The sequence below is a fragment of the Jejuia sp. G7-7 genome (assembly GCF_055808955.1).
The window spans coordinates 1,384,116-1,441,786 of sequence record NZ_JBVVSZ010000002.1 but is presented as its reverse complement, the minus strand read 5'-3'; the positions used below and the strand labels follow the sequence as shown (position 1 = coordinate 1,441,786).

At 32.1% G+C, this 57,671-nt stretch carries 44 protein-coding genes, 2 tRNA genes and 5 pseudogenes (2 of these 51 cut by a window edge); 26 read left to right on the top strand and 25 right to left on the bottom strand.

Going from position 1 to position 57,671, the window contains the following annotated elements; translation table 11 throughout:
• From ilvC to ilvD, 4 genes are all read right to left on the bottom strand, one after another.
• Positions 1-480 carry the beginning of a ketol-acid reductoisomerase gene (ilvC, locus tag AC0L5U_RS16910; RefSeq protein ID WP_473417629.1) on the bottom strand. 996 nt of this gene lie to the left of the window's left edge, so only the first 480 of its 1,476 coding nucleotides appear in the window; its start codon is at positions 478-480; its stop codon lies beyond the left edge, outside the window.
• Positions 481-550: 70 nt separating this feature from the next.
• Complete coding sequence (gene ilvN / locus AC0L5U_RS16905; protein WP_473417628.1) at positions 551-1,084, bottom strand: acetolactate synthase small subunit; 534 nt, start codon at positions 1,082-1,084, stop codon at positions 551-553.
• Between the two features lie 17 nt (positions 1,085-1,101).
• Complete coding sequence (ilvB, locus tag AC0L5U_RS16900) at positions 1,102-2,835, bottom strand: biosynthetic-type acetolactate synthase large subunit (RefSeq protein ID WP_473417627.1); 1,734 nt, start codon at positions 2,833-2,835, stop codon at positions 1,102-1,104.
• A 67-nt stretch (positions 2,836-2,902) separates the two neighbouring features.
• A complete protein-coding gene (gene ilvD, locus AC0L5U_RS16895; protein WP_473417626.1) occupies positions 2,903-4,588 on the bottom strand; it encodes a dihydroxy-acid dehydratase in 1,686 nt (561 codons plus the stop codon).
• A gap of 596 nt (positions 4,589-5,184) precedes the next feature.
• On the opposite strand from ilvD, the gene metK reads away from it, so the two are divergent.
• Together metK and AC0L5U_RS16885 are read left to right on the top strand one after the other, a co-directional pair.
• Positions 5,185-6,438: a methionine adenosyltransferase gene (gene metK / locus AC0L5U_RS16890; RefSeq protein WP_473417625.1), complete on the top strand. Its 1,254-nt coding sequence runs from the start codon at positions 5,185-5,187 to the stop codon at positions 6,436-6,438.
• A 644-nt stretch (positions 6,439-7,082) separates the two neighbouring features.
• Entirely contained in the window at positions 7,083-8,891 is a 1,809-nt protein-coding gene (locus tag AC0L5U_RS16885) for a hypothetical protein (RefSeq protein ID WP_473417624.1), read from the top strand.
• A 340-nt stretch (positions 8,892-9,231) separates the two neighbouring features.
• Here AC0L5U_RS16885 and AC0L5U_RS16880 read toward each other — a convergent pair whose 3' ends face one another.
• The 4 genes from AC0L5U_RS16880 to AC0L5U_RS16865 form a co-directional block, all read right to left on the bottom strand.
• Positions 9,232-11,832 carry a TonB-dependent receptor gene (locus AC0L5U_RS16880; RefSeq protein ID WP_473417623.1) on the bottom strand — a complete coding sequence of 867 codons (2,601 nt, stop codon included), beginning with the start codon at positions 11,830-11,832 and terminating at the stop codon, positions 9,232-9,234.
• Positions 11,833-11,959: 127 nt separating this feature from the next.
• On the bottom strand, positions 11,960-12,829 hold the full coding sequence (locus AC0L5U_RS16875) for a GLPGLI family protein (RefSeq protein ID WP_473417622.1): 870 nt from the start codon (positions 12,827-12,829) through the stop codon (positions 11,960-11,962).
• 151 nt (positions 12,830-12,980) lie between these two features.
• Positions 12,981-13,853, bottom strand: a complete 873-nt coding sequence (locus AC0L5U_RS16870; RefSeq protein WP_473417621.1) for a GLPGLI family protein — start codon at positions 13,851-13,853, stop codon at positions 12,981-12,983.
• 65 nt (positions 13,854-13,918) lie between these two features.
• Positions 13,919-14,740, bottom strand: coding sequence for a GLPGLI family protein (locus tag AC0L5U_RS16865; RefSeq protein WP_473417620.1), 822 nt, complete (start codon positions 14,738-14,740; stop codon positions 13,919-13,921).
• Between the two features lie 126 nt (positions 14,741-14,866).
• Here AC0L5U_RS16865 and AC0L5U_RS16860 point away from each other — a divergent pair, with 126 nt between their 5' ends.
• Genes AC0L5U_RS16860 through AC0L5U_RS16845 form a run of 4 tightly spaced genes read left to right on the top strand, consistent with a single transcriptional unit; the run spans position 14,867 to position 18,525 of the window.
• A complete protein-coding gene (locus AC0L5U_RS16860; protein WP_473417618.1) occupies positions 14,867-16,414 on the top strand; it encodes a sensor histidine kinase in 1,548 nt (515 codons plus the stop codon).
• Positions 16,407-17,090, top strand: a complete 684-nt coding sequence (locus AC0L5U_RS16855; protein ID WP_473417617.1) for a response regulator transcription factor — start codon at positions 16,407-16,409, stop codon at positions 17,088-17,090. Before AC0L5U_RS16860 ends, AC0L5U_RS16855 begins: the two co-directional genes overlap by 8 nt.
• Positions 17,091-17,123: 33 nt before the next feature.
• On the top strand, positions 17,124-17,906 hold the full coding sequence (locus tag AC0L5U_RS16850; RefSeq protein WP_473417616.1) for a hypothetical protein: 783 nt from the start codon (positions 17,124-17,126) through the stop codon (positions 17,904-17,906).
• 4 nt (positions 17,907-17,910) lie between these two features.
• Positions 17,911-18,525 (top strand): deoxynucleoside kinase, encoded by a 615-nt coding sequence (locus AC0L5U_RS16845; protein WP_473417615.1) that lies wholly within the window; start codon positions 17,911-17,913, stop codon positions 18,523-18,525.
• A gap of 5 nt (positions 18,526-18,530) precedes the next feature.
• On the opposite strand, the gene AC0L5U_RS16840 is transcribed toward AC0L5U_RS16845, so the two are convergent.
• From AC0L5U_RS16840 to AC0L5U_RS16800, 9 genes are all read right to left on the bottom strand, one after another.
• Positions 18,531-20,297, bottom strand: a complete 1,767-nt coding sequence (locus AC0L5U_RS16840; protein ID WP_473417614.1) for a hypothetical protein — start codon at positions 20,295-20,297, stop codon at positions 18,531-18,533.
• Positions 20,285-21,490 carry a DUF4249 domain-containing protein gene (locus AC0L5U_RS16835; protein WP_473417613.1) on the bottom strand — a complete coding sequence of 402 codons (1,206 nt, stop codon included), beginning with the start codon at positions 21,488-21,490 and terminating at the stop codon, positions 20,285-20,287. The genes AC0L5U_RS16840 and AC0L5U_RS16835 overlap by 13 nt, the downstream gene beginning before the upstream one ends.
• 1 nt (position 21,491) lies before the next feature.
• Positions 21,492-23,093 carry a TonB-dependent receptor plug domain-containing protein gene (locus AC0L5U_RS16830; RefSeq protein WP_473417612.1) on the bottom strand — a complete coding sequence of 534 codons (1,602 nt, stop codon included), beginning with the start codon at positions 23,091-23,093 and terminating at the stop codon, positions 21,492-21,494.
• 164 nt (positions 23,094-23,257) lie between these two features.
• Positions 23,258-24,253 carry a carboxypeptidase-like regulatory domain-containing protein gene (locus AC0L5U_RS16825; protein WP_473417611.1) on the bottom strand — a complete coding sequence of 332 codons (996 nt, stop codon included), beginning with the start codon at positions 24,251-24,253 and terminating at the stop codon, positions 23,258-23,260.
• Positions 24,254-24,451: 198 nt separating this feature from the next.
• Positions 24,452-25,009, bottom strand: coding sequence for a hypothetical protein (locus tag AC0L5U_RS16820; RefSeq protein WP_473417610.1), 558 nt, complete (start codon positions 25,007-25,009; stop codon positions 24,452-24,454).
• Positions 25,010-25,251: 242 nt separating this feature from the next.
• Complete coding sequence (locus AC0L5U_RS16815) at positions 25,252-26,067, bottom strand: App1 family protein (protein ID WP_473417609.1); 816 nt, start codon at positions 26,065-26,067, stop codon at positions 25,252-25,254.
• Positions 26,068-26,081: 14 nt separating this feature from the next.
• Positions 26,082-26,249 (bottom strand): hypothetical protein, encoded by a 168-nt coding sequence (locus tag AC0L5U_RS16810; RefSeq protein WP_473417608.1) that lies wholly within the window; start codon positions 26,247-26,249, stop codon positions 26,082-26,084.
• 111 nt (positions 26,250-26,360) lie between these two features.
• Complete coding sequence (locus AC0L5U_RS16805) at positions 26,361-28,712, bottom strand: sodium-translocating pyrophosphatase (RefSeq protein ID WP_473417607.1); 2,352 nt, start codon at positions 28,710-28,712, stop codon at positions 26,361-26,363.
• Positions 28,713-28,839: 127 nt separating this feature from the next.
• On the bottom strand, positions 28,840-29,370 hold the full coding sequence (locus AC0L5U_RS16800; protein ID WP_473417606.1) for an inorganic diphosphatase: 531 nt from the start codon (positions 29,368-29,370) through the stop codon (positions 28,840-28,842).
• Between the two features lie 187 nt (positions 29,371-29,557).
• Between AC0L5U_RS16800 and AC0L5U_RS16795 the strand changes: the two genes are divergently transcribed.
• Complete coding sequence (locus AC0L5U_RS16795) at positions 29,558-30,727, top strand: cytochrome-c peroxidase (RefSeq protein ID WP_473417605.1); 1,170 nt, start codon at positions 29,558-29,560, stop codon at positions 30,725-30,727.
• Positions 30,728-30,880: 153 nt separating this feature from the next.
• Here the strand turns inward: AC0L5U_RS16795 and AC0L5U_RS16790 are convergent, their stop codons facing one another.
• Positions 30,881-33,388, bottom strand: coding sequence for a DUF5686 and carboxypeptidase-like regulatory domain-containing protein (locus AC0L5U_RS16790; RefSeq protein WP_473417604.1), 2,508 nt, complete (start codon positions 33,386-33,388; stop codon positions 30,881-30,883).
• 149 nt (positions 33,389-33,537) lie between these two features.
• Complete coding sequence (locus AC0L5U_RS16785) at positions 33,538-34,515, bottom strand: pyruvate dehydrogenase complex E1 component subunit beta (protein WP_473417603.1); 978 nt, start codon at positions 34,513-34,515, stop codon at positions 33,538-33,540.
• 157 nt (positions 34,516-34,672) lie between these two features.
• Here AC0L5U_RS16785 and AC0L5U_RS16780 point away from each other — a divergent pair.
• The 6 genes and pseudogenes from AC0L5U_RS16780 to AC0L5U_RS16755 all read left to right on the top strand — a co-directional run bounded on the left by AC0L5U_RS16780 (position 34,673) and on the right by AC0L5U_RS16755 (position 40,529).
• Positions 34,673-35,418 (top strand): annotated as a pseudogene (locus AC0L5U_RS16780) (electron transfer flavoprotein subunit beta/FixA family protein).
• 11 nt (positions 35,419-35,429) lie between these two features.
• Complete coding sequence (locus AC0L5U_RS16775) at positions 35,430-36,389, top strand: electron transfer flavoprotein subunit alpha/FixB family protein (protein ID WP_473417602.1); 960 nt, start codon at positions 35,430-35,432, stop codon at positions 36,387-36,389.
• A gap of 118 nt (positions 36,390-36,507) precedes the next feature.
• Positions 36,508-37,128, top strand: coding sequence for a bifunctional nuclease family protein (locus tag AC0L5U_RS16770; RefSeq protein ID WP_473417601.1), 621 nt, complete (start codon positions 36,508-36,510; stop codon positions 37,126-37,128).
• 14 nt (positions 37,129-37,142) lie between these two features.
• Positions 37,143-38,675, top strand: a complete 1,533-nt coding sequence (locus AC0L5U_RS16765; protein ID WP_473417600.1) for a NupC/NupG family nucleoside CNT transporter — start codon at positions 37,143-37,145, stop codon at positions 38,673-38,675.
• Between the two features lie 192 nt (positions 38,676-38,867).
• Positions 38,868-39,692, top strand: a complete 825-nt coding sequence (locus AC0L5U_RS16760; protein WP_473417599.1) for a thymidylate synthase — start codon at positions 38,868-38,870, stop codon at positions 39,690-39,692.
• 9 nt (positions 39,693-39,701) lie between these two features.
• The gene (locus AC0L5U_RS16755; RefSeq protein WP_473417598.1) at positions 39,702-40,529 is read left to right on the top strand and encodes a hypothetical protein; all 828 of its coding nucleotides are present in this window, start codon (positions 39,702-39,704) and stop codon (positions 40,527-40,529) included.
• Between the two features lie 208 nt (positions 40,530-40,737).
• Here the strand turns inward: AC0L5U_RS16755 and AC0L5U_RS16750 are convergent, their stop codons facing one another.
• A complete protein-coding gene (locus tag AC0L5U_RS16750) occupies positions 40,738-41,034 on the bottom strand; it encodes an isoamylase early set domain-containing protein (RefSeq protein ID WP_473417597.1) in 297 nt (98 codons plus the stop codon).
• Between the two features lie 316 nt (positions 41,035-41,350).
• Between AC0L5U_RS16750 and AC0L5U_RS16745 the strand changes: the two are divergent.
• From AC0L5U_RS16745 to lspA, 8 genes and pseudogenes are all read left to right on the top strand, one after another.
• Positions 41,351-42,276 (top strand): annotated as a pseudogene (locus tag AC0L5U_RS16745) (dihydrofolate reductase).
• A gap of 45 nt (positions 42,277-42,321) precedes the next feature.
• The gene (locus AC0L5U_RS16740; RefSeq protein ID WP_473417596.1) at positions 42,322-43,302 is read left to right on the top strand and encodes a sialate O-acetylesterase; all 981 of its coding nucleotides are present in this window, start codon (positions 42,322-42,324) and stop codon (positions 43,300-43,302) included.
• Between the two features lies 1 nt (position 43,303).
• Positions 43,304-43,774, top strand: a complete 471-nt coding sequence (locus AC0L5U_RS16735; RefSeq protein ID WP_473417595.1) for a hypothetical protein — start codon at positions 43,304-43,306, stop codon at positions 43,772-43,774.
• Between the two features lie 208 nt (positions 43,775-43,982).
• Entirely contained in the window at positions 43,983-45,536 is a 1,554-nt protein-coding gene (locus tag AC0L5U_RS16730; RefSeq protein ID WP_473417594.1) for an NAD(P)/FAD-dependent oxidoreductase, read from the top strand.
• A 182-nt stretch (positions 45,537-45,718) separates the two neighbouring features.
• Positions 45,719-46,711: a helix-turn-helix domain-containing protein gene (locus AC0L5U_RS16725; protein ID WP_473417593.1), complete on the top strand. Its 993-nt coding sequence runs from the start codon at positions 45,719-45,721 to the stop codon at positions 46,709-46,711.
• 137 nt (positions 46,712-46,848) lie between these two features.
• Positions 46,849-48,060 carry a serine hydrolase domain-containing protein gene (locus tag AC0L5U_RS16720; protein ID WP_473417592.1) on the top strand — a complete coding sequence of 404 codons (1,212 nt, stop codon included), beginning with the start codon at positions 46,849-46,851 and terminating at the stop codon, positions 48,058-48,060.
• Positions 48,061-48,136: 76 nt separating this feature from the next.
• A complete protein-coding gene (gene fabD / locus AC0L5U_RS16715; protein ID WP_473417591.1) occupies positions 48,137-49,030 on the top strand; it encodes an ACP S-malonyltransferase in 894 nt (297 codons plus the stop codon).
• Positions 49,030-49,527 carry a signal peptidase II gene (lspA, locus tag AC0L5U_RS16710; protein ID WP_473417590.1) on the top strand — a complete coding sequence of 166 codons (498 nt, stop codon included), beginning with the start codon at positions 49,030-49,032 and terminating at the stop codon, positions 49,525-49,527. The genes fabD and lspA overlap by 1 nt, the downstream gene beginning before the upstream one ends.
• Positions 49,528-49,606: 79 nt before the next feature.
• Here lspA and galE read toward each other — a convergent pair.
• Together galE and AC0L5U_RS16700 are read right to left on the bottom strand one after the other, a co-directional pair.
• Positions 49,607-50,625, bottom strand: a pseudogene (gene galE / locus AC0L5U_RS16705) (UDP-glucose 4-epimerase GalE).
• Positions 50,618-51,772, bottom strand: a complete 1,155-nt coding sequence (locus tag AC0L5U_RS16700; protein WP_473417589.1) for a DegT/DnrJ/EryC1/StrS family aminotransferase — start codon at positions 51,770-51,772, stop codon at positions 50,618-50,620. Before AC0L5U_RS16700 ends, galE begins: the two are co-directional and overlap by 8 nt.
• Before the next feature lie 324 nt (positions 51,773-52,096).
• On the opposite strand from AC0L5U_RS16700, the pseudogene AC0L5U_RS16695 reads away from it, so the two are divergent.
• The 3 genes and pseudogenes from AC0L5U_RS16695 to AC0L5U_RS16685 form a co-directional block, all read left to right on the top strand.
• Positions 52,097-52,482: pseudogene (locus tag AC0L5U_RS16695) on the top strand (3-deoxy-D-manno-octulosonic acid transferase); the annotation flags it as partial.
• Positions 52,483-52,815: 333 nt separating this feature from the next.
• Positions 52,816-53,160 carry a 3-deoxy-D-manno-octulosonic acid transferase gene (locus tag AC0L5U_RS16690; protein ID WP_473418348.1) on the top strand — a complete coding sequence of 115 codons (345 nt, stop codon included), beginning with the start codon at positions 52,816-52,818 and terminating at the stop codon, positions 53,158-53,160.
• A gap of 95 nt (positions 53,161-53,255) precedes the next feature.
• Positions 53,256-53,582 carry a hypothetical protein gene (locus tag AC0L5U_RS16685; RefSeq protein WP_473417588.1) on the top strand — a complete coding sequence of 109 codons (327 nt, stop codon included), beginning with the start codon at positions 53,256-53,258 and terminating at the stop codon, positions 53,580-53,582.
• Between the two features lie 133 nt (positions 53,583-53,715).
• Here the strand turns inward: AC0L5U_RS16685 and AC0L5U_RS16680 are convergent.
• From AC0L5U_RS16680 to mutS, 3 genes and pseudogenes are all read right to left on the bottom strand, one after another.
• Positions 53,716-53,799 (bottom strand) — tRNA-Leu (locus tag AC0L5U_RS16680).
• A gap of 26 nt (positions 53,800-53,825) precedes the next feature.
• A tRNA-Gly gene (locus AC0L5U_RS16675) sits at positions 53,826-53,897 on the bottom strand.
• Positions 53,898-53,993: 96 nt separating this feature from the next.
• Positions 53,994-56,604: pseudogene (gene mutS / locus AC0L5U_RS16670) on the bottom strand (DNA mismatch repair protein MutS).
• A gap of 128 nt (positions 56,605-56,732) precedes the next feature.
• On the opposite strand from mutS, the gene AC0L5U_RS16665 reads away from it, so the two are divergent.
• Positions 56,733-57,266, top strand: a complete 534-nt coding sequence (locus AC0L5U_RS16665) for an RNA methyltransferase (RefSeq protein WP_473417587.1) — start codon at positions 56,733-56,735, stop codon at positions 57,264-57,266.
• Between the two features lie 261 nt (positions 57,267-57,527).
• A protein-coding gene (locus AC0L5U_RS16660; RefSeq protein ID WP_473417585.1) for an alpha-L-fucosidase crosses the window boundary here: on the top strand, positions 57,528-57,671 show its start. It continues 1,356 nt past the right edge of the window; 144 of the gene's 1,500 nt are visible here — the first part of the coding sequence; it begins with the start codon at positions 57,528-57,530; the stop codon falls past the right edge of the window.

Here is a 57,671-nt window from a genome sequence, read left to right as displayed (position 1 = left end):
TTCAGACCCTGGAGACTTAGGTGCACACATAATTACCGTCAAATCTTCACGAACCTGCATCCCTTCCTCAACGATATTAAAACCATGAGAATAAGATAATGTAGCTCCTTTTTTCATTAAAGGCATTACAGCTTTAACAACGTTTGTGTGTTGTTTATCTGGAGTAAGATTTAACACTAAATCAGCAGTTGGAATTAACTCATCGTAAGTCCCAACATTAAATCCGTTTTCAGTTGCGTTTACAAAAGATGCACGCTTTTCTTTAATAGCAGCATCACGTAAGGTATAAGAAATATCTAAACCAGAATCTCTCATGTTTAATCCTTGGTTTAATCCTTGTGCTCCACAACCAACAATTACAATTTTCTTGCCTTTTAATGCGTTTACACCATCAGCAAATTCTGATGCATCCATAAATCTACATTTAGACAATTGGTTTAATTTTCCAGCTAATGTAAGTGTGTTAAAATAATTTTCCATTTTTACTTTATTGATTTAATAGTCTGTTAACATCCTTAAAATCTGTGGATGTTTATTTAATTTTGATTTGTTATTGATTTTCGAATGCCTTTAGCAATTCGGTTACTTTCATTTCATCTTTAGTTACAGCAATTCTACCTGAACGCACAAATTGCATGATACCAAATTTGTTAAACTTCTCTCTTAATTCTTCAATTTCATAACGTCTGCCAGATTTCTCCAATACAAAAAACTCTTTGTTTACAGTAACAATTCTAGCGTGACTCTCTTTTACAATATTCTGAATTTGAGGTTCTTCAAATAGTAAATCTGATTTGATTTTAATCATACAAGATTCAGTATAAATAGTATCTTCATCTGTATGATAGTAAGCGCGAATAGTTTCAACTTGCTTTTCTATCTGTCTTACTATTTTATTCGCTTGGTCTTCTGTAACGTGAACTACTATAACGAAACGATTTACGTTTTCAATCTCAGATTGTGATGTAGTTAAACTTTCAATATTGATATGTCTACGTTGAAAAATAGCAGAAATACGATTTAGTAATCCTATGTTATTTTCAGTATAAACTGATATTGTGAATGATTTTATATCTTGACTCATTTTAATTTTATTAAATACTAACTTAACCTTACATCTGAAACCGAAGCTCCTGAAGGAATCATTGGAAATACATTATCTTCTTTCTCAACACAAACTTCTAAGAAATAAGACTCTTTTGATGCCATCATTTCTTTTACAGCATCAGCCAATTCTTCTCTTTTTGTTACTTTTTTTGCTTTAATATAATACCCTTCTGCAATAGCTACAAAATTTGGGTTTGTCATTTCGGTTGACGCATATCGTTTATCAAAAAACAATTGTTGCCATTGGCGTACCATCCCTAAGAATTCGTTATTTAATACCACAATTTTAACAGCCGTTTTTTGCTGAAAAATAGTCCCTAATTCTTGAATATTCATTTGGTAACCACCATCTCCAATAATTGCTACAACTTCGCGATGTGGCTCTGCCATTTTAGCACCTATTGCCGCTGGCAAAGCAAATCCCATAGTACCTAAACCACCAGAAGTGATATTACTTTTAGAATGGTTAAATTCTGCATAACGACAAGCAATCATTTGATGTTGACCAACATCTGAAACAATTGCTGCATCACCATTGCTATGTGTATTTATTTCCTTTAATACTTCACCCATGGTTAGGCCTTCTTTATCAGGATGTAAATCATCTTTAATAACCGCATCATATTCAATAGCGTACAAGTCTTTAAATTCTTGATGCCATGACGTGTGCGTGTTTTCTTTTAATTCAGAATGTAACAATGCTAGACTTTCTTTTGAATCACCCAACACAGCAACATCAACTTTTACGTTTTTGTTGATTTCAGCAGGGTCTATATCAAAATGAATGATTTTAGCCTGTTTTGCATAGGTTCTCAAATCGCCCGTTACACGGTCATCAAAACGCATCCCAATAGCGATTAATACATCACATTCATTGGTTAATTTATTGGGTGCATAATTTCCGTGCATTCCAACCATACCAATATTTAATGGATGTGATGTTGGAATTGCCGACGCTCCTAAAATTGTCCAAGCCGATGGAATTCCAGCTTTTTCAACAACTGCTTTTAACTCTTCTTCCGCTTTTCCTAAAATAACACCTTGCCCCCAAACAATCATTGGTTTTTTAGCGTTATTGATTAGTTTAGCAGCAGCTTTAACATCATCAATGTTCGTTTGCGGTACAGGATTATAACTTCTGATACCAGTACACTTTTCATATTTAAAATCAAATTCCTCAAACTGTGCATCTTTAGTAATATCTACAAGAACAGGCCCTGGTCTTCCACTTTTAGCGATGTAAAATGCTTTAGCTATAACCTCAGGGATTTGTGATGCTTTAGTTACTTGCGCATTCCATTTTGTAACTGGCGTAGAAATACCAACAATATCAGTTTCTTGAAAAGCATCTGTACCTAATAAATGTGACGGCACTTGACCTGTTATACACACTAATGGAGTTGAATCTATTTGTGCATCTGCAATTCCAGTAACTAAGTTAGTTGCTCCTGGACCAGATGTTGCCATAGCGACACCTACTCTACCAGAAATTCTCGCATAACCTTGAGCTGCATGAGCAGCACCTTGTTCATGGCGCGTTAATACATGATGAATTCTATCTTGGTATTTGAATAATTCATCGTAAACTGGCATAATTGCACCTCCTGGATAACCATAAAGTATATCTACACCTTCAGCTATTAAACATCTTATGATGGCTTCAGAACCTGAAATACGCTCTGTTTTAGCTGAATTATTCTGTTCTTTTTTTATTGTTTCTGTATTCATAATTCTCATTTAAATTTATGACCCCGAAAATCGGGACTGCTTTCACAGGAATGAAAAATTTTATCTATTATGCATCAGTTACACAGCCTTTAGAAGCCGATGCTACCGATTTCGCATATTTATATAATATGCCTTTTTTATGTTTTAATGGAGGTTGTACCCATTGCGCTTTTCTTTCTGCTAATTCTTCATCAGAAATTAAAACATCAATCTTATTATCTTCAGCACTAATTCTAATTTTATCTCCAGTTTTTAATAACCCGATAGTACCACCAGACTGTGCTTCTGGAGTGATATGCCCAACAACGAAACCGTGAGTTCCTCCAGAAAAACGACCATCTGTAATTAAAGCTACAGATTTCCCTAATCCTGCACCCATAATTAATGATGTTGGTTTTAACATTTCTGGCATTCCAGGACCTCCTTTTGGACCTACATAACGAATGACGACTACATCTCCTCGTTGTACTTCTCCATTTGAAATACCTGTATTTGCAGCTTGTTCTCCATCATATACCACAGCTTTTCCTTCAAACAATAAACCTTCGTTTCCAGAAATTTTTGCTACTGCACCTTCTTCTGCAAGATTACCATAAAGAATCTGTAAATTACCAGAAGGCTTTAATGCTTTATTTTTTGGATAAATAACATCTTGACTATCATCTTCAAAAGATAATGGTTCAACATCTGCTAAATTTTCTGCTAATGTTTTTCCTGTTACTGTCAAACAATCCCCATGTAAATAGCCATTTTCAAGTAAATATTTCATTACGGCTGGTGTGCCACCAACGCCATGAACGTCTTCCATTAAGTATTTTCCACTAGGTTTTAAATCGCCTATTAAAGGTGTTCTGTCACTAACTCGTTGAAAATCTGCTAAAGTAAAATTGATATCCGCAGCATGTGCAATCGCTAAAAAGTGTAATACTGCATTAGTAGAACCACCTAAGGCATTTACAAGTGCAATAGCATTCTCAATGGATTTTTTAGAAATAATATCTAACGGTTTTAAATCCAATTTCAACAAGTTTTTAATCGCTATTGCATGTCGTTCTGCTTCAGATAACTTATTAGGGTTTTCAGCAGGAATAGAAGAATTATAAGGTAACGCAAACCCCATACATTCTATAGCTGAAGCCATAGTATTTGCGGTATACATACCTCCACAAGCCCCTGCTCCTGGGATAGCTCTTTTTATAATTTCTCTGTATTCTTCTTCTTCAATTTCTCCAGCCACTTTTTGACCTAAAGCCTCAAAAGCTGACACAATATTTAATTTTTTGCCTTTATAATTTCCAGACCTAATCGTTCCACCATACATCATAATTGAAGGACGATTTAAACGCAACATTGCTATTACAGCACCAGGCATATTCTTATCACAACCAACCACAGAAATTAAACCATCATAACTTTGCGCTTGCATTACCGTTTCAATAGAATCTGCAATAATATCACGAGACGCTAACGAATAATTCATTCCTGAAGTTCCCATGGAAATACCATCACTAACACCAATAGTATTAAAACCCAAACCTACTAAACCAGCTATATTACACTCAATTTTCACTTCATCCTTTAACCCATTTAAATGCATGTTACAGGGATTTCCGTCGTAACCTGTACTAGCAATACCGATCTGAGCTTTTTGCATATCCTCATCGGTTAAGCCAGCAGCATACAACATAGCTTGAGAAGCTGGTTGAGATTCATCTTGAGTTAATCTTTTACTATATTTATTGAGTTCTTTCATTTTTATTGAAAATAGTTTTAGGTTTTTACTGATTTAGTTAAAATCCTTTAATCACTTTAAGAATTTTAACATTAATCCTCAATTTCAGATAACGAAAATAATTCTTTACTTATTTACGGTTGTCAAACAAGATTCCAATGGGTTAAATTCACTAGAGTAATTATTTTTGTAAACACCTGACTAACAATTATTTAATATGATTATTTTATGATGCCCAAAAGAAAAAAAGTCATAAAAAAACCTTCCATTTATTTTAGGAAGGCTAATAACATATTTTAATTATCAAATAGCGTTCCTTATCCTTGTGAAATAATCACAATGACATTGATAGAAATGCTATTTAAAATCTCTTTTTTCATTTGAATGACAAATATTTGAAATTAAAATGATTTGACCAATTTTTCTAATGAAAAAAGTTAAAATCTATTTCCGTTTTCTTTTATTTTTTTACTTTTGCATTTCATAAATCATAGAGGAAGGATTTGACTGATTGCAACCTCTTTATACATTTTTAAAATTGTATAAGTAAAAATGCTAAAGGCAGTGTAAACTCCTGAGACGTTTCCCGTCAAATCCTACTTATTAAAATAAAAATTATGCCATATTTATTCACTTCGGAAAGTGTTTCTGAAGGACACCCAGATAAAGTAGCTGACCAAATTAGTGACGCCTTAATTGACAATTTTTTAGCGTTTGATGTAGATTCTAAAGTAGCTTGCGAAACTCTTGTAACTACAGGTCAAGTAGTGCTTGCTGGCGAAGTTAAATCTAAAACGTATTTAGATGTACAAAAAATTGCCAGAGACACTATTAACAAAATAGGCTATACAAAAGGCGAATATATGTTTGATGGCAATTCTTGTGGTGTGTTTTCTGCAATTCACGAACAATCTGAAGACATTAACCAAGGGGTTGACAGAGGCAGTAAAGAACAACAAGGTGCGGGAGACCAAGGGATGATGTTTGGTTACGCTACCAACGAAACGGAAAATTTTATGCCATTGGCTTTAGATTTATCTCATCGTATTCTAATTGAATTAGCTGAATTACGAAGAGAAAGTAAAGACATTGATTATTTAAGACCCGATTCTAAAAGTCAAGTAACTATTGAATATAGTGATGACAATATCCCACAACGTATTGATGCAATTGTAGTATCTACTCAACATGATGATTTTGCAGATGATGACACTATGTTGGCAAAAATCAGAAAAGATATTGTGGATATTTTAATTCCTAGAGTTGTTGCTAAATTGCCTGAAAATATTCAAAAGCTATTTAACAGCGATATTAAATATCATATTAATCCAACAGGTAAATTTGTAATTGGTGGGCCACATGGAGATACTGGGTTAACTGGTCGTAAAATTATTGTTGACACTTACGGTGGAAAAGGTGCTCATGGTGGTGGGGCTTTTTCTGGAAAAGATCCAAGTAAAGTAGATAGAAGTGCAGCTTATGCCACTCGACATATTGCTAAAAACTTAGTAGCTGCTGGTGTTGCCGATGAAATTTTAGTGCAGGTTAGTTATGCTATTGGTGTGGTTGAACCTATGGGGATTTTTGTAGACACCTATGGTACTTGTCCATTCAATATGACCGATGGAGAAATTGCTGAAAAGGTTTCTCAAATTTTTGATATGCGCCCGTTTGCCATTGAAGAACGTTTAAAATTACGTTCGCCAATGTATAGCGAAACTGCTGCTTATGGACATATGGGAAGAACCAACAGAACAATTAATAAAACGTTTTCTCAACCTAATGGAGAAACTATAACACTTGATGTGGAGTTATTTACTTGGGAAAAGTTGGATTATGTGGATAATGTTAAGAGTGCTTTTGATTTGTAGAATAGAACTTTATAAATATTTAAAAAGACCACTTTTGTAAGTGGTCTTTTTATTTACACCAACTTGAATTTGCCAGAAAAAAGTTATAAATTCATTTAATAACCGACAAAGTTCATTGAAACGGAACTTTACTTATGTATTTACAGGCTGAAAACCAATATTTAGAATGCCGAAAAACCTATTCATTTTATTAACTCTATTTCTCTTTTCGTGTAATTCGGAATCTGACATAAATAATACAAAATACTATCTGAATTGAATTTAACAGAGAGCAACACTTTAAAAGATATTGACAAAGAAAACAGAGAAATTGTAATAAAAATTAAACTAGCGAAATAAAACCAGAAGGTAGCAACTTATGAAAATAATTGCTGTTTTGTGGTAAAAAAGGTAGGTTTATATTGCTACATCTGATTTTTCATTTAAAAAAACCCTAGTACTTAAACCTGCAATTGTTATTAGATAAAACCGTTAAACAAATCTCCAAATATCTAAAACCATATTTAGATGTTTTGGTAATATTTAAAGTTTTTTTATTTTTTTCAATACAAGGGTAGGAATTTCACAACCTCAACTGTTTTATAAGCATATGACTGCTTTAGCAGTCAACACCCAAATTATTTAACCTACAAATATTAATCATTATGAGATTTAAACTTATTTTACCATTTCTACTATTAGGTATGGTTTTGTCCTGCAACAAAGACAACTTATCTAACGACGACCAAAAAGATGACACATCATCTAATTTTAGTGAAAATTTTGGAGCAGAAATCACTAGATCTTTTCTTGGCAACATTATTGACAAAAATAGTAATCCTATTGAAGGCGTTACCATATCAATTGGCTCAGACCAAGTACAAACCGACGAAAATGGTGTTTTCAATATCAAAGACGCTCAAGTCAACCAGCGTTTTGCGTATGTAAGAGCAGAAAAATCAGGCTACATTCATGGCTCGCGTGCATTAGTCCCAACCAACGGTATAAATAAAGTAAGTATTATGCTTTTAGAAGAAACCGTAGCTGGCACTACAGCAAGTGGAACAGAAAAAACCATTGCAATAGCTAATGGTGCTTCTGTAAGTTTAAAAGGAGATTATATTAAAGAAGATGGCACACCTTATTCAGGCGACTTAGATGTTATTGTTCATCATTTAGACCCCACAGATGCCAATGTAGCATTACAAATGCCTGGAATGTTGTATGCCGAAAATGAAGCTAATGAAGAGCGCATGCTGCAAACTTTAGGTATGTTAGCAGTAGAACTAAGAGGAACTGCTGGTGAAGATTTAAATTTAGCAGAAAACAGTTCGGCAGAACTAAAAATACCCGTTGATGCCAACTTATTATCTACTGCACCAAGTTCCATTCCACTTTGGTATTTTGATGAAGATAAAGGCTATTGGATTGAACAAGGACAAGCAACCTTAGTTGGTAACAATTACATAGGAACAGTAACACATTTTTCGTTTTGGAATTGCGATATTCCAGCCGAAGCAGTAAACCTTTGTGTTACTGTAATTAATGAAGATGATACTGCTTTTGCAAATACCAGAGTTACTATTACAAGTAACACCTATGGCTCACGAGGTGGTTACACCAATGAACTTGGAGAAGTATGCGGATTAATTCCTAGTGGAGAAACATTAGAAATTAATGTTTACGATTTTGCAATTTGTGGTTCAAACGTAATTTACACAGCAACAATAGGGCCTTATAATGTTGATGATAGCATTACTGTTGTAATTCAAGAATCTTCCAATATTATTCAAGAAACTGTATTAGGTACTTTTGCTGATTGTAATGAAAACCCAATTACAAATGGTTATGTAGTATTAACTTATGGCGACCAAACATTCTACGACACAGTAACCGATGGTGTTTTTGAAATTAATTTGTTAAGATGTTCTTCATCTGATAGTTTTTCAATTGAAGCAATAGATACAGATAACTTACAAACCACAGGAGCTATAAACTATACATTTAATGCAGCTGAAACTAATTTAGGAAATCTACAATCTTGTAATACAGTAACAGAATTTATTCAATATAACATTGATGGTGAAACTGGAGAAAATATATTTATAGCCACAAACATTCAAGCTACATTTGGTGATGATGATAGTGGTACAAATGGAAATAGCAATAGTTTAAACATTTCAGCGCAAAGAGAAGTGGGAGGCAATAATAAATGTTTCTACTTATTTGGAACTTTAAATGATGCCCCACACACAGGCACTTATGACAACTTAGACTTTCAGGATGTAAATGACACAGGTATATTTATAGCCGAATGTATTAGCATGTCTGACAACAATAACAACATTACTTATAACGTAACTGCTCTAGGAAATGTTGGCAAATATATTGATATTAATTTTGCTGGGAACTATGAAGATCGTAATGGTAACCCGCATACCATTACAGGTGTAATTCATGTACTGAGAGATTAAGTTAAAACCTTAAATATACTTTTTAAAAAAGGCCACTTTATAGTGGTCTTTTTTGTTTGATTGTAACTTGATTTTATGAAATTTTTAACTATACAAAAACTGAATTTTAGAAAGAACAGGCGCTACTCACATTACAACAACTTGAAAACGAGATTTAAGTAGTAAAAAAGAAGGGATTGTAAAAGCTAGCGAGATCTAAAGTCTCATGGTTTAACTTATTCTTCTCTTATATTCTTTCTGATTAATACTTAAATTTATTAAATGTAATCTTAAGTAGTTTAACATCAGATATAAAACATTAAAACGATTTCACATCAGCGAAATATTAAACGAATCGCTCCTAAATCTCATACCTCAACCTAAACGTCAAAAAACGAGGTTGAATAAAATATTCCGAAGCAAATACCGATACATTATTATTGCCGTTTTGGATTTGTGAAGTTGTATTTAAAAGGTTGGTTGCTTTTATCTGATATTCAAACTTTGAATCTTTGTCTTTTCTGTAAGATAACGATGCGTCCCATATTTCAAACTCTTGTGGTGAACCATTTGGATTACTTTGTCTGTTATAAGAATAGCTGGTTAAAAATGTTAACGATTTCCAGATATAAGCATCAAATGAAATAGAAGGTGCGTTTGTTGTAAACTTGGTGCTTCTACCGCCTTGTGTATTTTCATTTACTGCATAACGATATGCAATTTTAAAGTTTGGTGCTTCTCTAAAATTAGAACGTAACTCTGGTGTGTATGTTTGACTGAAACTCTCATTAATAGAACGATCTCCTTGAATAAACTGATTAAACTTACTATAATTAAATCTAGTATTTAAACCTGCTCTAAGCTTTCCAAAGGTACGTTGCACTCTCCCGAAGGCACTCACACTTTCATCTGCAAATCCTGAATTAAAGAAATTATTTGTTCTTACAACACTTTCAAAATTTGACAAGGAACGTATTTGATCTATAGCATTACTATAGGTTACTGAAGCAAACACATTGGTATAATTAAACATGTTAAAACTTCTGTAGAACAAGCTAATGTTATTGGTTAATGCGTTCTGCAATTCTGGATTTCCTATCTGGATGCTGTTAAAGTTATTTAATACGATACCACTCGCTAAATTAGTAACATCAGTAAACTGGTTGCGCATATTGTATCGCAATGTTAAGCTTTCACTCTTTTTAAATTGGATACGTGTTAAAAAATCTGGAAGCACTAAAAAGAAATTATCTTGATATTCTTGTCCAAACTGATCGTTACCATTACTGTAAGCATGGGCAGAAATCCCGGGTGTAAACGTAAATATTCCGGCTTTTAAAGTATAGTGTGCACCTAAATAAATATCGCTAAAATTATATTGCGTATCGTTTGTATCTCTGCCATCATTAAATATTGGTGTTGGGTCGAAATTAGAATTATCATCTAAAGTTTGAAACATGTTAGAGTTAAAATCTTGACGGCTTACAATAGTTCCTAATGTGAAATTGATATTACTTTTAGAATTTAGAATATTCCAATAATCTAATTTAGCTTCTAACTGATTTGATTTTACACGTCTGTCTTGGTTGATATTATATCCTATTTGATTTGGATCTAAACCTAAATTATCTCCAATTGTTTGATAACTAGCTTTATCTTCTAAAATCGCATTGTAAAACGGATCTTCATCTTGCAATAAATGTTGCGCTTCAAAAGAAAAAATATTGTCTTCATTTAATGTATAATAATAATTAAAATTCTGACTTATACTATATGGCGTATTTTCTTCTAACTGAGTGGTATTTCCTAGAACTGATGATAATAAACTTCTGTCTTGAGACTCTTTAGTAATGCGTCCTAAAATATCATAATCTATTTGATTATTAACGTTTGGCTTATAAACCGCACTCATTTTAAGCAATCCAATATCTGAACGTTGTCGTGTCATTTGATCAGTATCTTCATCAGGAATACCTAAATTTGGGTTGGTATATTGTACTGAGTTTTTTTGACGTAAATCTACACGGCTACTATTAAAAATACCAAAACCACTTAAATCTAAAGCCTTATTGGGCGAATAACTAAAGTTACTTGCTGCCAATTTATTTTCTATATCCTGTGCTCTGTTATTTTGCGTTGCCAAAAAGCCTAGATTATTATTTCCCAAACTTAAATTGGTGCCACTATCTCGCCCTGGAGATCTAAAACCGCCGCCAAAACCTTGTAAATCTCTTCGGTTTAAAGCAGGTTCTCCTGTATTATTTAAATCACCAATAAGATTAATACTGTATTTAGGGCTGTAATAAAACAGCTTAGGTTGCGCAATGTAAAGTTCGTTTTCTGTTGAAGCACCTCCTCCAACGGTAACATTTCCAAACCAAAAATTCTTTTTACCTTCTTTAAGTTTTATGTTTATGGCATAATTATCTTGATTATTGGTTACGCCACTTAACTGACTCACTTCAGAATAATTTTTTAAAACTTGAACTTTATCTACAGCATTTGAAGGGATATTTTTGGTTGCCAGTTTTGTATCGCCATCGAAGAAGTCTTTACCATCTACCATAAGTTTAGTAACACGTTGCCCCTCAACTTCAATTTGACCTTCATCGTTAACCTCAACTCCAGGTAACTTTTCAAGAATATCTTCGAGTTTTCGTTCTGTGCCATTTTTAAAAGAATCTGCATTGTAAATTAAAGTATCTCCCTTTATGGTCACAGGCATTTCGTAAGTCAACTCTACAGCATCTAGAGCATTATCTGCTGCCATTGTAATATCTTTATCGATATTATTACTAGTAGTTTCAATGAGTTCTTCATAGGTTTTCATACCAATATAGCTCACCTGAAGTTTGTATTTGGAATTTTTACCTAAAGACAAGATATATTTACCCTTATCGTTTGTAATGCCGTAAGATTCTAAAGCACTTGTTTCTTGATTTATAGCTACAACATTTGCCAATTCAAGAGGATTGCCTATGCTATCTTTTACGATACCTTGCAGTTTTATTTGAGAAAACCCAAAGGGTTACCATCAAGGTGAAAATTATGGTTAGTTTTAATTTCATCTGGTTTTGGTTAGTTTAATATTATCGTCTTCCGCCGCCGCCTTGCCTACCACCTCTTCTTCTGAAATTTTCTCTCATCTCTTGCATTTTTTTTACAGCAGTTTCTACATATTCTTCTTTAGTAATTTCTTTTCCTTTTGAAGGTTTTTTTATCACGAATTTTTCACTTGGATTCAGTACAATTTTAGAACATAATATGGTAGTTTTATCAGTACTAACTTCTAAAATCAACCCGGGAAGCCCCCAATAGTCTCCTGGACCTTGATTTACTGGAATTTGCATGGTGTACCAAGCCACTACTTCAACATCTTTAGGTTTCTCATCTTCTACTTTTGGTTTTTCTCCAGATTCATCTTCATTAGTGTTTGGCGGTCTTCTAAGGCTTGTCATATCAAAGTCTTCCCACGTTTTAATTGCCGTTGCTTTAAAGCAAGTGTAAGCACCAATTTGTTTTGTCTCTCCAGTAATTTTCCATTCCAATTTTGGCAAATCGCCTGTTATTAAAAACAGTTTTCCAAAAAGCTCATGTTCACTTAACGATTGTTTTGTTTGAACATTTTTATATTTCACTCCATCAATAGCACCAGACATAATAGCACCAAACCTTCCACTTCCTTGACCTTGTGATGGGCCTTCAAGTTGTTCTTCAATTTTAAAAATAGATTCAGCCCTGTTAAACGTTAGTATATATTTTTTTTCAAACATACTTTTTAAACGTTCTGCCATTCGCTTCTTTTGATCTTCAGTCATATCTGGACGGCCAAAATTGTTCATATCAGCGTCTGTTTTAGAAATGTAATATGCTTTACCTTGGAAATCTTGTGCTGTGATTGAAATTGAAACTAAAAAAACTAGAACTAAAAGTGTGCGTTTTGAAATGGCTATATTCATGATACGAGTTTTAAATTTAAAGCTTTAGCAATATATGCAATTATAGAACATAAATTTTGCTTTAAAAAGACACCATTAAGACCATTGTTTAAACAATTAGTTTAACCTTGTTTTATTAAATAAATGTTAAAATTATATGGTATCGAAAAGGCTACCTACTGTATCTTCTTCCAACTCTATTTTCTCTAAATTCTTTCATTTTTTTGAAAATAATTTCTTGATATTCATTTCTAGTAACTTCTTCTCCTTTATCTGGAGCTTTTATTTTAGTTTTTTCTTCTGGATTCATCACAATTTTAGAACAGAGTATTGTTGTACTACCAATGTTAAGTTCTAAAATTAGTCCTGGAAGCCCCCAAAACTCAGAAGGTCCTTGACTTACTGGCACCTGAGCTGTATACCATGCTGTAATTTCAGTCATTGGAATTTCTTCATATTCATTTGGCTCATTTTTTTCGCTAGACATCTCTTCTATTTCTTTCTTATCATCATCACTTTCTTTAGATTCATTTCTCAATTTACTCCAAGAAAACTCCCAAAAAGAAAGTTGAGAAGAAGGCAATAAACAAGTGGCTTTAAAACACAAATAATTACCTATTTGTTTTGTTTCAGAATCCATTTTCCAATTTAAAACTAGTAAACCATCTTTAATTAAAAATCGTTTTCCATAAAACTCTTGGTCTTGTTTAAAAACTTTAGTTTTAACATTTTTATATTGCTCGCCTGGTGTAAAATTTTTGCCCCAAGAATCTGTTGCTCCAGACAAAGCATCTAATTTTTCGTATTCTTTATACACCGATTCTTCTTTACTGAAAGTCAAAATATAGGTTTTTTCTAATCTATTTTTTAATCGTGCAGCTACTTGCTTTTTTTGTTGTTCACTCATTTTAGCTCCCCATCTACCCAAATTCATTTGTGCTTTATAAACATATTCTGCTTTTCCTTGAAAGTCTTGTCCATTTATGGAACTAACTGAAAATAATACGAGACAAAAAATTAATATTTTAATAATGGAAACTTTCATGATGTATAGATACGTTAATAATTATGTTTAACAAATATACGTAATTATTAAACAAAATATTGTGTTTAGCCTCCAACTCGCATTATTACCCTCTCGCCACTTGCGCTACCACTTCTTCTTGCTCTAAACTGCTCCATCATTTCTTCAGATTTCTTTTCCTGAATTTTATCAAATTCATCTTGGGTAACCTCTTTTCCTTTTTTTGGTTCTTCAATTTCAATAGCTTCATCAGGATTTATTACAATTTTTGTACAAACCAAAGTCAGTTGCCCATCGTTCACCTCTAAAATCAACCCTGGAAGCCCATAATAATCTTGAGGCCCATTGCTAATGGGTATTTGTGGCGTATACCAAACAGTTGTGGTTCTTGGCTTAGTTACTGTTGTGAATTCGCCCTGTTCATTAATACTACGAGTCGTGTATTCTTCTTTAAAAACAGCTTTATAGCATGTGTACTCCCCTATGTTTTTGGTTTCGTTTATCAATTCCCATGTTCTATTTACTAAGGAATCTTTTATTAAAAACTGTTTTCCATAAATTTCTGTTTTATCAGTATATCTATGCTCTTTTACGTTTTTATACATGATGTCATTCCCTTGAACCACCTTAATGTTAAATCCAGATTTTACAGGATTTGGCGCCTCTAACTTCTCTTCTTTCTTATAAACAGATTCATACTTACTAAACTTAAGTGTGTACTCTTGTTGAAACTGTTTACGTAATTGTTCTTGTATCATTTTCTGCTTATCAGAACTCATTTTATCACTAAGTTTTAAATCTACTTTTCTATGAGATTTATACGTTGCAATACCTTGAAATTCCTGTGCTTTAACAGTAGTTATAACTGAAAGCGCTACGATAATGATTGATATTTGTTTGATTTTCATAACTGTTTCGTTATTTGATTATTGATGACACAAATTACAGAAGTAAAGATTAAATTTTCAGTTAACTAGTGTTAACGTGTGTTAACCAATTTGGTTTCTTAAAGCATTTCCTTTTACTTTTGAAGTATGAACGATAAAAGACACCAATATATACTTTACATTATAGCTGCTGTAATAGTTGCAACTATTGGTATACAAGCCTATTGGAATTACAAAAACTATATTACTAATAAGCAACAATTAATTAACGATGTGCAGTATAGTTTAGATAAATCTGTAGATGATTACTATGCAAATTTAGCTCAAAAGACAACATTAGGCTTAAATTTTGATGGAGATACACAAAAAATAAGTTTAAAAAAAGGAGTACTTGAAAAATTTTCAGAATCTGTTGACAAGAATAATAAATCATTTAAAGAGTTAGATTCGCTCTCTCTAAATTTAATTGATGGTATTACAGTGATTAAAGGGTTAAAATCAGATTCTTTTTTAATAAAAGAAGAAAAGCATAAATTTCCTTTTTGGTTAAAAGATTCAATTACACATGAAAAAAGACTGCACGTCATTAAGACTGATAGTGATAGCCTAAATAAAAATTTAGAATTATTAACATCTAAAATTTTTATATCTATTGCTAATGACACACTCGATATTAATAAAATTGACAGTTTATTAATTGCCAATTTAATGCTTAAAAATTTAGATTTAAATTATAAATTGGATTACAAAAAGCCTAACAAAAGGTTTTCTAGTTTTTTCAAAAAAGACGATCAAAAAGTTAAAACTAAAGTTGATACAATTCAAAATAATAAACTTTTAAACATCACTTCAAAATCGACATTCTTACCAAAAGGCAGCATATTATCACTTCATTTTGAAAATGTAAATTGGGTAGCTTTTAAAAAAGGGCTTACAGCAATTTTAATATCCATAGTTTTAATACTGGCAGTAATAAGCTGTTTATTCTTCCTCCTAAAAATTATTAAAAACCAAAAACAATTAGCAGAAGTGAAAAATGATTTGATTAGTAATATTACACATGAATTTAAAACACCGATTGCTACCATTGGGGTTGCTCTAGAGAGTATCAATAATTTTAATGTTATTGATGATAAAGAGAAAACCAAGAAATACGTAGACATATCTACAACCCAACTATCAAAATTAAATTTGATGGTTGAAAAACTTCTAGAGACTGCTACTTTAGATAGTGAATCTTTAGAATTCAATAAAGAATCCCTTAATGTGCCACTTTTGTTAGATACTTTGGTAAACCGATATAAAATTCAACATCTAGAAAAAACTTTTAAAACTGATTTTTGTGATAACCAAATTACTATTAATGCCGACCCTTTTCATTTTGAAAATGCACTTAATAATATTCTTGATAACGCTGTTAAGTATGGCGGTAATGAAATTTCTATTTACTTGAATACATCAGTTAAAACCATAGAAATACAAATTTATGATAATGGGAATACTTTAAAAAACGAGAGCAGAAATAGAATTTTCGAAAAGTTTTATCGTGTCCCAAAAGGGAATACCCACGATATAAAAGGTTACGGAATTGGTTTATATTACACTAAAACAATAATTGACAAACATGGAGGTTCTATTGCGCTTGATTTAAATAATAATTTAACTTCTTTTAAAATTTTGTTACCCAATGACTAAAAAGGTAAAAATCTTATTAGCAGAAGACGAACCTGCACTAGGACATATTATAAAGGAAAGTTTAGAAACTCGTGATTTTGAGATTATTTTATGTGAGGATGGAGAAATGGCTTTAAAAAATTATCTTGTTGTAAATCCCGAATTATTGGTATTAGACGTTATGATGCCAAAAAAAGATGGATTTACTTTAGCAAAAGAAATTCGTGAAATTGATAATGCTATACCTATTATATTTCTTACTGCTAAATCTCAAACTCAAGATGTAGTTGAAGGTTTTACTATTGGCGGTAATGATTACTTAAAAAAGCCTTTTAGCATGGAAGAATTAATCGTGAGGATTAACAATCTTCTGAACAGAACAAAAGAGCAAAAACAATCAGATATTATTCAATTTAGTGCTTACACCTTCAATTTCCCTAAACAAACATTACAGTTTAAAGATGAAGATATCGTGCAATTAACTCATAGAGAAGCGCATCTTTTATTTCATCTTATAAAAAACAAGAATGAATTACTAAACAGATCATTAATCTTGAATAAGCTTTGGGGCAATGACGATTTTTTCAATGCGAGAAGCATGGATGTATTTATCACTAAACTCAGAAAAAAACTCAAAAAAGACAGTAATATTGAAATTATAAATGTTCGTGGTTACGGTTATAAGTTAATTTGCTAAAAGTGGTTTGATTTTTGTACTTTTCAAACTACAATGAGAATCCTTAATTATTTATTTTTCTTTCTAATTTTTTCAATAGGCGCTCAAGAATCTATTGAAATTGCGCCTGTAAAAAAAACAGTATTTAAAGCAGATACCATTGTTGGTATCGATAATTTTGGTACTATTTTTTATACCAAATCAAATACTATTTACAAGAAAAACAAAAGCGAAACTATTAGTTATAACAATTTACAATTAGGAGAACTCACTACGGCAAATAGCTTTAATCCTTTAAAAATTAACTTATTTTACCAAGAACTAAATACTGCAATTATTCTCGATAATCGTTTAGCTGAAATATTTAAAATAGATTTCAGCTCAATAAATAATTACAAAAATGCATCTCATATTTCAACAGGATATGATAACACTATATGGCTTTTTAATCAAGATACACAGCTTCTAGAAGTATTTGATTATAAAACTAGAACTACAAAAGCACAAACCTTAAAACCAATTGACAGTCCTATCCTAGATTTAAAAAGCAACTACAATTATTGTTATTTATTAACCAAAGACGAGTTACTTATTTATAATTACTTTGGAAGTGCTGTGAAAAAATTAAAAAACGATGATTACATCAAATTGGTTGAAAATAATGAATCTATATATCTACAAAAAGCCAACAGTTTATTTTTCTTAGGAAAAGATTCTAAAAAAGTAATTCCGATAAAAACTGATAATATTTTAATAGAACAGTTTTTTGTAATCAACGAAACCTTGTATATTTACAACGATGAAACTCTCCAAGAATTCCAAATAAAAATCAATTAAAACTATGCATATTGCTGTTGCCGGAAACATTGGCGCTGGAAAAACAACGCTTACAAAATTACTTGCAAAACATTATAAATGGGAAGCGCAGCTTGAAGATGTGGTAGACAATCCATATTTGGATGATTTTTACAATCAAATGGAACGATGGAGTTTCAATTTGCAAGTTTACTTTTTAAACAGTCGTTTTCGTCAAGTTTTACAGATTCGTGAAAGCGGAAAAGATATTATTCAAGACAGAACCATTTATGAAGATGCCCATATTTTTGCACCTAACTTACATGCCATGGGGCTCATGACAAATAGAGATTTTGAAAACTATCGCTCTTTATTCGATTTAATGGAATCTTTGGTACAAGGACCAGATTTATTAATATACTTGCGTAGTTCTATTCCTAACCTAGTATCTCAAATCCATAAACGTGGAAGAGATTACGAAAACTCTATTAGTATAGATTATTTAAGTAGATTAAACGAACGCTACGAAGCTTGGATTCATGGTTATAAGAAGGGGAAATTACTGATAATTGATGTTGATAATTTAAACTTTGTTGATAAACCAGAAGATCTTGGAGAAGTAATCAATACTATTGACGCTGAAATTAATGGACTATTTTAGGTTAATCAATTATTATTCACCTCAAAATACCCTTTAGAGTTTACATAGTTTCCATTAATAGTATAGCCCTCAAGCACCATTTCGTAAAGACCTTCTACATCCGAAGTATAAAACTCTAGTGACTTTAGGTTAGATTTTAATGTTATATCTGGTTTCCAGAGTAACTGGTGTCTATAATCTGGAATTCTATTAAGTCCTTCTGTTTTATTATCATAATCTGGATGATAGTACTTCTTATTTTCCTGAGGAACGTTAAGTTCAAAATAACTCAACCCTTCTTCTGAACTAGAAGACAAATAGAAATCTCCATTTTTTGTTTTAAAATCAACAATACCATTAAATATACTTGGTCCATAAAAATGTATTCCTTTAACAAAACTAATCTTATCAATTTTATAAGGACTAAAGTCTATGATTTTATGGTTATCTTGAAGCAACACTCCATCTACAAGTATTAAAGGCTCAAAGCTACCAAAAGGGTTAGTATATAAATCCTCTTGAGAATAAACTTTAAACATATAGTTTCCTTTATTTTCTCTTACTCCAACACCTTCAACTACTTCAACAAAAGTCTCTCTTAAACTTGAAAACCTCTTATAATCATCTAATTTGTAAGTCATTGTTGGTTCTCCATAAAAAGGAACAACTGGATTTCTATAAATTATACTATCTAATTTTGATGAGTTATAGGCATTTTCAATCTGATTAGAAATACTTTTACTAACTAACCAATCTTTTATATGCTCCTTTAAATATATATTTTTGAATTTTAGATCGTCAAAATATTCAAATGATTTATCATCTAAGATAATTTTAAAATCTTCTTTATTGGCATCTAGAACTTGTAATACACCTTTAGAATTATCATAATTTTCGTAAAGATTGAAATAAAAGCGTCCATATTCATCAGTAATTACATTTTTGTACACATAGTTTTTACTTGGAATTGACAATGCTACAATTTTATTTCCTACAACAGAATCCTTTTGTTTTGAAACCACATGCCCAGATAGAATTTCCCCTCTAAGCTCTGGCAAATAAAACTTGTTATTCACCTTTGCAATATTTAATACATTATTCTGTTTTGCTTCCACTTCTACATCACTTAATTTTCTAACGGATAAAGCATAATTACCATAGGCTGAAACTCCCAATAAGTTATTTATTTCCATTGTAACTTTACTTCTTGACTTGTATAACTCAGAATCTGATTTTAATATTATACTTTGAGATTCCTCTTTAATCGATTCTCTGTTTTCATTATTCTTAATTTTAACAATTGCCAAATTATTTTCCTCAGAACCATTACTCTTTAAATTTGGACTTTCAACATAAGGATTTACTATATACACATCTTTTTGAAAAAATGGATTTTCTGGATTATTCTTCATCCATTGTGTGTATCCTACTAGCTTATAACTACCTGTTTTTACGTTTGCAGGTATAAAAAAATGTCCGTTTGACAATCCTTTTGACAACTTAAGCTTATGCCTAAACAGACTGTTTTTTTCTTCACCTATAAGTTCAACATAAGCAATTTTACTTATATTACTAGGGATGTTTGTTTTTTCAAACAAACAGAATAGGTTATAAAATATAGTTTCTCCTGTAAGTAATAGATTTGTATTTAAATGAAGTTCAACTTTTTCGTTAGGAATTATGCTCTTCATTTTATTTTGGACATCTTCCTGCACCTGACCAATTGCCACATCAAAAAACAAACAACAAATAATAACAGGTATGTATGCTAAATATCTCATTAATCTTCCCAAAATTCCGGTTTTATACTTGATGAAAATGAGCTACAATTTCCACATTCTGGTCGAACAATTGAATATTCATTTTCTTCTTCACTACCCAAAAATTTGAAGCCCTTATTCACTAAAGACTCATATAATCTCAACCTTTCGTTAGTTGGTGGCCCTGTAACTTCTGTGTTAAATTTTATAATTTCACAAGTAAAAAAATATGGTGGTATTTCAAGTCCAAAATCGTCATAATTAAAGAAAATTCTTTTCGAATTTGTTGAAGAAACATCAAAAAAACCTAGAATTTTCTCATCAGTATTTTGACTTGAATTAATATTTCCACGCACAAAACCTGGTTGATTATCAATAAGTAAGCTTTCATCTGAACTCAAATCCTTCAATACTTTATAGAAATTATTAGCATCGGGCGATTGGACATATTGTTTCACTAAAATGCTATAGCGATCTCTCAAACGGTCATCATCAGCAGCAATAAAACGAACCGGGAATTTAGACACTCTTTGTTCTGTTAGACCATTTGTATTGGTTAATATAATTTCATTTGAATTATTATATGAATAACACACTCTTTCGCTTTCAGGTCTTGTTACTTCCTCTAAATCGTAGCTAATAGAGTCTGTCTCAGCATTTTTAACGTTTATTGGAATTAAATCTAAAGGATAAAACAACTTAGGTATTATTTGATAAGCCTCCTCATATTCGTATCTAAAATAATTTGCCTCACCCAAATTATCATTAGAATCAACAAAAACTTGAACTCCGATTTTACCTCCAGATGTAATTAATTCGGCATAAAGGTTCTCGATTTCTGCTTTTGGAGCTAATAATTCCTCATTCGAGATGTACTCTTTCCCACCTGGTGTTGTAATTAATAATTTATAAGTCACACCCTGTTCTGCTTTAAATTCATTAACAGAATTATAAATCCCTGAACCAGTACCGATAAAATTGTATATGTTATTATTACTATCCTCAACTTTTACATTTGCGCTATTTACAAAAACAGGACTTCCTTCTTCTAATGCAAATGTACGGGTAAGTTTAATTTGTTGAGTTTTCAATTCATCAGTAATTGTAGCCTCAACAACCAAAACATCTTCAAACGATTCTGTAACCAATGGAAACTCTTCGGTACAGCCTAAGTTTACCAATAAAATTAGCAGAGAAACAGTTTTATATAACGTTTTAAAATTCATTTTAAAATTTAAAATTATATGTTATTGTTGGCACAGGAATAGCAAATATTGAAGACTTGTAGCCTTTAATTTGTCCTTGTTCGTTCACGAAAAATACAGAAAAAGGATTATTTCTTCCCAAAACATTATACACCGAAATATTCCAAAAACTATGGGCAAGTTTAACATTTTTATGATTCCCTTCAATATTAAGCCCTAAATCCAACCTGTAATAATCAGGTATTCTAAATTTATTCCTATCGCTATATAATACTTGTTCGGCACCATTATATATATACTTACCAACAGGATATGTGATTGGCCTACCACTTTGATAATTGAAATTCATAGAGAAACTATAACGTTTTGTCAATCTGAAATTTGATATTAAACTAACATCATGTGGTCTATCTTGATTGGCGGCAAAATAATCCCCGTTATTTACTCTCTCGGTCAAAAACTGACTATCGAGTTTCACAAAAGTTCTAGAATATGAGTAAGCAAGCCAGCCATTAAACCTACCTTGTTTCTTTTTTAATAAAAATTCTACCCCATAAGCTTTTCCATCGCCTTGGAGAAGTTCAGTTTCTATATTTTGATTAAGCAATAACTCTGCACCTACTTTAAAATCTAATAGGTTTTTCATTTTTTTGTAATAACCCTCAACACTCATTTCATACAAACCATCATCAAAATTTTTGAAAATCCCCAATGATATTTGTTGCGCTCGTTGTGGCTCAATGTTTAAATCTGATAATTTCCATGAATCTATTGGAGAGGCTGTTGTATTTGAAGATAACAAGTGAGAATATTGAATGGTTTTATTGTAACCTGCTTTTATAGAAGTGGTAGGTGATAAAAAATATCTTGCAGAAAGCCTAAGCTCTGGACCTCCATATGTTTTTATAAACTTATTATTACCATATTGTTTCGTTTCAATAACCGACTCTGAATTTACAGGTGCATTTGACGCATAAATATTTTGAGTTCCAGGTCCTAAAGCCATGTATACAGAATATCTAAAACCTAAGTCTATAAGGAGTTTTTTATTTACTTCATACAAATCAGAAATGAATATTGCTGACTCTAGTCCTTTTTCCCTATCAACGCTTTTGCGTTCTATTATAGATTCTCCTCCTAAAGGATTTATATCTCCTGGGTTTATGGCATACAATTTACTACTTAATCCATAAGTGAATTTGTGTTTTTTACTATGTAAATATTTGGCTTTTAGTTTTAGTTGAGTTTCGTTGATACTATATCCAAAATCAAAATTTCTATTAAAAATGCCATCATAAAGAATATTGAATTTATATTGACTTGTTGCTAATTGTACGGTAGTTCTATTTTTCTCGTTTATGGTATGATTCCATTTTACAGAAGCCAATTTGTTACTGTATCTAAAAATAGAATCTGAAGTGATACTAAACTCGTCATTACTAAAATATGCTGTTGCTTGTATTGAATTATTGATGTCAATTTTATGATTATATTTTACTACAGCATCATAAAAAGAAGCTTTGCTGTTTTTTATAGATTCTTCGGAAATAGACTTTAAAACCCAATCAGAATATGTAGCTCTTCCACCAATTAATACACCAGATTTACCTTTCTCTAACGGCACCTCAACCATTAAATTTCCCGTTACAGGTCCAATATTGCCTTCACCTGAAAACTCTTTTACGTTTACTTCTTTAGTTGAAATATCTATAACGGATGATAATCTTCCTCCAAATTCTGAGGGGATACTTCCTTTATAAATATTAACACTTCCTGTTGCAAACGGATTTATTGCTGAAAATATTCCGAAAAATGCGAAGGATTATAAATTACTGCATCATCAAAAAGAATTAAGTTTTGGTCTACTTTTCCGCCCCTAACATTATATCCTAAGGCACCCTCACCAGCTGTTTTTACTCCTGGCATTGTAGTAGCAACTTTTAAAATATCTCTTTCACCTAAAACTAACGGAATGTTTTTAACACCTTGAACATCAATTTTGGTAACACCAACTTCTACACTTTTGATGTTTTCATCTTTATCAGATTGAATGACAACCTCTTCGAGTTCTTCAACATCTTCTTCTAATTCAAAGTTCAAAACCCCTTCTCCATAAATTACTATTTGCTTTTCATACTTCCCATATGCAATTGAAGCAATTTCTAAAACATGAAACCCTTTTGGCACATTAAGAGTGAAATATCCCAAATTATTGGTTAGAGTGTTTATGCTTGTACCTTTAATGTAGACATCTAAATTATCTATCGGCTTTTTTGTTTTACCGTCAATAATACGGCCTGATAATTTAAATACTTTTTTTGTTGAGTTTTTGTTTTCTTTACCAACATAGTAAACCTTTTCTTTGCTAAATTTAGCAGCACTCACATACTCTTTTTGTAATACTGGGGCTTTTATATCAAGTTGTTCTTGTTCTGAGTCTTGATCTACATCAGAATTAAAAAAGTTAGATGGCAGGGTATTTCTTATTGCATTGTTCTTGGTTAGAATAATTTTATTTTCAAGAATAAAGTAATTAATTGGTGTTTCAACTAAAATTTCATCCAGAATAAACTTGATATCTGCATCCTGAAATGATTTTGAAATCAAAGATTTTCTAAACCACTTTTCATCAAAATAAAATTGATAATTAGAAGCTTCCTCTAATTGCAGCAAAGCATCTATTATGGTAACTTCATCAAAAGAAATGGATATTTTCTTATTAGACTGAGCTATCAGAAATTGTGAAAATAAAATGAATGTGCATATAGTTTTAAATACCTTCATTCCTAATGATTCAGTTTTTTACTGTTTTTAAATTTATTTCATCTAAATATGTAAACAGATTTATAAAAAACTGCTCTTTATTGTTTTTTCGTAACACAGGATTTTTTCTATAAAAAAATCTAATCTCTTTTTGATAAGAAGGAAAGCTATTTAAAATATCCCCTTTTGACGTTATTCTAAAAAATTCATTATTGTGTTTTACAAAATAAAACTGACTTTCATTAAATACGTAGCGCTCTTTTTTTCGCTTAAATCTTGCTTTTTACCTTTTCTATATTTAATAAACACCGAAAAAACCTTACCATTAAAACCTTCCTTAAAAAACCCATTTCTATAATGAGAATTTAAAACTGAATTATTCTGTAATCTCACAAACTTATCTCCTAGTATTTCAAATTCATCTATTAATGCAGAGTTAAGGCTCAAATAATTCACTTTTATATTTACAAATTCTAAGACCACCAAATCACGAAGCAAATCGTATTTCATTTCTAAATTATAGTACGGTTGTCCATCATAAACTATATAACCTTTCACAAAGTTGTAACTTCTATAAAACTTGTTGTTTGTTTTTGCTTTTGTTAAAAGTTCAGGAAACCCATCGATGTACTCTGAACCATTAAATATGTCTCGATTTTCATAGGTAATAAACGCATCAAAAAAGTTATAATATGCTTCAGCCTGAGATTTGCTTTGAGAAAAGCTTAAATGTGTTGAAGTGAATAAAAGAAGTGGTAAAAATATATAATACTTCATTCTGAAAATCAAATTGATACTAAATTTAATAGAATTACTTAAATAACAATAGAAGAAAACATTATTTAACATAAAAAATATAACTTATTCGTTCTAGAAAATAAATTTCTGTAGTTACTACAGACATCTTTAACGTAATGCTTCATTTTTTGACATGCAGAAATGAATGAGTTCAAATCAGCTAAACTTCTTGTCTTATATAAATAGAAACATACTTATTATTATTAATTTAAATTAAAACCTTAAGTTATAAAACCATTAGTCTTTGCATGCTCAATAGCTTTCTCACTACTTTCAACTAAAAGTACAGGTGTAGTTTTATAATTTTTATAAAGCTCTTTAACGCGAAGCATCTTTTTTTTGTGTTTTACACTTCTTAGATAAATGACTAAAATTCTGTCGGGGTATTCTTCAGCAATTTCCATATAAATATCTGGGTCATGCTCACCACTATCTCCAATTAAAATAAATTTTAAGTCGGGATAAGTTTTTAATAAATTAAGAATTTCTCGTTGTTTTTCAGGCCTTTGATTTTTAACTTTTTTCTTGAACGGACTTGGAAAACTCCTTAAAATTATTGGTCCTTTTGGAAAGTTATTTTTCTTTAAAAAGAACTCTAAATAACGGTATAAATTCCAAGGGCTATGGCTTACATAAAATATTGGGTTTGCTTCCTTTCCTGTTTTACCTCGATGTAATAAATGATAAAACTCTGGCGCATCTTCTAAAGGTAAGCGCTTACCCGCCGAAGTTAATAATGTATTAATAAGTACCCGCCATTTTAAAGTAGACGTTAAACCTGTATGCAAAATGGTATCATCAATATCGCTAATAACTCCAAAAGATGCGTTTTTTGAAGGCAAAAGCATTTCTCCATGAAATCTATTATCAGATTTAATGACTCGTTTTAATTGTTCTTCTCGGTATGAGAACTCTAAATTTATCCAACCTTCCTCATTAGCATATTCACTAATATCATTAACAACTTCATCTAGTTTAAAATAACCATCATTATCTGTTTTAGTATAGAAAAATTTATCATTACCCATCTTTATCATGAGTTCTGTATTTTTTATTTCATCAGTTTCAAAACGTTTCCAAGCGTTAAATAATAAATTAAAAACTCCTTTTTTTCTAAATCTATATTTTCATCTTCCAAAGCTCTTCCTCTTGAATATATGCGACAAGAAGTTCCATAGGTTTGAAATACTATTATTTGAAGCGGATCTTTTTTAAACATTCATTTTAAATTCATCATATAAAGATAAAAGAAAAGCCACGTAAAACGTGGCTTTAATGCAATCAAAATTAGTTTGTTTAGTTTAGTTTTTATTCTATAAATTATGATGCATTAGTATTTTTTTACTGCTTTAACTTTAGCTTCAACCTCTGCTTTAGTTCCAGTAATGGTTTCATAAGTTGTAGACTCTTTACCATTTTCAGTAGTTACTGTTGTTACAACAGCTTTCACAATACCTTCTTCATTAGTTTCAGTTAGTTTTACTTCAACTTGTTGTTGAATTTCAACTTGTTCGATTGCATCATTACTATTACCTTCAATATAAGCAGTTACAGTATCAGAAGATAAAGCAATACTTGGCGCAATTACCAATGCCACAACACTCATTAACTTTAATAATATATTTAAAGAAGGCCCAGAAGTATCCTTAAAAGGATCTCCTACTGTATCACCAACAACTGCGGCTTTATGAGCTTCAGTACCTTTTCTACCTTGCTCTTCGATAGTTTTTTTAGCATTATCCCATGCTCCACCTGCATTAGATTGAAAGATTGCCATAAGCACACCACAGGTTGTTACACCTGCTAATAAGCCTCCTAACATTTCAGCTCCGCCAACAAATCCAACAGCAACAGGAACCGCAATTGCCAATAAACCTGGCAATACCATTTCTTTAATAGATGCTTTGGTAGAAATAGCAACACATTTATCATATTCTGCAACACCATCAGCAGCATCAAAAATAGCACGTTGCTCTTTAGTTGCTTTTGTCATATCAGAATCTACAGCTCGCATTACCTCTAACGCAGCTTTTAATTTAGGAATATCTCTAAATTGGCGACGTACTTCTTCAATCATTGCCATTGCTGCTCTACCTACAGCATTCATAGACAATGCCGAAAACACAAATGGTAACATACCTCCAACTAATAAACCAGCCATGATTTTAGGCTGAGATACATCAATAGCAGTAACATTAGCTGTTTTCATAAACGCCGCAAACAAAGCTAAGGCAGTTAATGCTGCAGAAGCAATTGCAAATCCTTTTCCAACAGCAGCAGTTGTATTACCAACGGCATCTAATTTATCTGTACGTTCTCTAACTTCACTTGGTAATTCTGCCATTTCAGCAATCCCACCAGCATTATCACAAATTGGCCCATAAGCATCAACAGCTAATTGGATCCCTGTGTTAGCTAACATTCCAACTGCTGCAATAGCAATACCATATAAACCTGCATAATGATGCGACACGATAATAGCTGCTGCAATTAAAATAATTGGAATAGCTGTACTCATCATACCAACACCTAATCCAGCAATAATGTTTGTAGCAGACCCTGTTTCAGATTGCGCTACAATTGAGTTTACTGGTTTTTTTCCAGTCGCTGTATAATACTCTGTTATTTTACCAACCGCTAAACCAGCAACTAAACCAGCAATTACAGCTATAAAAACACCTAAAGACCCATTTGGTAATCCAGTTGTTCCTGCTAACATAATATCAATTATGAAGTAAGACGCAACTACCATTAGTCCTGCAGAACCAAATTCTCCAATATTTAAGGCCGTTTGTGGGTTTCCTCCATCTTTTACTTTAACAAAAAAGGTTCCTAATATTGACATTAAGATACCAACTGCTGCCAAAACCAATGGCAAATAAACAGCACCAAGACCATCAAATTCAGGAGTTATAATAAAAGCACCCAACACCATAGTACCAATAATTGAACCTACATAAGATTCAAATAAATCAGCTCCCATACCAGCAACATCTCCAACATTATCTCCAACGTTATCTGCAATTGTAGCAGGGTTTAATGGGTGATCTTCTGGAATACCAGCTTCAACCTTACCAACTAAATCGGCTCCAACATCGGCAGCTTTGGTATATATACCACCACCAACACGTGCAAATAATGCAATAGAAGATGCTCCTAATGAAAAACCAGAAAGTACATTTAACACTAAAGTTAAATTATCTGCTCCAGGCCACATACCTTGATAAATCATAAATAAACCACTAAGACCTAATACTCCAAGACCAACAACACCTAAGCCCATAACAGCACCTCCTGCAAACGCAACTTCTAATGCCCTACCTAAAGATGTTCTAGCAGCTTGTGTAGTTCTTACATTTGCTTTAGTTGCCACTTTCATACCTATAAATCCTGCTAATGCAGAACATATAGCTCCTATTATAAATGACAAAGCCACCATACCACTTGATCCAGCTTCTGAGGCACCTTTGAAATATAATAAGACTGCTACCGCAGCCACAAAAATTGCTAATACTTTGTATTCAGCTTTTAAAAATGACATAGCTCCTTCAGCAATATTCTTAGCTATCCGTGACATTTTTTCATCACCAACATCTTGCTTACCTACCCAAGCACTTTTAATAAATACAAACGCTAAGGCTACAACACCAAAAAGCGGTAAAAATTTCACTATTAATTCCATATTCTTTAATTAGTTAGTTATGTTACTATTTTTTTAACGGGGCTAAAAATAGGAAAATTAAAGTGATAAAAAAAGCCACCTTTAATTAAAGATGACTCAGTTTTTGTAGCGATAAATTATTAATCTTTCAATTAGATGGTAAATGTTCTTTTTTCTTGTGCTCGCTTTCATCATAACGTTTTACGCATTCATGATATATTTTGATAGCAGCTTCAGCATTTCCCCAACCTCCTGTATCTACTTTTTTCTTCTCTAAATCTTTATAAACTTGAAAAAAGTGTTCAATTTCTTTAAGTCTGTGAGGGTTTAAATCAGAAATATCTTTTCTTTTACTCCATATAGGATCTGAAACTGGTACACATATAATTTTTTCATCAGGGCCTTTTTCATCTGTCATGTAAAAAACACCTATTGGTCTTACTTCCATAACCACCATAGGAAAAGTTGGTTCAGTCCCTAATACCAATACATCTAATGGATCTTGATCTAGAGCTAATGTTTCAGGTATAAATCCATAATCACCCGGATACATCATTGATGAAAACAACATACGGTCAAATCTAATTTTGTGCAATGTAAAATCGTATTCGTATTTATTTCTACTACCCTTAGGTATTTCTATTAGCACATCAAATGTTACTGCTTTTTGCTTCGTCATAATTCTTAAAATTTGAGATGCAAAAATACTGAACCTATGCTCAGAAAGCAATAAAACAAGCTCCTTAAAAAAAGGTTTATCAATTTCTTAATATTACCTATTAATTTAATAAGATATTCTAAAAAATGATAACTTTACAGCCATTGATATTCAATATTAATAATCAAAAACAAATAATTTCTCAAAATTGAAAAAATCAATTTATTTAATATGGTTTTGTTTCTCTATAATCTGGTCTTGTTCAAATAAAAAACATAAGCATACAATTACTGATAACCTTACAATAAAACAGACTAGCGCATTACCTCTTCATGTAAAACACCCTAAAAACAACGCATCAACTAAAGAAAAAATTGAATTAGGGAGATTACTATTTTTCGATCCCATTCTTTCTGGAGATAAAGATGTTGCTTGCGCTACATGTCATCATCCTAAAAATGGTTACGCCGAATTTAGAGACATCTCTATTGGTGTTAACGGACGTGGTTTTGCAAGCAAACGTGTATTTAACAAACCTAATATTATTCCTTTTGTAAAACGAAATGCGCATACTATTTTAAATACTGCTTTTAATGGAATAGACACCCTTAATCAATACAATCCGGATAAAGCACCAATGTTTTGGGATTCCAGAGTTAACGGTCTGGAAGCACAAGCTATAGAACCCATAAAAGCTCTTGAAGAAATGCGAGGCTCTCATTTTTTAGATTCTACTATTTTAAAAAAAGTAGTTTTAAGACTAAAAGCTATTCCTGAATATCAAGATTTATTTAAAATTGCTTTTGAACATGAAAACTCCATCACAATTGAAAATATTGCAAAAGCTATTGCAAATTTTGAAAGAACTCTAATTGCCAACAATTCCACTTTTGACAAATATATGAGAGGAGATTCTACAGCTATTTCATTAGCTGAAAAAGAGGGTTTTAAATTCTTTAAAAAGGTTGGCTGCATTAATTGTCACAATGGACCTATGTTTTCAGATTACAAAATGCATATTTTGAGTGTTCCTGAAAATGAAAAATTAGATTTCATAGATGATGGTTTTAAACAACAATTTAGCTTCAGAACACCAACCTTAAGAAATTTAAGATTTACTGCACCTTACATGCATAACGGGACTTTACCTACTCTTGAAAAAGTTCTAGAATTTTATGAAGATTTAAGTTTCAAAAGAACTCGAAATCCTAATGTATCCGTTTCATCTATTGATACATTAGCCCAAAATTTAAAATTAAGTGTAAAAGAAATGAAACCTATTATTTCTTTTTTGAATACTTTAAATGATGATAAATTTGATAGAAGTGTTCCTAAAAAAGTTCCGAGTGGATTACAGGTAGGTGGTAATATCGATTAAAATACTATTATAAAAAACAAAAAAATCTTTTAAAATAATTTTAATAGAACTTGATGGCAATATTAAACTCGGAAAAAGCAAATCTTACTCTTCTTAAAGATTTATTTAATGTAATTGATATTATGCCGATGAGACGTGCTGAAATAAAGCAAATTAAAAATAAAACCCGAAACTTCCAGTAACTCCAAATTTTCTAGCCTCTGGATATAATATCTTATCTTTATAATTACCCCGGAAATTAAAATCTATTCTAAATACTTTAAAAATATTACCTATACCCAAACTGTATTCATAATAAGGCTCTTGAGATGGCGCCACCAATTTAAGATTAGCAGGATTACTTGGCACGTTGTTTAAAGCAATGTTTCCATTTGAAATATCTCCAATAACACCTCGCACACTAATAATTTCGCGCAGGTTTAATTTTCGTAAAAACGGTACTCTTGAAAAGAAACGTCCGTTAAAATTATGTTCAAAATGAAAAGAGGCATAGGAATCAGAGACGAACTCGTAAAAATCTAATTGAGAAAATGTATTGTAAATTGAAAAATAGGTTTGGTTTCCTGGGATTACATTTAAAAGTCCCAGAGGCACTTCTCCATAAGTTTTCCCTAACTCTATAGATGTAACCAATCTACCAAAACCTCCTAATTGCCAAGGTTGTAAATAAGACAACTGTACTTTGGTATAATCAAAATCACTATCTAGAATACCTTTATCACCTCTACTTATCTGGGCAAACAAACGTGCAAAATTATCGTTTGCTGTTCTGCGTTCTACACCAAAACCTGTCATTTTTCGTTTAGGAAAAAAAGCTGCTGAAAATGTAGTTTCATATTGTTTAATCTCAGATGCTATTCCCGTAGGTGTGTTATAATCTAAACTAAACGTAGGCGAAGCCGATTCTAAAGTACGGTAGTTGCCGCCTAATCGTAAAATTAAATTTCTAAAAGGTTCAGCTTGTACAGTAAAACTTGTAAGATTAAGAGATGTTAACTTATCATTAGCACCTGTATTAACTACAGACGATGAAGCTAAACTTCTTCCTAAAACATCGGTTGAAGTCGTTAAACTTGCTCCCATTTGCTCTACATCTCGCCTATTTCCTCCCGAAATTATGAGTCTGCTCTTTTTATCAAGCAACCATTTTCCAGAAATCCCATATTTAAACTTATCATCTCTAAAACCATAAGCTAAAAAACCTTCCAGCCTCCAAAGATCATTTCTACCAAAATAGGTGCGACCACCAGTTCTTAAACGCAAGCCTTCAACATCATTAAAGCCAAAGGTTGAAAATATAGGGCCATAGTCTAATGGCAAGGAATTAAATTCTATATATCCAGAAGCTAAAATGCTTCCCAGATTATACAATCGTTTAAATTTCTTAACTGTTTTTAGGGTGTCTAACATTTTATAAACCCCTTTTTCATCTTTATTTAAACTCTCAAGTCGGTTTTCCTCCCAAAAGGCATCATCTCTAGCATAAATATCCTTATCATAATTGTAAACCTCTCGATCATAAAACTTTTTATCCTTCGGGATATCAAATTTATAATTATCATATAAGGTGGTACGCTTTCCATAAACACCCCGTGATTTTTCCTTTTTATTAAATGCAAAATCACTCATCATATAATCCCGTTTTACGAGAAATAGAGAATCGTTTAAAACTTCAAACTCTTGTTCTATATAGATATCTTTAACCCAGTTGATGTTTGCACTTTTGGAAGCTTGAAGGTTAATTTCTTTTATAGCATAAGTGGTATCTGCAACCCAGAAATCACCTTTAAAAGTCAGTTCGTTTTTTCGCCTTGGATAATAAATAATATTATAGCACCATTTATTATCTATAAAACTACTATCTGCCAACACATAATTATATGTACTAATTCCTGTTCTTGATAGCGGACTAACGAAACTTTTATCAAAAAACTTTAGATAATTATCATACACACTAAAATCTGCATACAAGTCGCCAACAAAATCTATAATTACTTGATTATCACTAAAACCAGAATTTTTATTTCCCTTTAAGTCAACTTTTTCTTTATTAATGGTATTATCCCCATAAATTTTTGAAACTGCTTCGTTAATAAAAATTGGTAAATAGGTTTTTCCTGTAACACGGGAAGTATCTACTTCATCAAAAACAAATTCCATTCCCCTAAACAGCTTACTTTTTATAAGCGCACTATCAATAGTATTGATATCAAACTCTACTTTTTCGTATTTATCGTATTCGTATTGTTTGAATTGCTTCAGACCATTTTCTCGTTTATTCTCCCAAATTTTTCTAAGTATATCTATTGCAGGATTATTTTTTTTAGATTGTTTTCCTGAAACTATAACTACAGCATCAAGTTCTGCAGTTTCTTCTTTTAAAACAAATTTTAAATTATAGTTTACCTTTTTTTCTAACTGAACTTTTAATGTTTCGTAACCAATGAATGATATTGTAAGCGCATTCCAAGTTTCATCAGATTCTAAATAAAACTTACCGTTTTCATCTGTAATCGTTCCTTCTGAAGAACCCGAAAACAAAACATTTGCAAACGAAACTGGTACATTAGAGGCATCAAGCACATAACCGCTCACTTTAGTTTGTGCTATTGCAACAGCAGCATTAAGTAGGAATAAGATAAAAAGGAGCTTAATTTTCATTTAAAAAACTTTAATTCTCTTTTATAAAGACAAATTGTATTTGTCTTGGTTGCATCAAATACAAAAAATAATTTAGGACTATCTTATAAATAATAAAACTTCATCAACAATCGTGCTAATGAAGTTTATATAACGTAAATCGTTTTATTTTATTTGTACAAAACCTTTTTAACAGCTTTAATAACATCCTCATGGTTTGGCAACCATTCTGCTAATAAAACTGGAGAATAAGGAGCAGGAGTATCGGCAGTATTTAATTTTACAACTGGAGCATCTAAATAATCAAATGCTTCACTTTGCACTAAATATGTAATTTCAGTAGCTACATTTCCAAAAGGCCAGGCTTCTTCTAAAACCACTAAACGGTTTGTTTTCTTTACCGATTCTAAAATCGCTTTTCTATCTAAAGGACGCACAGTACGTAAATCGATGATTTCACAAGAAATACCTTCTTTTTCTAATTCGTCAGCAGCTTTGTAGGCTTCTTTTATTATTTTTCCAAAGGAAACAATAGTAACATCGTCACCTTTTCGTTTAATTTCGGCAACACCAATTGGTAAAATATACTCACCTTCTGGCACTTCACCTTTATCACCATACATTTGCTCACTTTCCATAAAAATTACTGGATCGTCATCACGAATAGCTGCTTTTAAAAGCCCTTTGGCGTCATAAGGATTTGAGGGCACAACAACTTTTAAACCAGGTGTGTTTGCAAACCAGTTTTCAAAAGCTTGTGAATGTGTTGCCCCTAATTGTCCTGCTGAAGCAGTTGGACCACGAAAAACAATAGGACATTTAAATTGCCCACCAGACATTTGTCTGATTTTTGCAGCATTGTTTATAATTTGATCAATCCCAACTAAAGAGAAGTTAAAGGTCATATACTCAACAATAGGTCTGTTTCCTGTCATGGTAGATCCAATAGCTATACCTGCAAAACCAAGTTCTGCAATTGGTGTATCTATAACACGTTTTTCTCCAAACTCGTCTAACATTCCTTTGGATGCTTTGTATGCACCATTGTACTCTGCCACTTCCTCACCCATTAAATATACGCTTTCATCTCTACGCATTTCCTCGCTCATTGCTTCACAAATCGCTTCTCTAAATTGAATTGTCTTCATTAAATTGCTTTTAATTCGAATTGCAAAAATAACAATAAATGGCTTACCTATTTAAAAGAATCTTTTAAAAATTTACTATGCATGCATAGTATTTTTCAAATAAAATAACTAACTTCGTACCGATTAAAAAAAGTAAGACATTTTAATATTAAGTATTATGAAAATATTGGTTTGTATAAGTCATGTTCCAGACACAACATCAAAGATAAATTTTACAGATGGTGACACAAAATTTGACACCAATGGCGTACAATTTGTGATTAATCCTAATGACGAATTTGGATTAACACGCGCTATGTGGTTTAAAGAAAAACAAGGTGCCAACGTAACTGTAGTTAATGTTGGAGGTGCCGAAACAGAACCTACATTACGCAAAGCATTAGCCATAGGTGCCGATGCTGCAATTCGAGTTAATACGGCAGCTAATGATGGATTTTCAGTCGCAAAACAATTAGCCAAGATTGCTGAAGATGGAGGTTATGATTTGGTAATTGCTGGACGAGAATCTATTGATTATAATGGAGGTATGGTTCCTGGCATGCTAGCTGGTTTAACTAATGCTAATTTTGTAAACAATTGTATTGGACTTGAGGTTGATGGCACATCTGCAACTGCAACTAGAGAAATTGATGGAGGTAAAGAAACCGTTTCAACATCTTTACCTTTAGTTATTGGCGGACAAAAAGGATTGGTTGAGGAAAGTGATTTACGCATCCCAAACATGCGCGGTATTATGATGGCTCGAAAAAACCTCTAACCGTTACAGAACCTGTTGATGCAAATGCTGAGACAACATCGGTTAGATTTGAAAAACCCGCTGCAAAAGGTGCTGTGAAATTGGTGTCTCCAGATAATTTAGACGAGTTAGTTGATTTACTTCATAACGAAGCAAAAGTAATTTAAGAATAAGTATTATGTCAGTTTTAGTTTATACAGAATCAGAACAAAATAAATTTAAGAAAACTGCTTTTGAAGTGGCTTCTTATGCAAAAGCTGTAGCAGACCAGTTAGGAACTACAGTAACTGCGGTTTCAATTAATGCAGATGATGTCTCTGAATTGGGGAATTATGGTGTTGATAAAGTTTTAAAAATATCAAATGGACAATTAGACAACTTTAATGCTAATGCTTACGCATCAGTTATAAAACAAGCAACAGAAGCAGAAAATGCGCAAGTAGTTATAGTTAGCTCTAGTGCAGATAGTAAATATTTAGCACCTCTTTTAGCTGTTGGTTTAAATGCTGGTTTTGCTTCAAATGTTGTAGAAGCACCTTCAAACACTAGTCCGTTTACGGTAAAAAGAACTGCGTTTACAAATAAAGCATTTGAAATTACAGAAATCAATTCTGATGTAAAAATCATAGGAGTTTCAAACAACTCTTTTGGTTTAGTTGAGAATAGTGGTAACGCTTCCGAAGAAGATTATTCGCCATCAATTCCAGAATTAGGAGTTACAGTTAAATCTGTAGACAAAGCAACAGATAAAGTATCTATTGCTGATGCCGAAATAGTAGTATCTGCCGGCCGTGGTTTAAAAGGCCCTGAAAACTGGGGTATGATAGAAGAATTAGCTGATGTTTTAGGCGCTGCAACTGCTTGTTCAAAACCAGTATCTGATTTAGGATGGCGCCCTCATGGAGAACACGTAGGGCAAACAGGAAAACCTGTAGCATCTAATTTATATATAGCTATTGGGATTTCTGGGGCAATTCAGCATTTAGCAGGAATTAATGCTTCAAAAGTAAAAGTAGTTATCAATACTGATGCTGAAGCACCTTTCTTCAAAGCAGCAGATTATGGTGTAGTTGGCGATGCTTTTGAAGTTGTACCACAACTTATTGAAAAACTAAAAGCTTTTAAAGCGCAACAGTAAAAAAATTTATAACTTGTAACTCCGAAGAACTGTTTCAATTTGGCGAATTATTTGTAAATCTGCCTTTCGCAGTTGGTAAATTCCAAATTTAAACAGTTCTTTGCGTTTTAATAGATTTATGAGTTTAGTCAGATTAAACATAAAAGGTATATCGTATAGCCAAACCCAAAACGGCGCTTACGCTTTAATTTTAAACGAGGTTGATGGCGACCGCAAACTCCCTATTGTTATTGGAGCTTTTGAAGCGCAATCTATTGCCATTGCTTTAGAGAAAGAAATTCGTCCTCCAAGGCCTTTAACCCACGATTTATTTAAAAATTTTGCTGACCGATTTGATGTTGTAGTAAAACAAGTCATCATTCATAAATTAGTTGATGGGGTATTCTATTCAAGTTTAATTTGCGAACGAGATAAAATTGAAGAAATAATTGATGCCAGAACAAGTGATGCAATCGCATTAGCACTACGTTTTGACGCACCTATATTTACCTATAAAAACATTTTAGATAAAGCTGGAATTTACCTAAAAGTAGATTCTAAAAAAGATGAAGAAGATGAAGCAGCTCAAGACAGTATTTTAGTAGATGATATTCTTGCAGGCGAATTGGAACCTGCAGTATCTAGCGAAGATTTTTCATCTAAATCTCTTGAAGATTTACATAAGTTATTAGAAGAAGCTGTAACCAACGAAGACTACGAAAAAGCAGCACATATACGCGACGAAATATCTAAACGATAAATCCTCTTCAAAATATGAAACAGTTAATTTGGTTTATCTTTTTCATATTATTTATAATTAGTTTATCTTCATTTTCTCAAAATAGTCAAGGCATTCCGACAGATCTTGAACAAAAAATTCTAAATGGAATTAATTCAGAAGAAGCACAAAAAGTTCTTACAAATGATAGCTTACATATTATTGAAAAGAAATTTGAGAACATTTTAATTAATACTGCAAAAAAAACAATAATTCCCAATCAAGGTTTTTCTCTTAATAGTCTTTGGCGTGGCGTTTTAGGGATGTTTTCATTGTTATTTATTGCATTTCTTTTTAGTAGTAACAAAAAAGCTATTAACTGGAAAACAGTATGTATTGGTATCACATCCCAGTTGGTACTAGCAATTTTAATCTTAAAAATCCCTTTTGTTAAAGCCATTTTTAAATATTTAGGAAAAGGTTTTAATAAAATTTTGACTTTCACGGAAGCCGGAACAGAATTCTTATTTAGCTCTTTCATATCTGGTACAATAGAAAGCCCAATGATTAATTTTGCAGTTTCAATATTGCCTACTATTATTTTCTTTTCAGCATTAACATCGGTGTTGTTTTATTTAGGCATTATTCAAAAAATTGTTAAAAGTTTGGCTTGGCTACTCACAAAAATTCTTGGTATTTCAGGAGCAGAAGGCTTAAGTGTAGCAGGAAATATTTTTTTAGGCCAAACAGAAGCGCCTTTAATGATTAAAGCTTATTTAGAAAAAATGAACAAGTCTGAAATACTTTTGGTAATGGTTGGTGGTATGGCAACCGTTGCTGGTGGAGTTTTAGCTGTATATATTAAATTTTTAGGAGGAGAGGATATTGTTTTAAGAGAGTTTTTTGCAAGTCATCTTTTAGCCGCATCAGTTATGGCTGCCCCAGGAGCTATTGTAATTTCTAAAATACTATATCCTCAATCAGAACCTATTAATACAGATGTTAGGGTTAATAATGAAAAAATAGGTTCTAATATTCTTGATGCTATAGCAAATGGTACAACCGAAGGCTTAAAATTAGCAGTTAATGTTGCAGCAATGCTTTTAGTATTTATTGCTTTTATAGCAATGATAAACTATGGATTGCTTAAATTAGGATCTATTGGAGGCATTAACGAATGGGTTGCCAGTAAAAGCCCGTATGACAATCTATCTTTGGAAGCAGTATTAGGAACTATTTTCGCCCCCCTAATGTGGTTAATAGGTGTTGCAAAAGAAGATACAATGATGATGGGGCAACTCATTGGCATTAAATTAGCAGCTAGTGAATTTGTTGGTTATATTCAACTTGTAGAACTTAAAAACATATCAAATCCACTCCATTTAAACTATCAAAAATCAGTTGTTATGGCAACCTATATGCTATGTGGTTTTGCAAATTTTGCTTCAATTGGTATTCAAATTGGAGGTATTGGTTCTTTGGCTCCCGGGCAACGTAAAACATTGTCTAAATTTGGAATTAAAGCTTTGATTGGCGGAACGATTGCTTCACTAATTTCTGCTACTATTGCTGGAATGATTATCGGCTAGAGCGAAGTCGACACATACCGATTGTTAGTTTTATAATTAGTATCCTCGTTAATAACTTTTTAATATTTATAAAGGTTAAAAACTACTAATTAACTCCTTTTTCTTTAAATTCGTTTCCGCAATGAAACGAACATCATTGTCACCCAATAACTATTTAATTTTTAAATTTTTGCTTTCGCAGAAATATTGCTTATGAAACAATATCACGACCTAGTAAAACACGTTTTAGAAAACGGAAATGAAAAAGGAGATCGTACAGGTACAGGCACAAAAAGTGTTTTTGGACACCAAATGCGATTTGACTTGAGCGAAGGGTTTCCGATGGTTACTACTAAAAAATTACACTTAAAATCTATTGTTTATGAATTATTGTGGTTTTTAAAAGGCGATACAAATACTAAATATTTAACCGAAAACGGTGTGCGTATTTGGAATGAATGGGCTGACGAAAATGGCGATTTAGGTCCTGTTTATGGTCATCAATGGCGCAACTGGAATGATGATGAAATTGACCAAATAAAAGAGGTTATACACGCCTTAAAAAACAACCCGAATAGCCGTAGAATGTTAGTTTCTGCTTGGAACCCCTCTGTTCTACCAGATACATCAAAGAGTTTTAGTGAAAATGTTGCTAACGGTAAAGCGGCACTTCCGCCTTGTCATGCATTTTTTCAGTTTTATGTAGCTAATGGTCAATTATCTTGTCAGCTTTACCAACGTAGTGCAGATATCTTTTTAGGTGTCCCTTTTAATATTGCATCCTATGCTTTATTTACTATGATGATGGCGCAAGTTTGTGGTTACCAAGCCGGAGAGTTTATACACACATTTGGTGATGCTCATATTTACAGTAATCATTATGAGCAATTAGAATTGCAATTATCAAGAGATATTCGTCCGTTGCCAAAAATGATTCTAAACCCCAAAATTAAAGATATTTTTGATTTTGATTTTGAGGATTTTACTTTGGTTGATTATAATCCGCATCCTCATATTAAGGGAACTGTTGCTGTTTAAAATATTAAGATGAGAATAATTATATTGTTTTTATTTATTGTTTCATCGCATACTATTTCTGCACAATTAAATAATTCGATAAAATATAATAGAGATTTTGTAGTATTTGATGGTTGTGATAATAGCGAAAATTTAGAAAAATGCTTTGAGAAAAGCTTTCAAGATTTTATAGTTAAAACAATTAGAAAAGATGACATCAAAGAACTAATTTTTTCATCAAAAACCGATACAATATCTATTTCAACAATTCTGTATTTAAATAAAAAAGGAAAACTTGTTAAAAGCAAATCCCTAATTTCTCCGACCAACACCAATACTATCGATTTAAGTTATATCATTAGAAGCCTTTCACCTTTAAAACCTCAACTAGATATTTATAATAAACCTATTGAATTTCAAACAAACAATATTTTCGGATTTAAGTTAAATAGAAAAACTGAACAATTAACCCCTATCTACGATTATGAACCAACAGAAGTACCTTACAATACCATAGAAAGAGTACCAATTTATGATGGATGTGAAGAACAACTCTCTAATGAAGAACTAAAACAATGTATAAGCAGTAAAATATCAAAGTTATTTTCAGAAAATTTTAATTTAAACGTTATCTACAATTCAAATATACCAAAAGGTTTAGTTCGCATTTACCTTCAATTTAAAGTTAATAAAAAAGGAGAGATTAAGAATATAAATACTAATATGTCTCAACATAAAGTAAAGAAAGAAGTCATAAGAATTATAAAATTAATTCCACCTTTTAGTAAACCAGGTTTACATAAAAACAAACCTGTAATAGTCCCTTTTTCACTTCCAGTTATATTCAAAATTGAATAAAAACCTAAGTAGATAAATATATCACATAATGTAAATGCTTTTTTTAAAATTCGCCCTCGTTAGGAATTGAACGACAAGTTTAAAACCCTCGACGGAGGATAGTTTGAGTAATGAAAGTTCTGTCCTCAGGGTAACACCAAAAAATATCAAATTTAAAGGCATAAAAAAAGCACCCCAAACGAGGTGCTTTTAATTTTATTCCTTAGAATTATAGGTTTATAACACCGTTTTCTGCACCTGCAAAATCGTTCCAAGCATAAGCATCGGCAGCATCGTCGTTAATGTAAACACCGTCAACAATATACTTAAACTCATAAGAAGATCCAGATTCTAAATCTACAGTTCCTTTAAAAATTCCGTTTTTTAATTTTTTAAGTGGTGCTTTTTTAGCATTCCATTTATTGAAAGATCCAACAACAGATACTTTTTTAGCGTCTTCAGCAGGTAGAGAAAATGTTACTTTACAAACTGGTTTACTTTTTAAAAATTGTTTTTTAATAGCCATAATTATATAATTTAATTTTTTACTTTAAGGTTTATTAACGGTACAAATTTAAAAACAAATTATAACCCGTAACTATTTAAGCCTCTTTACTTTTGAAAAATTATTAATTTGACAATTTGCCTTCCACAAAAAAATAAAGTAGGCAAAAAATTGGCAGAATATTTGTATTATTATCAAGATAGAAATTACGTTTTTAACTGATTATCAGCTTGTTTTGAAACGCAAACGTTTTCGCCAAAGGCTTAAACTTAAGTATTTTAATATTGTACTTAATTTTATTAAAAAGGATTAACTTTACACTTGTTATAATATTAGTATGTTCGGAAAAAAGAAACCCACACTTCAGATAGATAAAACCCAATTAGAGCTTATTGAAAATGCTCAAAAACGTATTAAACAAAAAAGCGTTTATACGTTCATTTTGTATTGTTTTTAATAGGTTGCATATTGCTTATTGCTGCCAATACTGTACTTGGAATTGGTAAGGATTTTAAAATTACTGGGATAGATTGGTTTGTTTTTGCCATTTTTATCTGGCTTTTTATATTTTTATACCATTTGTTTAATGTATTTGTTACACATAGATTTATGGGAAAAGCTTGGGAAAAGGAGCAACTAGAAAAATTGGTTTCACAACAACAAGCACGTATCGATAAACTAAAAGAAGGATTTAAAAAAGAGGAAGTTATAAAAGCTAAAAGCGAACTTTTTAATGAGTCTAATAGTAAAATTGAAGCCTCTAACCCTAAAACTTCAGAGCTTACAATTATTGTAGCTGCTGCCGAAAATGATGCCATTGGAAGAGGCAATAAATTAATTTGGCACTTGGGTGATGACTTAAAACGTTTTAAGGCATTGACTAGCGGACACCATATTATTATGGGACGAAAAACTTTTGAAAGTTTCCCTAAACCATTACCTAATCGAACCCACGTTGTTATTACACGTCAAAAAAATTACAAAGCTCCTGCTGGGGTTATTATAGTGCATTCGTTAGAAGATGCTATTGATGCATCTAAAAACGACAAGCAGCCGTTTATTATTGGTGGCGGTCAAATTTACAGTCAGGCCTTAGGAATTGCTGATAAAATAGAATTAACTCGTGTGCATGAAGATTTTGAAGCCGATGCTTTTTTTCCTAAGATAGATACTTCTATTTGGAAGGAAACCAGTAATGTATTTCATAAAAAAGATGCAGGGCACGATCATGAGTTTTCTTTTATTACTTATGAACGAAAATAATAAGTATTGAGAATAACAATTTAACCTTTTAATATCCAAGATGAAATGAAAAAGATATTTAGAATTAGTTTTTTAATACTATTTAATTTCATCTTGATACAATCGGGTTATGCCGAAGTTAAGCTTCCTGCAATTGTATCTTCAAATATGGTGTTGCAACGTAACACGACAATTACACTTTGGGGTTGGGCAGATGCAGATGAAAAAATTACCCTAAATGCGTCTTGGCTGAATGAATCGTTAAGCCTGAAAGCTGACCAACAAGGTAACTGGAACATTGATATTAAAACCACAAACAGCAAAGCGCCCCAAACCATTAAAATAGTTAGTACAGATTCCAATATCACTCTTAATAACGTTTTATTTGGTGAAGTATGGTTGTGTTCAGGGCAATCTAATATGGAACAGCCAGTAAAAGGATATAGAGGTCAGCCAACTTTTGGTGGGCCTTTAGCCATATTAAATGCAAACAACCCTAATTTGCGTTTATTTACGGCACACAAAGCAGGCTCTAAAACACCCTTAAAAGATTTGAAAAAACACACCCCATGGCAACAATCTACTCCAGAAAGCGTTGCAAATTTTAGTGCTGTTGCCTATTTTTTTGGACAGAAACTACAAGAAGTTTTAGATGTTCCTGTGGGTATGATTCACACCTCTTGGGGAGGCAGTAAAGTTGAAGCTTGGATAAGTAACGATATACTCAGTAACCATCAAAACATTAATCTCGCAGATGTTAACATTTCAAAAAGGACACAGCATATCCCAACTGTTTTATTTAATGCCATGATTAACCCTTTAGTAAATTATAAAATTAAAGGCGCATTGTGGTATCAAGGTGAGTCCAACAAAGACAACCCAAAAAACTACGAAAAACTATTTCCTGCTATGGTGAAAGACTGGAGAACACGATGGAACATAGGCGAGTTCCCATTTTATTACGTGCAAATTGCACCTTTTATTTATGCAGGAAATGATAAATTTCAAACCGAAAAAATTCGGCATTTATTCGTGAATCCCAGTTGAAGTGTTTAGATCTAATCCCAAATTCTGGTATTGCTATTACCATGGATATTGGGGACGATCATTGCATCCATCCGCCTCAAAAAAAGAAGTTGCCAATAGGTTATTATTCAACGCCCTCAATCAAACTTACAGTTACAAAAGTATAGCATATGCAACTCCAATTTTTAATGCACAGGAATTAAAAGATAACGGATTGATTTTAAAATTTAAAAATGCAGAAAACGGTTTATTTGCTTATGATGCCTTAGAAGGTTTTGAAATAGCTGGAAAGGATAAAGTCTTCTACCCTGCGGAAGCTAAAATTATAGACAGGAAAAATGTGTTTGTAAAAAGCGACAAAGTTCATGACCCTGTTGCTGTACGCTATGCTTGGAAAAACTGGATAAAAGGCACATTATTTAGTGCAAGTTTATTACCAGCTTCATCCTTTAGAACTGATAATTGGGAGAATGCTACTCGGGTTAAAAACTGATGTATAACATATCCAGAATACAAAACCATATTATGAAAATAGTGTGGTTTCTTTGTTTAGCAAAAACTTGACTTTGTCAGAAAAATTATCGAACTTCGTTTAACGAATGATAAAAAACATTAAAACGATTTTTTATCAGAGAATTATTAAACGAAACTCTCCAAAAAACTCTTCCACCCACTACCACAATTTTCATTAATTTCGCCACATGGTTAAAGAAATACAGCTTCGTATTACGCTAAAGGAAGAAGAAATTAGTAATATTCTAATTCTAAAATCCGCTATTAAGCTGGATATTGATAAAGAAGATATTACAGGTATAAAAGTATTACGAAAGTCTATTGATGCCAGAAAACCAAAAATAATTCTAAATTATAAAGTTGCTGTATATATTCGTGAAGCATTACCGAAAAACTCTGAATATGTATTTGATTATAAAGATGTTTCAAAAGCAAAACCCATACATATTATTGGTTTCGGTCCTGCTGGTATGTACGCCGCTTTACGCTGTATAGAATTGGGATTTAAACCTATTGTTTTAGAACGTGGTAAAAATGTAAAAGAGCGTCGCAGAGATTTAAAAGCCATCAATCAAGATCATTTTGTAAACGAAGATTCTAATTATTGTTTTGGCGAAGGTGGTGCTGGTACCTACAGCGATGGTAAACTCTACACCCGAAGTTTAAAACGTGGTGATGTTCGCAGAATTTTTGAAAACCTCGTATTTCATGGTGCAACTGATCAAATTCTTGTAGATGCACACCCACATATTGGCACCAATAAACTCCCAAAAGTAGTTCAAAATATCAGGGAAACCATTTTAAAATATGGTGGCGACATTCATTTTGAAACTCGTGTTACCGATTTTGTGATTAAAAACAATAAAATACAAGCCATTACATTACAAAACGGCGAAGCACTAGAAGCTAGTCGCGTTATTTTGGCAACAGGCCATTCCGCAAGAGATATATTTTATTTATTACACAAAAAGAAGATTGCGCTTAAAGCAAAATCGTTTGCTATGGGCGTTCGTGTGGAGCATCCACAACATATTATTGACTCTATTCAGTACCATTGTAGTGGCGAGCGTCATCCATTATTGCCTGCTGCTTCTTATGGTTTGGTACAACAAGTTAATGAGCGTGGTGTCTATTCATTTTGTATGTGCCCTGGCGGTTTTATTGTACCTGCGGCTACTGCCAACGGCGAAGTTGTGGTAAATGGGATGTCACCCTCAAAACGGAATAATTTATATGCAAATTCTGGTATTGTAGTCGAAATTAATGCAGAAAAAGATTTGCGTAAATTCGAGCAGTTTGGAGTTTTAAAAGGCTTGGAATATCAAAAGAATTTAGAAAAATTGGCATTTACAGCTGGTGGACGCAGTCAGACCGCTCCTGCACAACGGTTGACCGATTTTGTGGAAGGTAGATTATCAGACACTTTAAATTCCACATCCTACCAACCAGGGTTAAAATCATCCCCCTTGCATTCACTTTTACCTAAACTTATTGGCGGACGTTTAAGAAAAGGTTTTGAGGCCTTCGGACAAAAAATGAAAGGCTATTATACTGAAGAAGCTAATATTGTCGGGGTGGAATCTAGAACGTCATCACCTGTAAATATCCCTAGAAAAGAAAACCTTGAACATCCAGAAATTGAAGGTTTATTCCCTTGTGGCGAAGGTGGTGGTTATGCTGGAGGAATTGTTTCGGCGGCTATGGATGGGGAACGTTGTGCTGAGGCGGCAGCTAAAAGCTAAATTATTTTTGTAGCTTGACAGCTAAAAACCAACTAATTTTTAAACTCCTAATAGTCCCTTTGCAGATAAACAACTTAAATATTTTTAATTTAATAATGCTTCTTGGGAGTTTGCAAGGATTCTTAATTTGTATATTATTTATTTTCAAAAAGTATTACGGGAGAACTTCCAATCTGTTTTTTATGCTTATAGTTTTAGTGATTTCTCTCCAAAATCTATCGAACGGACTTATTGATTTAAACTTAAACTATATTGAGTATTACCCATTAAGTTGGACACTTTTATTGCCTTTAGCATTGTTTTTATTTATTAAACACCTATTAAACGATACCTATAAATGGACTAGAGTTACTTATGCATTAGCGATTCCTTTTATTTTTCAAATAATATTTAAGCTTATTGTTCTTATTTTTTATCTATTTAACCTTGAGCTATTACAAAAACACCTTGAAACATATAAACTAATAACGCAGTCTTTAGAAGTGATAGCCGTTGTTTTGTTTGTTGGAGTTCTTATTTCTTCTATTAAAAATTTGAATATTTACGAGACAAGAGTTTATAACAATTACTCTTTCATAGAGGATAAATCCTTAAAATGGTTACGCAATACTTTATACGCTGTTTCTGTAATTTGGTTATTTTGGGCCGTTTTTTTCATATTAAAAATTTATGAAAAAGACGTAAACACCTCACTTATGTATCCTTGCTGGATTGCTATGTCATTAATAACATATTGGCTTGCGTATTCCATATATATCCGTCAGTCATTATTTGTTCCTATTACAGATATTAAACAGGATAATAATGAATTAAAAACACCGCATCTCTCTCAAAAAACAGACGAGCATTACACTACATTATTAAATTTGATGAAGGAAGAAGAATTATTTAAAATTCCAGATTTAAATATGGATATGCTTTCTAAAAAGTTAGAATTAAGCAATGGGTATATTTCAAAAATAATTAATAATAAAGAAGGGAAAAACTTTTTCGAATTTATCAATAGTTATAGAGTTAAAGATGTGAAAATTAAATTGAAGGATCCTAAATTTGATCACTATAGTATTTTTGGGATTGCTTTAGATTCTGGATTTAATTCAAAATCTACTTTTAATTCGGTGTTTAAAAAATTAACAGGGAAAACGCCATCTGCTTATAAAAAAGAAGCCAAATAGTTGGTACCGAATACGGTTATCTAAAAAAAGCATCTATTCGCACCTATTATTTCTAGTCTTAAAACCTCACATTGCATCTACTAGGACTTTTAATCCCTTACTTCAATATAGATTTGCTCAAAACAAAATCTATACTGATGAAAACAAAAGCAATTAAATTAAAATTCTTACTAGTTATTGTTACTGCCCTTCTTTTAATAAACTGTAGCACCATTAAAAGAGTTCATTTTGTACTTAATCTTTTTGATGAAGATAAAATAGTTGAAAACTTTAGATCCATTCACAAAACATTCCCTGCAAGTAAGCTTAATAAAGCTAAAAATACATTTAAATATAAAAAAGGAAACGAGTTAAAGCTTCCAAAAAAATTCAATCATAATGAAGAACAAGTAAGCACAAAGTTCTTTTTGGAAGGCTCAAAAACAACCGGATTTTTAGTAATTCAAAATGACAGTATTGTATTCGAAAACTATTATTTAGGAAATACAGAATCTACACAAAACATATCATGGTCTGTGGCAAAATCATTTGTTTCAGCACTATTTGGAATTGCAATAGAAGAAGGTTATATAAAAAGTATTCAGCAAACAGTAGACGAGTATGTCCCAGAATTAAAAGGTTCTGGATACGAAGGCGTGTTAATTAAAGATGTACTACAAATGTCTAGTGGTGTTAAATTCGATGAAGATTACAGTAAATTTAGTAGTGATATTAATCGTTGGGGGCGCGCTTTTGCTTTAGGAAAATCGCAAGATAAATTTGCCGCAAAAATGGCAAGAGAACGAGAACCTGGGACTTACAATAAATATGTTAGTATTGATACACATGTGTTGTCTATGGTTATCAAAAAAGCTACTGGAAAAACCCTAACAGATTATATGCAAGAAAAATTATGGGAGCCTTTAGGCATGGAACATGATGCGTTTTGGGGATTAGATAATCATAAAACAGAAGTAGCCTTGTGTGGTTTAAATGCAACCTTGAGAGATTATGCAAAATTAGGGTCATTGTATGCAAATAATGGACTTTGGAGGGGAAAGCAAATAATCTCAAAAAAATGGATAGAAAAATCTACAACAGCTTATGAAACACATTTATTACCTGGAAAACGAAAAGAATCAGCTCATGAGTTAGGATATGGCTACCAATGGTGGTTACCCGAGGGAGACCAAGGAGAATTTATGGCACAAGGCGTCTATAATCAAACCATATACGTTAACCCAACAACAAAAACAGTTATAGTAAAACTATCTGCAAATGATAAATTTAACGACAATTCTTATTTACCTTCACAATGGCAGGCTACCTTGTCGTTTTATAGAACTATTGTTAAATCATTAAATGGATAGCATTGTTTTACAGCAAAATTCAAAATCCTAATTTAAAGATATTATTCCTATTTTTGCCACACTAAAAACTAACTATATGAAAGCATACGTTTTTCCAGGTCAAGGCGCTCAATTCTCAGGAATGGGCTTAGACTTATATGAAAACTCTCCTCTTGCTCAAGATTTATTCGAGCAAGCTAACGATATTTTAGGTTTCAACATCACAGACACTATGTTTGAAGGGTCTGCTGAAGACTTGAAAGAAACTAAAGTCACTCAACCCGCTATATTTTTACATTCAGTAATTCTAGCAAAAACTTTAGGTGATAGTTTTAAACCAGATATGGTTGCTGGACATTCACTAGGAGAATTTTCAGCATTGGTTGCAAATGGTACTTTAAATTTTGAAGATGGTTTAAAATTAGTATCGCAACGTGCTACAGCAATGCAAAAAGCATGTGAGTTACAACCAAGTACAATGGCAGCTGTTTTAGCACTAGATGATGATGTAGTTGAAAAAATATGTGCCATGACAGAAGGTGTAGTTGTTGCTGCAAATTACAACTGCCCTGGACAATTGGTAATTTCTGGAGAAGTTGAAGCGATTAACAAGGCTTGTGAAGCTTTGTTGGAAGAAGGCGCACGTCGCGCATTGGTTTTACCAGTTGGCGGTGCTTTTCATTCGCCTTTAATGGAACCTGCACGTGAAGAATTGGCTGCTGCCATAGAAAATACAACTTTTTCTAAACCAAATTGTCCAATTTATCAAAATGTAACAGCAAATGCTGTTACTGACGAAGCAGCAATTAAAGCAAACCTAATTTCTCAATTAACAGCTCCTGTACGATGGACGCAATCTGTACAACAAATGATTACTGATGGTGCCACATTATTTACAGAAGTTGGTCCAGGTAAAGTTTTACAAGGTTTGGTTAAAAAAATCAACAGAGAAGCACAAACTGAATCTGCAACTTTTGAAGCTAATGCTTAATGAAATTAACTGGTAGAACCCTATTTATATTTGTAACTATTATTGTTACGATTGCTTTTGATCAAATCTCGAAATTCTTAGTTGAAAAATATGTAGAAGAAAGATCTTCATCTCCAATTATAGGAGAGTTTTTTAGTTTACTTCATGTAAAAAACGAAGGTGCTTTTTTAGGTATGGGTAGTGAGTTAAATGATACTCTAAAACTTATTTTATTACTCATTTTACCTGTAGTTGTTTTAGCTTTTGTTTTAAGACACGTTATAAAAGATAAGAGCTTAGATAAATGGTCTTTATTTGCTTTTGCGAGTATTATTGGTGGAGGTATTGCAAATGTTTACGATAGGTTCGCTTACGGAGAAGTTACTGACTTTTTATATTTAAGATTAAACGATACGATAAGAACTGGTGTTTTTAATCTAGCAGATTTATCAGTAACTACAGGAATGATTATTTTGGTAGTAATGATGCTTAAAAACAAGAAAAAGGAACAGGCTTAATACTTATTTATAAAACAATACAAAACAAAAAGGGTACTGAAAATTCAGTACCCTTTTTTGTATTTAACCTTCTGAGATTTTAGCTCCTAACTTTCTGTTCCCATTTCCATGCAGAAAGCATCGCATCGTCAAGAGATAATTCTGTTTTCCAGCCTAACTCATCATTAGCTTTGTTAGTATCAGCATACGCCGAAATAATATCACCTTCTCTTCTATCTACAATTTTGTAGTTTAATTTTTTTCCAGAAACTTTTTCAAAAGATTTAACAACTTCTAATACAGAACTTCCTTTTCCTGTACCAAGATTGAATGTCTCGTAATTTGCTTTATTTTTATTATTTAATAATCGCCCCAAAGCGATAACATGTGCCTTCGCTAAATCTACTACATGAATATAATCTCTTACACAAGTGCCATCTGACGTTGGATAATCATCTCCAAAAACAGACAACTGCTCTCTTAAACCAATAGCTGTTTGCGTAATGAATGGTACTAAATTTTGAGGTACTCCAATTGGCAACTCTCCTATTTCAACAGATTCGTGCGCACCAATTGGGTTAAAATAACGCAGAGCAATGGCCTTTAATGTTGGCACAACTTTACAAGTATCTTTAATAATTTCTTCACCTATTTGTTTAGTATTTCCATATGGAGACTCAGCTTGTTTTACAGGTGCATTTTCGGTAATAGGTAATTCATCAGCTTGACCATAAACCGTACAAGAAGAGCTAAATATAAATGCTGCTGATGGTAATTTTTTTAATTCCTTTAAAATGTAAACAAGTGTTGCAATATTGTTTTCATAATACAACAAAGGTTCTTTTACACTTTCTCCAACAGCTTTACTTGCAGCAAAATGAATTACACCTTTTACATCATTATGTTTTGAGAAAAAGATTCAACACCAGCTTTATCTTTTAAATCTAATTTTTCAAAAATTGGTGTTTTTCCTGTTATTGCTGTAATACCATCTAAAACTTTTTCAGAAGAATTTGATAAATCATCAATAATAACAACCTCATAACCTTCATTCTGTAACTCTACAACTGTGTGGGAGCCAATAAAGCCTAAACCACCTGTAACTAATATTTTATTCATTTATAAATTTTATAATTGTTGATGTAATAAATTCAATTTGTTCGTCGTCTAATTCCGTATGCATTGGTAATGAAATCACATCTTTTACCAATTGATTAGTTACTGGAAAATCTGCTTCATTATAGCGTTCATCTGCATATGCTTTTTGACTGTGCAGCGGAATTGGGTAATACACCCCACAAGGAATACTCTTTTCGTTTAAATGCTTTACTAAAGCATCTCTATCAACACCTTTCAATCTTAAGGTATATTGATGAAATACATGACAATCACAAGCGTCACATAATTCTCCACATCCATTAGATAATTTTGGAGTAGTAATACTATCAATGTGCTTAAAAGCGTTAGTATACTTTTTTGCAGCGTTTTGTCTCGCCTTGTTATAGGCATCAAGCTTAGGTAATTTAGCATCTAAAACCGCAGCTTGTAAAGTATCTAAACGAGAATTTACTCCAACAACATCATGGTGATAACGCTCATACATTCCATGATTTACAATACCTCTAATAGTATGCGCCAAATCATCATCATTTGTAAAGATAGCGCCTCCGTCTCCATAACCGCCTAAATTTTTAGAAGGAAAAAATGATGTAGCCCCTACATCCCCTATAGTTCCAGCTTTTGCTTTAGAGCCATTTTTATATGTGTAATTTGCACCAATCGCTTGCGCATTATCTTCAATTACATATAGGTTATGTGCTTTAGCTATTTCTAATATCGCTTCCATATTTGCACATTGTCCAAACAAATGCACAGGTACAATCGCCTTAGTTTTAGGGGTAATCGCTTTTTTAATAGCTTCAATATTGATATTGAAATCATCTTCATTAACATCAACTAAAACTGGTGTTAAATTAAGAAGCGCAATAACCTCAACTGTTGCTGCAAAAGTAAAATCTGCAGTAATAACTTCATCTCCAGGCTTTAAACCTAAGCCCATCATTGCTATTTGCAACGCATCTGTACCATTTGCACAAGGAATAACATGTTTTACACCTAAATAAGACTCTAAATTCTTCTGAAATTCATGAACCTTTGGCCCATTTATAAAAGCTGTATTATCAATTGTGTTTTGAATAGAAGCGTTAACAACATCTTTAATGTCGTTATACTGACCTTTGAGGTCAACCATTTGAATTTTCTTCATTTTTAAAATTTGAAATTCAGTAAATTATAGACTAATTTGACCTCATTTTAATTCGTACTTCCAATGAGTTTTCAGTCTACAAAATTACAAAATTCATTGCCGAATCCATAGATTTCCTATAAAGAAATGTATTTTAGCGTGAAACAACACAAACTTGGGCTTCATTTATAATTTAGGTATTCAATTTACTGGTTTTGTTTTAAGATGCATTGCACCATTTAATAAAAAAATAAAACTTGGGGTTAGTGGACGCTCAAAAACGTTTCAGGTTTTAGAAGATAGAATTAAAAAAACAACTACACTTTATGGTTTCATTGTGCTTCTTTGGGTGAATATGAACAAGGTTTACCAGTTTTTGAAAAATTAAGAGCGCATTACGAAAGCCATAAAATTGTTTTAAGTTTCTTTTCGCCGTCGGGTTATGAGATTCGAAAAAATACACCAATCGCAGATATGGTAGTATATCTTCCCATAGATACCAAAAAAAATGCAAAACGATTTTTGGATATTGTGAATCCTGAGTTAACAATCTTTGTAAAGTATGATATTTGGCCTAATTATTTAAATGAAATTAAAAACGCCATTTAAGAGCTATTTTAATTTCTGCTGCTTTCAGGAATAACCAAATTTATTTTAAATCCTATGGGAAGCTATTTAAAGATGCTTTATTTTCTTTTGAACATATTTTTACGCAAAACGAAACATCTAAACAGCTTTTAGCTTCTATCAATTATGACAATACAACCGTTTCTGGGGATACAAGATTTGATAGGGTTAGTAATCAGTTAAAAATTGATAATACTTTAGAGTTTGTTGAAACTTTTAAAGGCGACAATCTATGCATTGTTGCAGGTAGCTCTTGGCCAGAAGATGAAGCCTTATTTATCGAATTCATCAATACTCATCAACCATCAGATGTAAAATTTATTATTGCGCCTCATAATATAAAACCTAATCAGATTAAAAACTTAGCATCTAAACTGGATGCTAAAACTATTTTATATTCTGAAAAAGAAGGGGAAAAATTAGAGAATTATAATGTCTTGATTGTAGATACTATTGGGCTTCTTACAAAAGTGTATAGCTATGCGGATATCGCTTACGTTGGTGGAGCTATAGGCACAACTGGTTTGCATAACACACTTGAACCTGCTGTTTTTGGAGTTCCAATTATTATTGGGAGTAATCATAAAAAATTCCCTGAAGCTCAAGCATTTATTGATAATGGCGGTATGTTTTCAGTTGAAAATTTTAATCAATTTAATAATGTGCTATATCAATTAATTGAGCATAGTGACCTTTGTTCACAATATGGGTCTCAAAATAAAGAGTTTATAAATAAAAATAGCGGTGCCGTAGTCCAAATACTAGACTATTTACGTATATAGAGTGTTTTTTAATAAAAAACAAAATAGTATATGTGCAACTAAATATAACAGATTACTTTTGCACCACTAAATAATTAACACTAAAAACAACAAAAATGAAAAAATTAATTTTAGGATCAGCTTTATTATTAGCTTTAGGTTTATCATTTACATCTTGTAAAGACAAAAAAGCAGAATCTGCTGGAGACGTTTTAGATAACGCAATTGAAGCAACTGAAGACGCTGCCAAATCTGCTGGTGATGCAGTAGAAGATGCTGTTGAAGCTACGGGTGATGCTGTTGAAAACGCAGCTGAAAAAGCAGGAGATGCTATTGACAATGCAGCTAAAAAAGCTGGAGAAACTGTTGACAAAGCAGTAGACGCTACTGGAAAAGCTGCTGATGATGCTGCAAATGCAGTAAAAAAGAAGCTGATAAGTTAAAAAAAGCAGCTCACTAATTTAGATTAGACTTTTTACAATTATAAAAACCACCTTTAAAAAGGTGGTTTTTTTGTATTAAACCTAAATTTCTAGTATAAAAAAAGCCTCATCAAAAAATTTGATAAGGCTTTAGTACTGAAGACGGGACTTGAACCCGTACGGACTAATGTCCATTGGATTTTAAGTCCAACGTGTCTACCAATTCCACCACTTCAGCATTGGTATATTTTAAGAAAGTTTCAGAGCGAAAGACGGGATTTGAACCCGCGACCCCCACCTTGGCAAGGTGATGCTCTACCCCTGAGCTACTTTCGCAGTTTTTAATGAACGTACAACCTTTCGATTGCGGATGCAAATTTAAAATATTTCTAGGAATTGCAAAGCCTTTTATTAAAATAAATAAAAATAATTTTAAGCTTGTTTTTTCTTAACCAACATACGCTTAATTTCATTGAGTTTCATGAGTGCTTCAACTGGTGTAAGAGTATCGATATCAATGTGTAATATTTCATCTTTGATATTTTCTAAAAGCGGGTCATCTAGATTGAAAAAACTCAGTTGCAAATCATCATGCAGAGTTTTTACCTTATCCGTAAGCTCTTCACTAGAATGAGATTGCTCTAATTTCTTCAAAATTTTATTTGCACGATGCAACACTTGCTGTGGCATACCAGCCATTTTAGCAACATGAATACCAAAACTGTGAGCACTTCCACCTTCTACGAGTTTTCTTAAAAACAAGACATTGTCTTTCAACTCTTTTACAGAAACATTAAAGTTTTTTATACGCCCAAAAGTTTCACTCATTTCATTTAGTTCATGGTAATGCGTTGCAAACAATGTTTTTGGTTTTGCAGGATGCTCATGTAAATACTCACTAATAGCCCAAGCAATTGAAATTCCATCATAGGTACTTGTACCTCTCCCAATTTCATCGAGTAACACCAAACTTCTATCAGAAATATTATTCAAAATAGAAGCGGTTTCATTCATTTCAACCATAAAAGTTGATTCTCCCATCGAGATATTATCGCTTGCGCCTACTCTAGTAAAAATTTTATCAACCAATCCTATTCTAGCCTCTTTGGCTGGAACAAAACTTCCTATTTGAGCCAACAAAACAATTAAGGCTGTTTGGCGTAATATAGCCGATTTACCAGACATGTTTGGTCCAGTAATCATAATGATTTGCTGGCTAGTTCTATCTAAAAACACATCATTAGCAATATACACTTCGCCAATAGGCAATTGCTTTTCAATAACAGGATGACGACCATCTTTAATTTCTAAATCGAAGGAATCATCAAGTGTTGGGTAAATGTATTTATTATCTTTTGCTAATTGCGCAAATCCACATAAACAATCTAATTGCCCAACTAAATATGCATTTTGTTGCACAGGCTTTATATATTGATTCAACCAGCTTACCAACTCAGCAAATAATTGTTGCTCTATGGCTAGAATACGCTCTTCAGCACCTAAAATTTTGGCCTCGTATTCTTTAAGTTCTTCGGTGATGTAGCGTTCTGCATTAACTAAAGTCTGTTTGCGTATCCACTCTTCAGGTACTTTATCTTTATGCGTGTTTCTAACTTCTATATAATACCCAAAAACATTATTTGATGCTATTTTAAGTGATGTAATACCTGTGCGTTCACTTTCTCGCTCTAGCATGTCATTCAAATAATCTTTTCCAGATTTTGACAAACCTCTTAACTCATCTAATTCTGAAGAAAATCCAGCAGCAATACTATTGCCTTTTAAAACGTTTACGGGTGCTTCTTCATTTAAAGTTTCCTTTATTTTTTCACGAAGCACATCACAACTTTGTAGTGTATCGCCAATAATTTTTAGCGATTCGTTATCACAACCAGATGCTAAAGATTTTATAGGAACAATTGCTTCTAAAGAGTTTTTAAGCTGAATAACTTCTCGTGGATTAACTTTTCCTGTGGCTGTTTTAGAAATTAAACGTTCTAAATCGCCTATATGTTTAATGTGGTTTTGAATTTTCTGAAGTACGGTATTGTCTTTAGTTAAAAAACTAACTACTTCATGGCGCTGTTTTATTTTTTCAACATTTTTTAAAGGCAATGCCAACCAACGCTTCAACAACCTTCCACCCATAGGCGAAATGGTTTTATCAATCACATTTAAAAGTGTTACAGCATTATTATTTGTAGAATTGTAAAGCTCTAAATTTCTGATGGTAAACTTATCCATCCATACATAATCATCTTCAGAAATTCTAGAAATAGAAGTAATATGCTGTAATTTATGATGCTGTGTTTCACCTAAATAATGCAGAATGGAACCTGAAGCAATAATACCTTCATAAAAATCTTCAATACCAAAACCCTTTAAAGTTTTTGTATCGAAGTGTTTGGTTAAAGTTTCATAAGCATAATCGGTTTGATATACCCAATCTTCTAAATAAAAGGTATGAAACTCATCACCAAAAGTATCATTAAAAAGTGTTCTCTCTTGCTTAGAAACCAGTACTTCACTAGGGCTAAAGTTTTGAAGCAACTTATCAATGTACTCCGCATTACCTTGAGAAGTTAAAAACTCTCCTGTAGAAATATCTAAAAAGAAATTCCAATATATTTTTTTCAAAATACACCGAACACAAAAAGTTATTTGATTTTGAAACTAAAACCTCATCATTTAAAGCCACGCCAGGTGTTACCAATTCGGTTACACCACGCTTAACAATAGTTTTAGTTTGTTTAGGATCTTCTAATTGGTCGCAAATAGCGACACGTTCACCCGCTTTTACCAACTTCGGTAAATAGGTATTTAATGAATGGTGTGGAAATCCAGCTAACTCGGTTTCACTTTCACTACCTGCACCACGTTTTGTTAAAATAATACCTAAAATTCCAGCAGCCTTAACAGCATCACTTCCGAAAGTTTCATAGAAATCGCCTACGCGAAATAACAATAATGCATCAGGATATTTAGCCTTAATAGCATTATACTGTTTCATTAACGGCGTTATTTTTTTTGCTTTTTTAGCCAATGGAAATTTAATTTTTAATATTACTTTTGACAAAATTGTAGCATGCAATGTACTATTAATTTCATGTGTTACGACCTTGATTTTTTAGAAGTTATCTACAATTAGAACGAGATTTCAACAATAAAACCATGCGCAAACTTAAAAATAGCGAATTAGACAGATTAAGCCTTGACGGATTTAAAGAAGCCAAAAAAACACCTATCATTATAATTCTCGATAATATTAGAAGTTTAAACAACATTGGCTCGGTATTCAGAACAAGTGATGCGTTTTTAATTGAAAAAATTTATCTCTGTGGCATTACAGCAAAACCTCCTCATAAAGATATTCATAAAACGGCCTTAGGAAGTACAGATACAGTTGATTGGGAATATGCTGAAAACACAATAAATTTAGTAAAAAAACTAAAATCTAGTAATATTAAAGTATGCACTATAGAGCAAGCTGAAAATGCTATAATGCTCAACGATTTTAAGATTGAATCAGACACTAAATACGCTTTAGTTTTTGGCAATGAAGTAAAAGGTGTTGCTCAGGATGTGGTTTCAGTTAGCGACATGGTTATTGAAATCCCTCAATTTGGCACCAAACATTCTTTAAATATTTCCGTAAGTTGTGGCGTTGTAGTTTGGGATGTATTTTGTAAGCTAATTTTAAAATAAATTAAGCAAAAATAAGATCAATTCTATTCTTAATGCTAACAAAAACTAAAAGACATAGACTCAATAAAGCGTGATCATTGAAATGACTCAAGTAGCATCTGACATTCTATAAATATTTCTGCAAGTTGTGATTTTGGGCGTATTTAGTAAGTTGAGAAAATAAAATTATCTTAGTAGCTAAATATAAATAACCTCATTAAGTCTTTAAATAATGAAAATCAAACTTCTTTTTCTAGCCATATTCTTTTTATTAATAACTAATTGCAAAACCGACCAAAAAAAAATAGCGAAGTTGAAGCTTCAAAATATAACGAAACATGGGAATCTTTAGCTACAAATAATAAGGAGCCAGAATGGTTTAAAGATTCTAAGTTTGGAATTTACTTTCATTGGGGAGTTTATAGT

Bases quoted from the DNA above. Each gene is read 5' to 3' on its own strand.
- fabD (WP_473417591.1), top strand. From the start codon at position 48,137: ATGAAAGCATACGTTTTTCCAGGTCAAGGCGCTCAATTCTCAGGAATG.
- AC0L5U_RS16800 (WP_473417606.1), bottom strand. From the start codon at position 29,370: ATGACGAAGCAAAAAGCAGTAACATTTGATGTGCTAATAGAAATACCT.
- AC0L5U_RS16865 (WP_473417620.1), bottom strand. From the start codon at position 14,740: ATGAAAATCAAACAAATATCAATCATTATCGTAGCGCTTTCAGTTATA.
- AC0L5U_RS16720 (WP_473417592.1), top strand. From the start codon at position 46,849: ATGAAAACAAAAGCAATTAAATTAAAATTCTTACTAGTTATTGTTACT.
- AC0L5U_RS16700 (WP_473417589.1), bottom strand. From the start codon at position 51,772: ATGAAGAAAATTCAAATGGTTGACCTCAAAGGTCAGTATAACGACATT.
- AC0L5U_RS16820 (WP_473417610.1), bottom strand. From the start codon at position 25,009: ATGAAGTATTATATATTTTTACCACTTCTTTTATTCACTTCAACACAT.
- AC0L5U_RS16835 (WP_473417613.1), bottom strand. From the start codon at position 21,490: ATGAATTTTAAAACGTTATATAAAACTGTTTCTCTGCTAATTTTATTG.
- AC0L5U_RS16665 (WP_473417587.1), top strand. From the start codon at position 56,733: ATGCGCAAACTTAAAAATAGCGAATTAGACAGATTAAGCCTTGACGGA.
- AC0L5U_RS16850 (WP_473417616.1), top strand. From the start codon at position 17,124: ATGAGAATCCTTAATTATTTATTTTTCTTTCTAATTTTTTCAATAGGC.
- AC0L5U_RS16875 (WP_473417622.1), bottom strand. From the start codon at position 12,829: ATGAATATAGCCATTTCAAAACGCACACTTTTAGTTCTAGTTTTTTTA.
- AC0L5U_RS16790 (WP_473417604.1), bottom strand. From the start codon at position 33,388: ATGAAAATTAAGCTCCTTTTTATCTTATTCCTACTTAATGCTGCTGTT.
- AC0L5U_RS16740 (WP_473417596.1), top strand. From the start codon at position 42,322: ATGAAAAAGATATTTAGAATTAGTTTTTTAATACTATTTAATTTCATC.
- AC0L5U_RS16725 (WP_473417593.1), top strand. From the start codon at position 45,719: ATGCTTATAGTTTTAGTGATTTCTCTCCAAAATCTATCGAACGGACTT.
- metK (WP_473417625.1), top strand. From the start codon at position 5,185: ATGCCATATTTATTCACTTCGGAAAGTGTTTCTGAAGGACACCCAGAT.
- AC0L5U_RS16845 (WP_473417615.1), top strand. From the start codon at position 17,911: ATGCATATTGCTGTTGCCGGAAACATTGGCGCTGGAAAAACAACGCTT.
- AC0L5U_RS16785 (WP_473417603.1), bottom strand. From the start codon at position 34,515: ATGAAGACAATTCAATTTAGAGAAGCGATTTGTGAAGCAATGAGCGAG.
- AC0L5U_RS16755 (WP_473417598.1), top strand. From the start codon at position 39,702: ATGAGAATAATTATATTGTTTTTATTTATTGTTTCATCGCATACTATT.
- ilvN (WP_473417628.1), bottom strand. From the start codon at position 1,084: ATGAGTCAAGATATAAAATCATTCACAATATCAGTTTATACTGAAAAT.
- AC0L5U_RS16805 (WP_473417607.1), bottom strand. From the start codon at position 28,712: ATGGAATTAATAGTGAAATTTTTACCGCTTTTTGGTGTTGTAGCCTTA.
- AC0L5U_RS16810 (WP_473417608.1), bottom strand. From the start codon at position 26,249: ATGTTTAAAAAAGATCCGCTTCAAATAATAGTATTTCAAACCTATGGA.
- ilvB (WP_473417627.1), bottom strand. From the start codon at position 2,835: ATGAATACAGAAACAATAAAAAAAGAACAGAATAATTCAGCTAAAACA.
- AC0L5U_RS16825 (WP_473417611.1), bottom strand. From the start codon at position 24,253: ATGAAGGTATTTAAAACTATATGCACATTCATTTTATTTTCACAATTT.
- lspA (WP_473417590.1), top strand. From the start codon at position 49,030: ATGAAATTAACTGGTAGAACCCTATTTATATTTGTAACTATTATTGTT.
- AC0L5U_RS16765 (WP_473417600.1), top strand. From the start codon at position 37,143: ATGAAACAGTTAATTTGGTTTATCTTTTTCATATTATTTATAATTAGT.
- AC0L5U_RS16685 (WP_473417588.1), top strand. From the start codon at position 53,256: ATGAAAAAATTAATTTTAGGATCAGCTTTATTATTAGCTTTAGGTTTA.
- AC0L5U_RS16760 (WP_473417599.1), top strand. From the start codon at position 38,868: ATGAAACAATATCACGACCTAGTAAAACACGTTTTAGAAAACGGAAAT.
- AC0L5U_RS16870 (WP_473417621.1), bottom strand. From the start codon at position 13,853: ATGAAAGTTTCCATTATTAAAATATTAATTTTTTGTCTCGTATTATTT.
- AC0L5U_RS16860 (WP_473417618.1), top strand. From the start codon at position 14,867: ATGAACGATAAAAGACACCAATATATACTTTACATTATAGCTGCTGTA.
- AC0L5U_RS16885 (WP_473417624.1), top strand. From the start codon at position 7,083: ATGAGATTTAAACTTATTTTACCATTTCTACTATTAGGTATGGTTTTG.
- AC0L5U_RS16855 (WP_473417617.1), top strand. From the start codon at position 16,407: ATGACTAAAAAGGTAAAAATCTTATTAGCAGAAGACGAACCTGCACTA.
- ilvD (WP_473417626.1), bottom strand. From the start codon at position 4,588: ATGAAAGAACTCAATAAATATAGTAAAAGATTAACTCAAGATGAATCT.
- AC0L5U_RS16815 (WP_473417609.1), bottom strand. From the start codon at position 26,067: ATGATAAAGATGGGTAATGATAAATTTTTCTATACTAAAACAGATAAT.
- AC0L5U_RS16750 (WP_473417597.1), bottom strand. From the start codon at position 41,034: ATGGCTATTAAAAAACAATTTTTAAAAAGTAAACCAGTTTGTAAAGTA.
- AC0L5U_RS16770 (WP_473417601.1), top strand. From the start codon at position 36,508: ATGAGTTTAGTCAGATTAAACATAAAAGGTATATCGTATAGCCAAACC.
- AC0L5U_RS16775 (WP_473417602.1), top strand. From the start codon at position 35,430: ATGTCAGTTTTAGTTTATACAGAATCAGAACAAAATAAATTTAAGAAA.
- AC0L5U_RS16730 (WP_473417594.1), top strand. From the start codon at position 43,983: ATGGTTAAAGAAATACAGCTTCGTATTACGCTAAAGGAAGAAGAAATT.